Raw genomic sequence first — 54,294 nt, 5'->3', positions numbered from 1 at the left:
TCGGTGATCCGATGGACGGGGTATCAACATATCTGGCGTTGACTTTTGGCACGCTGTTGAGTTCTCAAGGAACGGTCGCTTCCTTTGTACTCACCCTCTCGGGCTTTCCTCCGGGCTTCCCTTCGGTGTTCCAAACTCTATCAGTGTTTTTCCGGCCCCCCGACCACCGTCCTGCAGGCATGCAGAAAGTGACCCAGAGATAGGATCTGACAAGTTGGTTGCTGCTCGGCCAGGACGCGAGGTTGCGTCGCTCAGCCCCAAGCAGGAGTACGACTGTACACGCGGCCGCGGAGCCGGTGCAAATCGATTTGAGGTATGGTCTAGACCACTTCGGAGTGCGTACGCGGAACCGGCACTTCAGGTGACATACGCTGCTCAACAGTGTGCCGCCCGGTACCTACAGGGACGGCCATATCGATCTCCATCCCTGGGAGGCTTCCCATGACCACCGTGACGTCCCCGCTCGCAGGACGCGCCATCGGACTGGCAGCCGTGCCGGATCCCGTCTTCTCCGGGGCCATGGTCGGCCCGGGCACCGCGATCGATCCCGTACGGGAGCCTTCCGAGGCCGTCTCCCCCGTGGACGGCGTCATCGTCTCCCTGCACCCGCACGCTTTCGTCGTGGTCGATGAGAGCGGCCACGGCGTGCTCACCCACCTCGGTATCGACACCGTGCAGCTCAACGGCCAGGGTTTCGAGCTGCTCGTGAACAAGGGCGACACCGTCCGGCGCGGCCAGGCTGTCGTGCGCTGGAACCCGGCCGACGTCGAGGCCGCCGGGAAGTCCGCGATCTGCCCGGTCGTGGCGCTGGAGGCCACGGCCGAAGCTCTCTCCGATCTTCGCATCGACGGCGAAGTGAAGGCCGGCGACAGTCTCTTCCTCTGGAAGTGACGCCCGTGCCGTCATATGACGGCGAGTACGACAACCAACGCGGCGGCGGGGCCCGCCGCTCTATCGGAGACGGGTGAGATGGAGACAACGCTGCGAGGCGTCGGCGTGAGCCACGGTGTGGCCATCGGCGAGGTACGGCACATGGGAACGGCGGTGCTCGAGCCGCCCGCGAAGCAGATCCCGGCGGAAGATGCGGAGCGCGAACAGGGGCGCGCCCGCAAGGCCGTGGAGGCGGTGGCGGCGGACCTGATGGCACGCGGCAACCTGGCCGGAGGCGAAGCCCAGGCAGTGCTCGAGGCGCAGGCCATGATGGCCCAGGATCCCGAGCTGATGGCCGATGTGGAGCGTCGGATCGCCGTCGGCAGCACGGCGGAGCGCGGGGTGTACGACGCGTTCGCCTCGTACCGAGAGCTGCTGGCGGGAGCCGGTGAGTACCTCGCCGGTCGCGTGGCCGACCTCGACGACGTGCGGAATCGTATTGTCGCCCGTCTGCTGGGGGTGCCGATGCCGGGCGTCCCCGACAGCGACGAGCCCTATGTGCTGGTGGCCCGTGACCTCGCGCCCGCGGACACCGCGCTGCTCGACCCGACTCTTGTGCTCGGCTTCGTCACCGAGGAGGGCGGTCCGACCAGCCACAGCGCGATTCTGGCCCGGGCGCTCGGTGTGCCGGCCGTGGTGGCGCTGCCGGGGGCCGGTGAACTCGCCGAGGGCACGATGATCGCCGTCGACGGCAGCACGGGAGAGATCTTCGTGAACCCGAGCGACGAGAAGAAGGCCCAGCTCGAGGCCGCGGCCGCCCAGCGGAAGGCTGCGTTGGCGGCCTCTACCGGACCGGGTGCCACCGCTGACGGTCACAAGGTGCCACTGCTCGCGAACATCGGTGGTCCGGCTGATGTGGAGGCCGCCGTCGAGGCCGGTGCCGAGGGCGTCGGTCTCTTCCGTACCGAGTTCCTCTTCCTGGACGACAGCAAGCAGGCGCCGTCCGAGGAGAAGCAGGTCGCTGCCTACCGGCAGGTGCTGGAGGCGTTCCCCGAGGGGCGCGTCGTGGTGCGTGTGCTGGACGCGGGTGCGGACAAGCCGCTCGACTTCCTCACGCCGGCCGACGAGCCGAACCCCGCGCTCGGTGTGCGGGGGCTGCGGACGCTGCTCGATCACCCGGACGTCCTGCGTACCCAGCTGACCGCGCTGGCGAAGGCCGCCGAGGGGCTGCCTGTCTACCTTGAGGTCATGGCTCCGATGGTGGCGGACCGTACGGATGCCCGGGCCTTCGCGGACGCCTGCCGTGAGGCTGGGCTGCGGGCGAAGTTCGGCGCGATGGTCGAGATCCCGTCGGCCGCTCTGCGGGCTCGCTCGATCCTGCAGGAGGTCGAGTTCCTGTCGCTGGGGACGAACGACCTCGCTCAGTACACCTTCGCCGCCGACCGGCAGGTGGGTGCGGTCTCCCGTCTGCAGGACCCGTGGCAGCCCGCGCTTCTCGACCTGGTGGAGCTGTCCGCCGAGGCGGCGAAGGCCGAGGGGAAGAGCTGTGGTGTCTGTGGCGAGGCCGCGTCCGACCCGCTGCTGGCGTGTGTGCTGACCGGTCTGGGCGTCACCTCTCTCTCGATGGGTGCCGCGTCGATTCCCTATGTCCGCGCGACGCTGGCGAAGTACACGCTGGCGCAGTGCGAGCGGGCCGCTGCGGCGGCGAGGGCGACGGACAGTGCCGAGGACGCGCGCAGCGCGGCGCAGGCGGTGTTGTCGGGCGAGTAGCTCGGCCTTGTTGCCGACGGCTTCCCGGGAGGGGCGCTCCACTGAGGTGGGGCGCCCCTCCGGCGTTCTCAGTGCTGGTGGCCCTGCGCCGGTTTCTCCTCGCCGAGGTCGGGCGGTGCGCAGTAGTCGACGTTGGATTCCGGGGAGATCAGGTCTCCGGATTCGATGTCGGTGCAGTAGGCGTCGAAGACCTCTCCCGCGGTGAGGGGTTCGAGTCCGTATCCGCGCATGCGCCAGCCGTAGACGCGGTCGGGTGTGTCCGGGGCGCTCACGCGGATGACGAGCCCTCCCGGACTTTCGGTGGCCAGGCCGAGCGCCAGCACCGTGGTGAACTCGAGGGCTTCGGTCTCGTCCACTTCCAGGGCGGTTCCGTCGTCGGCGATGTGGAGGGCGGCGGTGAGGGTTTCCGGTCGTCCGGTGACGCTGCAGACGAGGTGGCGGTTGCCGGGTGGTGCCGTGTCGAGGATGCGGACGAGGAGGCCCGCGGCCCGGGTGAAAGCGGCGCGTCCGATGTCTTCGCCGCAGGAGGTGCAGGCGCCCAGGCGGGCGAGGAGGGTGGTCGCGTACTCCCAGGTGGCTTGCCGGATGGCCTCGTCGACGAGGGCCGGGACGAGGTCGGCCAGCGGCCGGCCGTCGTAGGGGAGAGTCGTGCCGGTGGCCGCGATCTGTGCGGTGAAGCGGGTGCGGCTCGACGCGTTGTCGGGGTCCAGGCCCTTTTGCGTGCAGAACTCGGCGTACTCCTCGGGGTCGAAGAGGGCCACGGTGGTGTGGCTGCCCTGCAGGGCTCGGGTCCTGAGGAGGGACTCCACCTGTTTCAGGTAGGTCGCGTGGTCGGCGAAGGTGAAGGTGCGGTAGCGCCGCATGGCCCGGAAGTCGTGTTCGTCGGTGAGCAGGCCGATGGTGCCGGCGATCTCGCGGTGCAGGACGCGTCGCATGGTGCGGCTGTCGGTGTGCGCCATTGTTTCCCCCTGTGCACGGTCGATCAATGCTCACTCACAGTAATCGGCAGCACTGACAATCGGCCCGGGCCTGGTGGGCGTGCAGCCACTTGAAGCCTGAAGGCGCAGGTCACAGTGGGTATGTGCTGTGACCTGCGCCCTGAGTCAAGGTGACGGGGAGTTGCGTGGCGGGGGTCAGGCGCGCTTGCGGGCCAGGTCCTCGTAGAAGTTCAGCAGGTCGAGGTTGTCGATGGAGCCCGGGTTGACCGCCTTCTCCAGCGGGGTTCCCTGCAGGAGGCGCTTGACGGGGACCTCGATGCGCTTGCCGGTGAGGGTGTGCGGGACGCCGGGGACTTCGATGATCTCGTCGGGGACGTGGCGCGGGGACAGCTGCTCCCGGATCGTCTGCTTGATGCGTTTCAGCAGGGCTTCGTCGAGGACGGTCCCGGGGGTCAGGTGGACGAAGAGGGGCATCCAGTAGCCGCCGTCGGGCTGCTCGATGCCGATGACGAGGGATTCCCTGATCTCGGGGAGCCGCTCGACGGCTTCGTAGATGTCGGCGGATCCCATGCGGACGCCCTGGCGGTTGAGCGTGGAGTCGGAGCGGCCGTGGATGACGACCGATCCGCGGGAGGTGAGGGTGATCCAGTCGCCGTGCCGCCATACGCCGGGGTAGGTGTCGAAGTAGCTGTCGTGGTAGCGGCTGCCGTCGGGGTCGTTCCAGAAGTGGATGGGCATCGACGGCATGGGGTTGGTGACGACGAGTTCGCCGACCTCGTCGACGAGGGGGTTGCCGCTGGGGTCCCAGGACTGCAGGTCGGTGCCGAGGCACGGGGCCTGGAGCTCGCCGACGTGGACCGGGAGGGTCGGTACGGCTCCGGCGAAGCAGGAGCACACGTCGGTGCCGCCGCTGACGGAGGCGATCCACAGGTCCTCGCGGACCTCGTCGTGGAGCCAGCGGAAGCCGTCGGGCGGGAGGGGCGAGCCGGTGGTGGCGACGCACTGGACGGAGGACAGGTCGAAGTCGCGGGACGGGTGCACGCCGGCCTTGCGGCAGGCCATGACGTAGGCGGCCGAGGTGCCGTAGAGGGTGGCTTTCGTGCGTTCGGCGATCCGCCACTGGGCGCCGGTGTCGGGGTAGCCGGGGCTGCCGTCGTAGAGCACGATCGTGGTGCCGGTGAGCAGGCCGGAGACGAGGAAGTTCCACATCATCCAGCCGGTCGAGGTGTACCAGAAGAAGCGGTCCTCGGGGCCGAGGTCGCAGTGCAGGCCGAGTTGCTTGAGGTGCTCGACCAGGATGCCGCCCTGGGACTGGACGATGGCCTTGGGCAGGCCGGTCGTGCCGGAGGAGTAGAGCACCCACAGGGGGTGGTCGAAGGGCACCTGTTCGAAGACGGGGTCGGTGTCGGCCGAGGTGAGGGCCGACCAGTCCAGGGCGCCCTCGGGTGTCTCGGTGCCGAGGAGCGGGATGTGGATCACCGCGCGCAGGGTGGGCAGTTCGCGGCGCAGCTCGGTGACGACGTCGCGCCGGTCGTGCTCCTTGCCGCCGTAGCGATAGCCGTCGACCGTGAAGAGCACCACGGGTTCGACCTGCTGGAAGCGGTCGAGGACGCTGCGGGCTCCGAAGTCGGGTGCGCAGGACGTCCAGACCGCGCCGACGGCGGCTGTGGCGAGGAGGGCCACCACCGCCTGGGGGACGTTCGGGAGGTAGCCGCTGACGCGGTCGCCGGGGCGTACGCCGAGGGCGCGCAGTTCGGCGGCCAGGGAGCCGACCTGGCGGCGCAGCTCGGCCCAGGTGACGGGGCGTGGTTCGTGTGTCTCGTCGACGTGCAGGAGGGCCGGTTCGTCCGCGCGGGTGGCGACCGCGCGCAGGGCGTGTTCGGCGTAGTTGAGGGTCGCTTCGGGGAACCACTGGGCGCCCGGCATCGAGCGGTCGCCGAGCACGCGCGCGTAGGGGTGCGAGAAGCGGACGTCGAACCACTCCGTGACGGCTCTCCAGAAGGTGTCCAGCTCGTCGACGGACCAGCGCTGCAGCGCCGCGTACCCGCCGTCTGCGGGGGCGCCGTGGTGTTCGGCGGCCCAGGCCTGGAACCTGGTGATCCGTGCGCGGGCGATGCGCTCGGGGTCGGGCTGCCAGAGTGGCTGGAAAGTGTCGGTCGACATGGTCGGCTCCCGGACTGTGCGCGTCGTGTGCGTCCTCCGCGCACGGGCTGGGGTGTGCGCGTGAGCGGCTGGCACGGACAATGCCATGTGATCGACTTCGACACCAGGGTGCGCCCCACATAGTCCGTGTCGTGAAGATGTGGTCCTGGCACGGATGAACGGCAGTTGAACGACACACGTGTGCGGGGCGGTCGGTGGCAGGGTGAGCAGCATGAACGGTCGTGACCTGGTGCGTTCGGTGAAAGCGGTGGCTTCGGTGGGGGCGGCGCAGGGTGTGCGAACCGTACGAGCAGCGTGGCGCAGGCGGCGGGCCGACGCCACCGGGCTGCCGCCGCGGGGGGCGGAGCGTGCGCGGGTGCCAGGGCCCGTGGAGGACGTGGAGCCGGGGCCGGGCGGCGGTGTCGTCCGGTTCAGCCGGTCGGAGCTGCGGATTCTGGTCGCCGTGAACGGTGCCGTCTTCTGGGGCTGGGACGGGGCGGAGCCGGAACCGTCGTACGCGCTGGCCGGCCGTTGTCCCGAGCCGGATCCTCGGGCGGTCCTGGAGCCGGACAAGGACGGCGGCTGGCGTGTGGTGGCCGAGCGGGTGACGGTCGTGGTCTCGCGGCACGGCGCGGTGGAGGTACGGACTCCGGGTGGTGTGACTCTGCGGCATGATCTGCCGCCGCGGTGGTGGGAGCCGGTCGGTGGCGGTCCTGCGAGGTGGATGCAGCGGTCGGAGGTGGGCGCCGACGCGCGGTTCTTCGGTCTCGGGGGACGTAGCTCGGGTCCTCGGCTGCCGGACGGCACGTACCGGCTGTGGAACAGCGATCCCGGCCGTGCCTTCGCGCCCGGGGAGGACCCGCTGTACATCACGATGCCGGTTCAGCTGGTGGTGTCCGACGGCGGTACGCATCTGGCGTTCCACGACAGCTCGTGGGACGGCACGGTGACGCTGCGGGAGGGCGAGGAGGGCGCGGGTTCCGGGCATGACCGGGTCGGGACGAGCGAGCTGCGGATGGACGGAGGCCCGCTGCGCTGCTGGGTGATGGTGGGCACCCCCGCGCGCGTGCTGCTCGCCTGGGCGTCGCTCACCGGGGCGCCCGCGCTGCCGCCCGCGTGGGCGCTCGGGCACCATCACGCGCGGTGGGGGTTCGGCAGTGAACAGGAGGTGCGGCGGATCGTCGCGGGCTACCTGGAGCACGGTCTGCCTCTGGACGCCGTACATCTGGACATCGACCACCTCGACGCGCACCAGGTGTTCACCGTCGACCAGGAACGCTTCCCCAAGTTGCCCGTGCTGGCCGAGGAGCTCCGGCGGGACGGCATCCGGCTGGTGTCGATCGTCGACCCTGCGGTGAAGGCGTATCCCGGCAACACGGTGTACGACGGCGGTGCGGCCGGGGACGCGTTCGTGCGGGATGCCTCTGGTGAGGTCGTGGAGGGTGTCGCGTGGGCCGGGGAGGCGGTGTTTCCCGATTTCACGCACGCGCGCGTGCGTGAGTGGTGGGGCGGCCTCTACGAGGAGCGGCTCGCGCAGGGTTTCTCGGGGTTCTGGCACGACATGAACGAGCCCACGTCGTTCACCGCCTTCGGCGAGTCGACACTGCCGCGCTCGGCCCGTCACTCCCTGGAGGGACGCGGCGGTGACCATCGTGAGGCGCACAACGTGTACGCGCTGTGCATGGCCAGGGCCGGTTACGAAGGGCTGCGGAGGCTCGCGCCCGAGGAGCGGCCGTTCCTGTTCTCCCGCTCCGGGTGGGCCGGCATGCAGCGCTACGGGGGGACGTGGTCGGGGGACGTGGCCACCGGCTGGCCGGGGTTGCGGGCGTCGTTGGCGCTGGTGATGGGGCTCGGGCTGTGCGGCGTCCCGTACTCGGGGCCGGACGTCGGGGGCTTCGACGGAGATCCGTCTCCCGAGCTGTATCTGCGCTGGTTCCAGCTGGGCGCCTATCTGCCGCTGTTCCGGACGCACGCGAGTCTGCGGGCGGGGCGCAGGGAGCCGTGGGAGTTCGGTGGCGAGGTGCTGGAGCACGCGCGCGCGGCGCTCGTCGAACGCCGTCGGCTGCTGCCGTACTTCATGACGCTGGCGCATATGGCGCGGCGGACCGGAGCGCCCTTCGTGCGGCCGCTGTGGTGGGCGGCGCCGGAGGAGCGGGCGCTGCGCGACTGCGACGACGCCTTCCTGCTGGGTGACAGCCTGCTGGTGGCGCCGGTGCTGGCCCCGGGCGCCGAACGGCGTGCCGTGCAGCTCCCGTGGGGGCGCTGGTACGACACCGCGACAGGGCGGGCGTACGAGGGGCCGGGGCAGGTGTTCGTCGACGCGCCTCTGGGGCGGATCCCGGTGTTCGCGCGCGCGGGTGCCGTGCTTCCGGTACGGGGGGAGGACGGCGGGCTGGAGCTGGAGGTGTGGGCGCCCGCCCCCGGTCCGTCCCCGGGCGGGCTGGTCGTGCCGGACGGGGGCGACGGGTGGGACGAGCCGGGGATCGAGCGCTACACCGCTCGGTGGACGGGCTCCCGGGTGGTGGTCGAGCGGGAGGGCGAGGACGGCGGCGGCGCGCCGTCCTACCCAGTGCGCGTCCACGGGGCCGGGGAGCGCTGAGCTCAGATGTACCGGCCCTCGAACCAGGCCCGCACGGCCAGCGTGTGCAGGGGGAAGGCGAGTTCCTCGGGCCTGCGCAGGAGGTGCCAGCCCTCCGTCTCGTCCGTGGCGGCGGAAGAGGGCAGGCCCTCGGCCGGACGCTCCGGGAGGAGGCCGAAGAGCAGCAGGTGTCCGTCGGGAGAGCTCATCGCGTCGGCGAGCCGTACGTCACGGCCGGCCGCGTCGATGCCGGTCTCCTCCCGGAGTTCGCGTATGACGGCCTGTCGCCAGTCCTCCCGGTCGTCGATGTAGCCGCCGGGCAGGGCGATGCCCCCGCGCGCGGGGGCGATGGTTCGGGTGATGACGACCAGGGCGGTTCCCTTGGTGTCGTACACGGGCTGGAGGGCTACCGCGACCGGGACGGGATTGCGGTAGGTCACGGCCCCGCACACCGGGCAGGTGCGGGGCCAGCCGGTGACGCCCTCTCCGTAGGGCGCGCCGCAGCTCGAACAGTGTGAGTTCGGCGCGGAGTTGGAAGCGGAGTGCTGAGATTCGGACACGCGCGGACTGTAGCCGATCACGGAGAAGGCGCTGCGAGCAGGCTGCTCAGTGAGCGCCGGCGAGGGATTTCCTGGCGACGGGGAAGTCGAAGTACGTGTCCGGATGGGCCTCGGGCTTGAAGGTGTAGTGCCACCACTCCTCTGCCAGGTTCACGAAGCCGAGGTCTTCCAGGGTGCCCTTGAGAAGCAGCCGGTGGGCCCGCTGTTGGCCCTGGATGCGTGGGTCGAGGGTGTGCGAGAGGGTGTCGAAGCAGTCGAAGCCGGTCCCCATGTCGACGGAGTTGTCGGGGAATCGCTCGCCCTGGGGCGCGAAACAGGGCACCAGGGGCTCTCCGGGGCGGTAGGGCCGGGTGGGCTTCGCCGGGAGCCTGACAAGCGTGACGTCCAGGGTCGAGCCACGGCTGTGGCCGGATTTCGCCGCGATGTAGCCGTCGGCGAACAGGCGGGTCTTGTCGACGTTCGGGTAGAACTCACCTTTCATCGCCTCGTCCTCGAGGTCCTCGGCCCAGCGCACGAAGTGGTCCACCGCGCGCTGCGGCCGGTAACAGTCGTACACCTTGAGGGTGTAGCCCTGACGCAGGAGCTTGCGTTGGGCCTTGTGGAGGGCTTCTGCGGCGGGGCGGGTGAGGATGCAGATGGGCTGGTGGTAGCCGTCGATGCGCTCTCCCACGAAGTTGTGCGGGGTGACGTAGCGCATCTCCTGGATGATGGTCGGGTCCACGCTTCTCAGCGCCACGAAGTCCTTCGGTGCCTTCGGGTCGGTGCCGGCCTGGGCGGTCGTGCCGGGTGCGGTCGACGCCAGCAGAGCGGCGAGCGTGGTGATGAGGGCACGTGCCACGGTGGTGAGTCGTGTCATGCCCCTGCGTCTACCAGGACTGGTGGCGTCACGGAAAGGGGCCACATTCGGAGCCGCGACCGTCCGGCCGTTTCGGGCTCGTGGACTGCCGATCTCCGACCGGCCGTGACACACTCCTGACGTTCCGTCAGATTCGTTCTGCGGGGAGGGCGCTGTGGCTCGTGCACGAACACCTGTGGTGGCGGGGTGGTTCTCCGGGGAGGGGGATGCTTTCCGGTTGCTCGGCACGCGTTGTTCGGCGTGCGCCTCGGTCTTCTTCCCCCGCGAGGACCACCACTGCCACAACCCGGCCTGCACAGGCGGCGAGTTGATGGAGGTCCCGCTGTCGCGGCGTGGGCGTGTCTGGTCGTTCACGGACAGCCGGTATCCCCCTCCGTCACCCTATGTGACCGATCCGGAACTTTCGTGGGAGCCGTGCACGTTCATCGCTGTGGAGCTGGAGGCCGAGCGGATGGTGGTGCTGGGACAGGCGGCTCCCGGGATCACCGTCGCCGACCTGGCGGTGGGCCTGGAGGTGGAGGTCGTACCGGGTGTGCTCCATGAGGACGCGGAGACGACCTGGACGACGTGGCACTGGCGGCCGACGGGGGTGACGGCATGACGGAAGAGGTGGCCGTGCTCGGCGCGGGCATGCACCCGTGGGGCAAATGGGGGCGCAACTTCGTGGAGTACGGCGTCGCGGCGGCCCGCGAGGCGCTCGCCGATGCCGGACTGGAATGGCGGGACATCAGCGCGATCGTGGGGGCGGACACGGTGCGGGGCGGCTACCCCGGCCATGTCGCCGGGGCCACGTTCGCGAAGGCCCTGGGCTGGCAGGGGGCCCGGGTCACCAGCGTGTACGCCGCGTGCGCGTCCGGGGCGCAGGCCATCCACGCCGCGCGGGCCCAGATCCTCGCCGGGCTCGCCGATGTGGTGCTCGTCGTGGGGGCCGATGCCGCTCCCAAGGGGTTCTTCCGCCCTGCGGGCGGGGACCGGCCCGACGATCCCGACTGGCTGCGGTTCCGGATTCTCGGGGCCACCAACCCCGTGTACTTCGGGCTGTACGCCCGCAGACGAATGGCTCAGCACGGTGACACGCCGGACGACTTCGCACAGGTCAAGGTGAAGAACTCGGCGATGGGAGCGCTGAACCCCCACGCGCGCTACCGCAGTCGCGTGACCGCCGAGGAGGTCGCCGCCTCTGCCGTGGTCGCCGACCCGCTGCGACTGCTCGACATCTGCGCGACCTCCGACGGCGGCGCGGCGCTCGTGCTCTCGAGCATGGAGTACGCGCGCCGGCACGGGCAGGCGGAGCCGGTGCGGATCCGCGCGGTGTCCACGGTGACCCCGCGCTACCCGAACACCGTGCTGGACCTGCCGGACATCGCCACGGACTCCGCACGGGCGGTACAGCCGTCCAGCGAGACGTTCCGCGGATCGATCGCCCGGGCGGCCTACGAGGAGGCGGGCCTCGGGCCGGAGGACCTGTCGCTCGCCGAGGTCTACGACCTGTCCACCGCCCTCGAGTTGCAGTGGTACGAGGACTTGGGGCTGTGCGGGGAGGGCGAGGGTGTGAAGCTGCTGAGGGACGGGGCGACAGCACTGGGAGGGCGTATACCGGTGAACGTCAGCGGCGGACTGGCCTCCTTCGGGGAAGCCGTTCCGGCGCAGGCGATAGCCCAGGTGTCCGAGCTGACCCGGCAGTTGAGGGGCGTGGCGGGTGACCGGCAGGTCCCGGGAGCGCGCGTCGGTATCACGGCGAACCAGGGGCTGTTCGGGCACGGGTCGGCGGTGATAGCGGTGCGGTGAGCCCTCAGTGGCATGACCGAGCGCATGGGGCCATGGACCTGCGGCGGCGCCGGCCCTTCCGATTCACTGATCCAGCCCGGGGCATACGCTGTGTGATCGCGCCGGAATCCTGTGTGAACGTCTCATGAACTGCGCTTGGGCGTGCGCCGGTGGCGTCAATCATGCTCCCGTGCACTCCTGGACGGACACTCTCCGCTTCGCCTTCCAACCGGTGGTCAATCTGACGACCGGAGCGGTCGCGGGGCTGGAGATACTCGCCCGGCCGGAGACCGGCGACATCCTGGCCGAGGCCCGCCGGGACCCGGAGCTCGACTGCCGGCTGGCGGTGTCGGCGATCCGTGCGGCGGCGCGGAAGGAGACCCTGCTTCCGCTGTTCGTCAACGTGTTCGCCGGGACCCTGGCCGACCTCGGAGGTCTCCCCGCCCTGCACGACGCCGTGCGTGAGGCAGGGCGGCTCCCCTGGGAGGTGACGGTCGACGTCTGCCCGCCGTACACGCATGTGCCGCAGCAGTCCCTGCTTCAGGCGGTGGCCATGGTGCGCGGGCAGGGCTTCCGGTTCTGCGCGGACGGTGTCGGGGACGGGGATGTGCCGTTGCGGCTGCTCGCGGACCTCGCGCCCGGCCTGGTCAAGCTGGACGCGTCGCTGCTGACGCGACCGGCGGTGGTCCGGTCGATGCGGACACTGTGCGACGAGATGGGGGCGCTCCTGGCCGTGGAGGGGGTGGAGACCGAGGGACAGTGCGCGGCGGCACTGGCGGCCGGGGCACAGCTGGCGCAGGGCGAGCTGTTCGCGCCGCCGGCCCGCCTGCCTGCTGCGGACGTCTACATGCCGCCCCGCTCCCCCGCCGAGGCGCCGGCTCCGGGGTCCGGGCCGTCGGTGCGGGAGTTCGTCCGGCCCGCCGCCCTGCTGCCCGCCACCGCGTCCGCGGGGCAGGTACGCGCCCTGCTGACCGGGTCACCGGATGTGTCCGGGGTGCTGCTCGTGGACACCAGGGGCGTTCCGGTGCGGTCGGTGCACCGCTCCCGCTTCCTGCTGTCGATGTCGGGGCGCTACGGGCACGCCCTGTACGCCGACCGCCCCGCGGCCAAGCTCGGTGATCCACCGCGGACGGTGGGCGTCGACGCCACGGCCTGGGAGGTGCTGGAGGTGGTGGCGGTCGGCGAGCGGGACCGCACCTCGGACGACGTGGCCGTGGTGGACGAGTACGGCAGGTGCGTGGGCGTCGTGCGGCTCGCCGACCTCGTGCGAGCACTGGCCGAGACACGGGTGGAGGAGGCGGCGGGACTCAATCCGCTGACGCGTCTGCCCGGCTCGGACGCGATCACCGGCGAGGTCGACCGTCGGATCGCGGCCGGGCGGGCGTTCGCGTTGAGCTGGCTGGACATCGACCACTTCAAGCAGGTCAACGACGGGGCCGGATTCACGGCGGGAGACGAGCTGATCAGGGCGGTGGGCCGGGCGCTGCAACAGGCCGCGACGGAGGGCGCGCGGGTGGGGCACATCGGCGGAGACGACTTCCTGGTGCTCGCCGATCCGGACGGCCTCGATCCGCTGGCCGCCTCGGTGCTGGACGCTGCCTGGTCGGCCGGGGGCCGGCCCGTCACGCTGTCGCTCGCGACGGTGCTGTGCGCGCCGGGCAGCGTGAGCGACCACCGGCAGGCCGCGGCCTACCTGGCCCCGTTGAAGAAGGCGGCGAAGGCGCTGCACGGGGCGAGTTGGGTGCTGGGCCGGGCGGGCGTGGCGGGCCACGAGACCCGCCGGGGCTCGCACACGTCACCGGAGCCCGTGCGTGCGCCTGCGCCTGCGCCTGCGCCTGCGAGGTGCGGTATGGCGGTCGAGAGGGGCGCGCAAGGCGTCTGAGGCGTCGGGGGCGGCTCTCGATCGGCCGTTTCCCTGCTCGCCGGTGGTCGGGTGCCGGCGCTCGCCCCGTTCGGCAGCCGGGCCGACGCGTCGGCCCCTGGAGTTGCGGCGCTGTCGAGGTCGTGCACGAGCGCGGCAGTGACCGGTCGCCAGGCCCCGCCGTGACCGGCCACCAGGCCCCCTCCGTGGAGGCCAGGACCCCGCGGAACTCCTGCGGTTGAGAAACCTCCAGGTCAGGTGGATCCTGGACACTAGCAAGCCAGGAGTCAGGTGCGGCTGGGTTTTTGCCCTTGGCGGAGCCCGGCGGAGGCCGGACACCATCAGCCAAGACTCGCGCGGCGCAACGAGGCCCGCGCGGGCCCGGAACAGATCTGAACATCGACCCGACCGGGCGCCGCCCAGGCCGAACAACCGGCCCGTCGGCCCGGCGTCAGCCCGGTGGCCGTCGGATGGCCGTCAACCGTTGCGGTCGGCGACCTTGACGCCCCTTGGGTGCCGGTGAACACTTCCGGTGTCAGTCGACATCGCCATACATAGTCGGCGTATTCCGGCACTGTGGCGCGTGGGTGCGCCTACGCCAAGGCCCATCACCCCACGGGCGGTTCGGCTGCGACGGCACGCTCGTCACGGATGCCGGGCGGGGCGCGGGATCTTCCTGCCTTCGGTTGAAGTAGCCACGGGAAAACGCACCCTGCAGGTGAGGACCGGGGCCGATCGTCCCGGGCCAGGCTGAGGAGCAGCCATGACTAACGGAGACATTTTCGTCGGCGAGATGATCGGCACGGCGATTCTGATCCTGTTCGGTGCCGGCGTGTGCGCCGCCGTCACCTTGAGATTCTCGAAAGCACGGGCCTCCGGGTGGATCGTGATCGCGTTCGGCTGGGGCTTCGGCGTGCTGGCCGGTGCGTACACCGCCGCTCCCCTGTCCGGAGGGGTCATCAACCCCGCAGTCACCTTCGGCCTGGCCGTCGACACCGGCGTGTGGAGCAAGGTATGGGTCTACCTGCTGGGTCAGATCACCGGCGCCATGATCGGGGCCGTCCTGTGCTACCTCGTGTACTACGCCCAATTCGCGGCCAATGTGCGCAAGACGGGCACCACGGAGGGCACGGCGGACGAACCAGTGCCGACGCTGGGGATCTTCGCGACCATCCCGGAGATCAGGAACCCGATCGCCAACCTGGTCACCGAGATCCTCGCCACCATTGCACTGGTGCTGCCGATCCTGGCCCTGGTCGGGCAGGACAGGCACGTGGAGGGCATCGGCATCGGCCTGGTTCCCGGGGGCGGCGGCATCTACGGGTCCGGTATCGCGATCCTGCTGGTCTCCTTGCTGGTCGTCGGCATCGGCCTGTCCCTGGGCGGTCCCACCGGCTATGCCATCAACCCGGCCCGCGACCTCGGCCCGCGCATCATCCACGCCATCCTGCCGATCCCGAACAAGGGCACGTCCGACTGGGGCTACTCGTGGATCCCCGTCGTCGGACCACTGATCGGCGGCCTGCTCGGTGGCGTCATCTACAACGCAGCCTTCTGAACCAGCCGAAGGGGTAGCCATGACGGACAACTCCGCGAAGTACGTCGCAGCCATCGACCAGGGCACCACATCGAGCCGCTGCATCGTCTTCAGCCAGGACGGCGCGATCGTCGCCGTGGACCAGCGCGAGCACCGCCAGATCTTCCCGAAGCCCGGCTGGGTGGAGCACGACGCCACCGAGATCTGGTCCAAGGTGCAGGCGGTGGTCGCGGGAGCGCTCGCCAAGGCCGGTCTGAGGGCCGACCAGCTGAGCGCGATGGGGATCACCAACCAGCGCGAAACAACCCTCCTGTGGGACCGGGCGACCGGCAAACCGGTGCACAACGCGATCGTCTGGCAGGACACACGGACGGCGGCCCTCTGCAACCAGCTGGGCGGCTCGGACGGGCAGGACCGCTTCCGTGAGCAGACAGGCCTGCCGCTGGCCACCTACTTCTCCGGGCCCAAGGCGGCCTGGCTGCTCGACAACGTGCCCGACCTCCGGGCCCGTGCCGAGCGCGGCGAGATCGCCTTCGGCACGATGGACTCCTGGCTGATCTGGAACCTCACGGGCGGCACGGACGGCGGGCAGCACGTCACCGACGTGACCAACGCCGGGCGCACCATGCTGATGAACCTGGAGACCCTCCAGTGGGACCCCTCGATCCTCTCGGCGATGAACGTCCCCGAGGCCATGCTGCCCGAGATCCGGTCCTCCTCCGAGGTGTACGGCACGGCCGTGGGCCAGCTCGCCGGCGTCCCCGTGGCCTCCGCGCTGGGCGACCAGCAGGCCGCCGTGTTCGGCCAGGCCTGTTACGACGTCGGCACCGCGAAGAACACGTACGGCACGGGCAGCTTCCTGCTGCTCAACACCGGCAACCGTCCGGTGCCGTCGAAGAGCGGTCTGCTGACGACCATGGGGTACAAGATCGGCACTGAGGCGCCGGTCTACTGCCTGGAGGGCGCGATCGCCATCACGGGCGCGTTGGTCCAGTGGTTCCGGGACCAGCTCGGCATCATCCGGACGGCCGACGAGATTGAGCCCCTGGCGGCGAGCGTCGAGGACAACGGCGGCGCGTACATCGTGCCGGCGTTCTCAGGGCTGTTCGCGCCGTACTGGCGCTCCGACGCGCGGGGTGTGATCACGGGCCTCACGCGGTACGTCACGAAGGCGCACCTCGCGCGCGCGGTGCTGGAGGCGACGAGCTGGCAGACGCGCGAGGTCGTGGACGCCATGTACCAGGACTCCGGGGTGCACATCACGACCCTCAAGGTCGACGGCGGCATGACGAAGAACAACCTGCTGATGCAGCACCAGTCGGACGTGCTCGACGTGCCGGTGGTGCGGCCCAAGGTCTCCGAGACGACCTGCCTGGGCGCGGCGTACGCGGCCGGTCTGGCCACCGGTGTGTGGAACGACCTGGACGAGCTCAAGGCGCACTGGCAGAAGGACGTCGAATGGACGCCGAACATGGAGGCGTCGGTGCGGGACCGCGAGTACCACAACTGGCGCAAGGCCGTGGAGAAGAGCTTCGGTTGGGAGGAGGACGGCGACAGCTGACCACGTGCGCGTGGAGCGTCGCCACGGCTGCGGCCCGTACCCCGGTCGGCGGGGTGCGGGCCGTGCTCGTCGGTCATCGGATGCGGCGGTGCGCGTCGGTCATCGGATACGGCCGTGCGCGTCGGCCCTCGGTTACGGCCGTGCGCGTCGGCCCTCGGTTACGGGCCGTGGGCGCCGGTCTTCGGGCACGGGGGCCGTTCGCGTCGGTCCTCGGTGTCAGGAGGTCACGGCCTCGCGGCGGTCGGCCGCGTACGCCATGGCGTGCTGGACGACGCCGATGAGTGCCTCCTTGACCGATTCGCGGTCCCGGGCGTCGCACATCAAAAGCGGCACGCCCTCGTCGAGGTCGAGGGCTTGGCGGACGTCCTCGATGGGGTAACGGGGAGCGCCCTCGAAGCAGTTGACGCCGACGAGGAAGGGGATCGAGCGCCGTTCGAAGTAGTCGACGGCGGCGAAGCAGTCCTCCAGGCGGCGGGTGTCGGCGAGCACGACGGCACCGAGCGCGCCCTCGGAAAGTTCGTCCCACATGAACCAGAACCGCTCCTGCCCGGGTGTACCGAAGAGGTACAGCACGAGGTCCTCGCGGAGGGTGATGCGGCCGAAGTCCATGGCCACGGTCGTGGTGTTCTTGCCTTCCACGCCGCTGGTGTCGTCGACCGGGCGCCCGGCCTCGGTGAGCAGCTCCTCGGTGCGCAGCGGCCTGATCTCGCTGACCGCGCCGACGAGCGTGGTCTTGCCCACGCCGAAGCCGCCGGCCACCAGGATCTTGAGCGTGACGGGCTCGACCGGAGGCTTGCCGCGCTCAGAACGCCCGAAGATCATCGATCTCTTCTCCTGCTTGATGGGGGTCGGGCGACGGCGGGCCGTAGCCTCCGCCGCCTGGGGTTTCGATGACGAGTACGTCGCCGGGGACGAGGTCCGCGGAGTCGCTGCCGCCGAGTGCGGTCACCGTGCCGTCGGCGTGCTCCACCCGGTTGGCGCCGAGGGCACCCGGTTCACCGCCCGCCATGCCGTAGGGCGGGACCCGGCGGTGCTGGGACAGGGTGGAGACGGTCATGGGCTCGAGGAAGCGGATGCGGCGAACGGCGCCGTCCCCTCCGTGCCACCGTCCGGCGCCGCCGCTGCCGCGCCGGACTGCGAACTCCTCGAGGCGTACGGGCAGTCGCCATTCCAGAACCTCGGGGTCGGTGAGGCGGGAGTTGGTCATGTGGGTCTGGACGACGGGCGCGCCGGGAAAGCCGTCACCCGCGCCGGAGCCTGAGGCAACGGTTTCGTAGTACTGGTGGCGCTCGTTGCCGAAGGTGACGTTGTTCATGGTCCCGGAGCCCTCGGCCTGGACGCCGAGCGCCGCGTAGAGGGCGCCGGTGACTGCCTGGGAGGTCTCCACGTTGCCCGCGACGACGGCGGCGGGCGGCTCGGGGGCGAGCAGGGAACCCGGCGGAACAACGATGCTCAAGGGACGCAGACAGCCGTCGTTGAGGGGGATGTCGTCGGCCACGAGGGTGCGGAAGACGTACAGGACGGCCGCGTTGACGACCGAGAAGGGGGCGTTGAAGTTGGTGGGCAGCTGCGCGGACGTGCCGGTGAAGTCGATGGTCGCGGCCCGGTTCTCGCGGTCCACGCGCACGGCAACGCGGATGACGGCGCCCGCGTCGGTCTCGTAGGCGTAGTCGCCGTCGTCGAGGACGTCGATGACCCGGCGTACGGCCTCTTCGGCGTTGTCCTGGACGTGCCTCATGTAGGCCTGGACGACGTCGAGGCCGTAGTCCTCGATCATGCGGCCGACCTCGTCGACGCCCTTGCGGTTGGCGGCGATCTGGGCGCGCAGGTCGGCGAGGTTGGTCTTCGGGTTGCGGGAGGGATGGCGCGCCCCGGTGAGGAGGCTGAGGGTCTCGGCCTCGCGGAAGCGGCCGTTCTCGGCGAGCAGCCAGTTGTCGAAGAGGACGCCTTCCTGCTCGATGGTGCGGCTGCCCGCGGGCATGGAGCCGGGGGCGATGCCGCCGATCTCGGCGTGGTGGCCGCGTGAGGCGACGTAGAAGAGGATCTGCGGATCGCTGTCCGGCACACCCTCCGAGCCGCTCCTGGCATCACTCTCCGTGTCGGGCGGTGGTGCGGTGTCGAAGACCGGTGTGATCACGGTGACGTCGGGCAGGTGGGTGCCGCCGTGGTACGGGTCGTTGACGGCGTAGGTGTCGCCCGGGCGCATACGGGGGCCGCGCCGACGGATGACCTCCTTGACGCTCGTACCCATCGAGCCCAGGTGGACGGGGATGTGCGGGGCGTTGGCCACCAGGTTTCCGTCCGGATCGAAGAGGGCGCAGGAGAAGTCCAGGCGCTCCTTGATGTTGACGGACTGGGCGGTTGATTCGAGGCGGGCGCCCATCTGCTCGGCGATCGACATGAAGAGGTTGTTGAAGACCTCAAGCAGAACCGGGTCGACTTTCGTGTCGAGATCGGAACTCTGTGTAATCGCGGCGCGTTCCATGACCAGATGCCCGTCGTCGGTCGCCGCGGCCCGCCAGCCCTCGTCGACGACGGTCGTGGAGCTGGCTTCGGTGATGATCGCCGGGCCGGTGACGGTGTCGCCGGGAGGAAGGTCCTCGCGGCGGTGGAGGGGCACGTCGCGCCATGCGCCGTCCGTGTGGAGACGGACGGTCCGGGGTGCTGCGGAGTCGCGCCCGGGGCTGCCGTCGGGGGCGGCTCGCCAAGGGGCGAGGGCAGAGAGATCGGGGGATTCGGTGATGCCGGTGGCTTCGACAGAGAGGGCCTCGACGACGATCGGTCGGTCGAGCGTGAAGGAGTACGTGGCGCGATGACGTTCTTCGAAGGCGTGTCGCATCGTGCCGGGCTCGGTCAGCTCGACGGTGAGAGTGGTGTCCGTGCCGTCGTAGCGGAGTTCCGCGCGTCGGGTGACCTCGATGTGCTCCTCGGGGACGTCCTCGGCGAGGAGTTCGGCACGGGCCGCCGTCTCCAGGTCCTCGGCGGTCTCGAGGATGCCGGGCATCGAGGCGGCTGCCAGAGGGGCCTCGACGGACTGCTCGCGCATGGCGGTGGTGTCGGCGAGCCCGATGCCGAGCGCGGAGAGAACACCGGCCATGGGTGGTACGAGGACGGTGCGGATGCCGAGGGAGTCGGCGACCTTGCAGGCGTGCTGGCCGCCGGCCCCGCCGAACGTGGTGAGGACGTAGCGGGTGACGTCGTGGCCCTTCTGGACGGAGATCCGCTTCACCGCCGACGCGATGTTGGCCACGGCGATCTGCAGGTACCCCTCGGCGACCTGTTCCGGCGTGCGGTCGTCGCCGGTCTGCTCGCCGATCTCGCGGGCGAGGGCGGTGAAGCGGTCCCGGACGAGCGCCTCGTCGAGGGGCTCGTCGCCGCCCGGTCCGAACACCTTCGGGAAGTAGGCGGGCTGGATCCGGCCGAGCATGACGTTGGCGTCGGTCACGGCGAGCGGCCCACCGCCCCGGTAGCAGGCAGGTCCGGGGTCCGCGCCCGCCGAGTCCGGCCCTACGCGGTAGCGGGAGCCGTCGAAGTGCAGAACGGAACCGCCGCCGGCGGCGACGGTGTGGATGTCCAGCATCGGGGCGCGCAGCCGGACGCCGCCGATCCGGCTGGTGAAGACGCGCTCGTACGCGCCGGCGAAATGGGAGACGTCGGTGGAGGTGCCGCCCATGTCGAAACCGATCACGCGGTCGAAGCCGGCGAGCTGCGACATCCGGGCCATGCCGACGATGCCTCCGGCCGGCCCGGACAGGATGGCGTCCTTCCCGCGGAACTGCCCGGCCTCGGTGAGGCCGCCGTTGGACTGCATGAACATCAGCCGTACGCCTTCGAGCTCGTCGGCGACGTGCCGGACGTATCGGCGCAGCACGGGCGAGAGGTAGGCATCGACGACGGCGGTGTCTCCGCGGGGGACGAGCTTCATCAGGGGGCTGGCCTCGCCGGAGAGCGAGATCTGCGGAAAGCCGATGCGGGCGGCGAGCTCCCCGACGGCCTGTTCGTGGGCCGGGTGGAGGTGGCTGTGCATGCACACCACGGCGACGGCGCGGATCCCGTCGTCGTACGCCTCCTGGAGCGGCCCGGCGAGGGCGTCCAGGTCGGGGGCGCGCAGGACGGTGCCGTCGGCGGCGATGCGCTCGTCGACCTCGACGACCCGTTCGTACAGCAGCTCGGGGAGGTCGATGCGGCGGGCGAAGATGCTCGGGCGGTTCTGGTAGGCGATGCGCAGGGCGTCGCGGAAGCCGCGGGTGATGAGCAGCAGCGTGCGCTCACCCTTGCGCTCCAGGAGGGCGTTGGTCGCGACGGTGGTCCCCATGCGCACGCTGTCGACGGGGGCGTCGGAGCCGGCCAGCAGCGTGCGGACACCCTCGACGGCGGCGTCGGCGTAGCGGGCGGGGTTGTCCGAGAGCAGTTTGTGCGTGAGCAGCCGGCCGTCCGGGCGCCGGGCGACGACGTCGGTGAAGGTGCCGCCGCGGTCCACCCAGAACTGCCAGCCAGTCACGTCAGTACCCCGCTTCCGCGCTGCTCACAGCGCCCGGAGGCCGTTGATCACGTCGCGCAGAATACTCTCGTCCGGCAGCTCGGCAGGGGGTACGGGCCGGTTCACATGGACGAATTCTCCGTCCACGAGATCTCCGACGAGGACCCGTACCACTCCGATCGGCAGGTCGAGTTCCGCTGCGAGTTCGGCGACCGACTGCGGGATGTCACGGCACAGTTCGACGATGTCCACGTGCTCCGGGGAGAGCATGTGGTCTGCCTCCGGATCGTCCGCGTGCGGCTCCGCGACCACGACCGCGATCAGGTCCAGGCGGTGCTGGCCCTGGCTGCTGGTGCGGCCGCGGGTCATGGCGTACGGGCGGACGACCGGTCCGGCGTCGTCGTCGAACCAGTGACTTCTTCCCTGACCGTCAGCGCTCATGTCATCCCACTACCCGCCTGCGGGCAGATCGGTGCGCGGAGCGGCGGCCAGATGCACGCCGACTCGCTTCACGAGCAGCGTCATCTCGTAGGCGACCTGACCGACGTCCGAGTCGGCGTCCGAGAGGACGGCGAGGCAGCTGCCGTCACCGGCGGCCGTCACGAAGAGGAAGGCGTCGTCGAGCTCGACGACCGTCTGGCGGACGTTGCCGGCCTCGAAGTGACGCCCCACGCCCTTGGCGAGGCTGTGGAACCCGGAGGCGACGGCGGCCAGGTGCTCGCTGTCCTCCCTGGTCAGGTCCTTGGACACGCCCGTCGGCAAACCGTCGCCGGAGAGCACGAGGGCCTTGCGGATGCTCGCGACTCGGTCCACCAGGTCGTCGAGGAGCCAGTTCAGCTCGCCCTTGATCGTCGCGGTGTGGCCGGTCGCCTTCGGTGCGGTCATCGACCGTCCCCCTCTGTCGTTCCTTGTGGTGCTGCGCCGCTGTGGGCGGTATCGCCCGCGGCGTTCTCCTCACGGCCGCGCTGCCAGCCCCGCTGGAGCGATGCCATGCGGCTGCGTACTTCTTCGGCGTCGCGTTCGACGGGCTCGGCCCCGTCGTCGGTACGCGGCTCCGACCTGCGCTTCAGCTGCGGGGCCAGGTTCGCCTGCCGGACGCGCCGGGGAAGCGGGGCCGTGCCGGAACCGGGCTGTGGTGCGGATCCGGTCCCCTGGGGTGTGGCGCCGATCCCCCGGGATATGGCGCCGGAGCCTGTCTCGTGGCGCGAGGACCCGAAGGTGGTCTCCGAGGAGCCGGAGCGGTGGTCGGGTGCCTCGGGGCCGCTCGATGCGATCTCCGCGCGGCGGGTCCGCTTCGGGAGGACGGGTGGCTCCGATCGGTCGCCCACGGCGCCGCCGGGCGAGGCCGGGGATGCGGTGTGGTCCTCGTTACGGTCGGCCGCGCCGATGCCGCGGCGGGTGGAGTCGGTCCCGCGACGGCGGGCCGGCAGCGGTGGCGGTGCGTCCGGCAGGGCGTCGCCCCGACCGCTGCCGGACGACGAGCTCTCGGTGCGGCGCCGGCCCGGAAGGGCGGGCGCGGGTTCGGGTCCCGGCCGGCCGGTGGCCCGGCTGCTCGCGGGCTCCTCGCTCCGGCGGCGTGACGAGAGTGCGGAGGTGGGGCTCGGCTCCGTTCGGCCCGGGGCCGCGGTGGTCTCCTCGTCCGTCCTGCCTCGCCGGGTGCGCTGCTCGGTGACGGGGCGTCCGTGCGAGCTGACCAGCTTGGGGGTGTGGCGGCGGGGCAGGGAGACCGGAGAACCTGGCACGTCGTCGGCGTCCGTTCCGTCCCCCGTGCCGCGGGAGTCGGCGGTCCGGCGCGGATCGGTGCGCCGGACCGCGGTCTCGTCCGGGGCGCGGGTGAGGGAGTGGCGGGTCCGGAACAGGCCGCCGTGTTCGCCGTCCTCGCCCTCGATGGCTCCCGGGAGGTCTCCGATGGCGTCCAGGTCGACGGGCGCCTCCAGCTCGACCGGTCCGTCCAGCAGGGAGGCGGGCAGGCCGGGACGCTGCGCGGACGCGTGGGACAGCGTGGCGCGGCGGCTGTCCTGCGGTTCGCTCTCCGGGGCCAGCCGGGGCCGGTCGAGCCGGAAGCCGATGCCGTTGGTGTCCGGGACATCGTCGGTCAGCAGCGCGTCGGGGATGAAGACCACGGCGGTCGTGCCGCCGTACGGGGAGGGCTGCAGGGAGACCCGGACGTTCTGGCGCTGGGCGAGCCGGCTGACCACGAACAGGCCGAGCCGGTCGGTGTCGGAGAGCTCGAACTCCGGCGTCTCGGCCAGCCGGAGGTTGGCGTCCAGAAGCGCTTCGGCCGCCATGCCGAGGCCACGGTCGTGAATCTCCAGGGTGAAGCCGTTGGCGACGCGTTCGCCCAGGACCTGGACGGCGGTGTGCGGCGGCGAGAAGACCGTTGCGTTCTCCAACAGTTCGGCCACGAGGTGCGTGAGGTCGGCGACGGCCGGGCCGCTGATGGCGATCCGCGGAAGGCGGCGGACCTCGATGCGCTCGTAGTCCTCGACCTCGGCGACGGCGGCGCGCACGACGTCCATCAGCTGGACGGGCTTGCGCCACTGCCGGGAGGGCGCGGCGCCGGAGAGGATCACCAGGCCCTCGGCATGCCGGCGCATGCGGGTGGTCAGGTGGTCGAGGCGGAACAGGTCGGCGAGTTCCTCGGTGTCCTCGGTCCGGCGCTCCATGGCGTCGAGGAGGGTGAGCTGCTTGTGCAGCAGAACCTGGCTGCGGCGCGCGAGGTTGACGAAGACCTCGGAGACGCCGGCGCGCAGTTCGGCCTGCTTGACGGCGGCTTCGACGGCGGCACGCTGCAGGGTGTTGAGGGCCTGGCCGACCTCGCCCATCTCGTTCTTGTCGTATTCGAGGCGCGGGACCTCGGTCTCGACGTCGACCTGCTCGCCCGCGGAGAGGCGGCGCATGACGCTGGGCAGCCGTACTCCGGACGCTTCGTGGGCCTCCAGGCGCAGTTGCCGCAGATCGCGGATGAGGGTGCGGCCGACGCGCACGGACAGGAAGAGGGAGACCAGGAGCGCGATCAGGCCGAGTGCACCGGCGATGACGGCCTTGGCGATGACACCGACGGCCACGGGGTGGACGCGGTCCTGGTAGCGGTCGTTGGCCTGGTCGTTGAGAGTGCCGAGCTCGTCGAGCACGTTGCCGGCGGCGCTGTCCCAGCTCTTGGCGGAGACGCCGCGGGGGCTTCCGGCGCCGGAGGAGACGGCGGCTTCCTCGGCCACGCGCAGGGGAGCGGAGGAGGCGTTCTTCCAGAAGGTCTGGTAGCGGTCGCGTTCCGCCACGGGCAGCAGCGGCAGGTTGACGTCGTACATCAGGGTCCGCTGGGCCACGAGGTCGGAGATGTCCCGCTCCTCGGAGTGCGAGATCCTGCCGACGATCAGGGCGGAGCCGAGGAGGGCGTCCTCGCGGGAGAGCAGCTCGCGGGCGCGGGCGAGGTTGACCAGCGCGCGGTACTGCTTGTCCAGCTCGACGTTGTCGACCACGTGCAGGTTGGTGAGGAGCACGTAGCAGGGGTCGACCAGCCGGTTGTAGAGGTCGAGGGCCTGGGTGCGGTTGACGGTGCCGTCCTCGACGCTGCGGCGCAGGGATTCGATGCCCTCGAAGGCGTCCAGGACGGCGGTCAGCCGTTCGTCGGTGTCCGCGCCCATCGCGTCGCGCACGTCCGGGTTCCGGGCGTTCTCGCGGATGCTGCTGACGGCCTTGTCGGTGGCGGTCCTGCCGCGCCGGAGTGCGGCGAGTCCGTCGGAGGCGCGAGGGTCGGCGAGGTAGACGAGGGTCTGGCGGCGTTCCTCCTGGAGGACGCGGACGGTGTCCTCGATGGGGTAGCCGATCTTCTCCACCACGGACGACACGTTGAACAGGTCGCCCGCCTCACGTCCCGTGAGTACCGTGGCAAAGGCCCAGATCGCGGTCAGGGACACCAGCGGCACGAGGAGAAGCGCCACGATCTTCCGGCGGATGGACTTCCCGCGAAAGCGCATGGCCTCCCCCAGCTCGGGCCCCCGGCTACCGGGGGTACACATGTGCGTCAACAAACGGCGCGAGCCTACTACCGACCCGCGGCGAACTCGAAGACCGGTCCGGAACCTGAAGTTCCGCGCCAGCCACGCGGCATGGCGAGTTGTCCGGGCATTGCGGGAGTTGTCTCCCCGAATCCGGTGGTCGCGGTGCGGGCCAACTGCGCGACTCCGCCAGGGTGGTTGGCTGAAATTTTTCGGTACTTGGGAATCTTCGTGCGGAGTTGTTCGTCCTTCTCTGTGGGGAACGGGGGCGGAATCGGCCACAGGAGCCGCGTCCCGCACCCGGGCGGCGTAAAACAGCGCAAGCCGGGCAGCCACTGGGGAGCACGGGTCTTCGGATGCGAGCGAGCGGTCTGCTGGCGGTGGGGAGTGACACGGTGATGGGCACGGCGGAACGGCGCGGTGCGCCCAGGGCGAGTGGGGCGCGGCTGACGGGGCATCGGGATCCCGGGGCGACCGATCGCGACATGTCCGAGGGCGCGGCGGAGCCCTTGGGCCGAGAGAGGGGGGTTCCGGTTCGCGAGGCGGGTCATGACACCCACGAGCAGTACTACCGGCCCCTGTGGGTCGAGGAGCCCGCACGACGGCGCCGCCTGCCGGATCCGGTGCGGACGGCGGCGGTGCGGGCGGTCCTCCTCATAGCCGTGACGTTGATGCAGGCGATGGTGGCCTTCCTGTGCACGATGGCCGGGTCCTGGCTGGCGTTCCCCATGGTGATCAGCAGTGTGGTCAGCACGATCGCGGCCACCTGGGGAGCGCTCGACGTGTGGGTGACGCGCCAGGTCTGGAACCAGCGCAACGGCGTGGTCTCCGTGCCGAGCAGCACGGCGCGGGCCCTGCGGCGCGAGCGGCGCCGGGCCCGGCGGCAGGAGAGGGTCGCCGAGCGGGGCCAGGAGCGGATACGCCGGCGGGGTGGGGCCGGGCAGCTGTCCCATTCGTGAGGCATGGCGAGAGTGAGCCGGGGCGAGGTCACCGGATGCGAGAGCGGCCGCCGGGCCGAGACTCGGCCCGGCGCATCCTCAACATGGGGGTCCCGCGCATCTTCACCGTGGACCGCGCGTCCCCACAGGAAGGCCCCGGACCGCCTCACCGGAGGGCCGACGGTGCCCGCCCCTCCCCCGCGCCCCGTGCGAGTTCGCGTCTGGCCCGCATGAACGGACGCGGGCGGTCCACGGCGAGTACGGCCGTCGTACGGCCGTCCCGCTCGTAGCGGGCGAGGAAGCCGCCCTCGGCCGGTGCGCCGTCGGAGAGTTCGCCCTCGGTGATGCGGACGGTGTCGCCGTCCCGGTGTCGGCCGGCGAATTGGATGCGGGCGCCGTACTGGTCGGACCAGAAGTAGGGCACCGCGTCGGCGGTCTCGGCGGTGCGGCCGGCGAGCAGGTTGGTCACTGCGACCTTGGGCTGCTGGGTGGCGGAGGTCCAGTGTTCGGCGCGGTCACCGCCGACGCTTGCGACATCGCCGACGGCGACGACCTGCGGCAGGGCCGTCACGCAACCGTCGTCGCACAGGACGCCGTCCCGCAATGCCAGGGTCGAGCCGACGAGCCAGGCGGTGTTGGGGACGGCGCCGATGCCGACGATCACGACGTCCGCCGGGAGGGTGCGGCCGTCGGTGAGGTCCACTCCGCTGACGGAGGCGGTACCCCGCAGCCCGGCCACGCCGGTGCCGGTGACCAGATCCACGCCGGCGCGGCGGTGCAGTGCGGCGCACACGGCGGCCATCTCGGCGCCCAGTTGGGGCACGAGCGGGAGCGGGGCGGCCTCGACGACGGTGACGCTGTGACCGAGGGAGGAGCAGGAGGACGCGGTCTCTGCGCCGATGAAGCCGCCGCCGATGACGACGACCCGGCGCGGGCCCCGGCTGAGTTCCTCACGCAGGGCCGTTGCGTCGTCGAGGGTGCGCAGCGTGTGGACCCCGGCCAGGGTGTCGCCGGGCAGCCGGCGGGCCGAGGCACCGGTGGCGATGACGACGCCGTCGGTGGAGAGGGTGCGTCCGTCGTCCAGCAGCACGGTGCGGCCTCGGGCGTCGAGGGCGCGGGCACGGACGCCGAGGATCCACTCGGCGCCGAGTTCGGCGGTCTCCTCGGCGTCGGTGAGCGCGAGGTGGGTCTCGCCGGATCGGCCGGTGAGGAAGTCCTTGGAGAGGGGAGGTCGGTCGTAGGGCTCGTGGGGTTCGTCGCCGATGATCACGAGCCGCCCGTCGTAGCCCTGGGCGCGCAGTTCCCGGGCGGCGTAGAGGCCGGAGAGCGAGGCGCCGACGATCGTCACGGTTCGCATGCGGGGTGCCTCCTCGCGGCGCCGGGAGCGCCACCGACCGCACCAGCCGGGGTGCCGCCGCGGGTGCCGGGCTCGTCGGCCACACCGGCCGCGATGCGGGGCGCGCGGGCCCTCGGCGGGCGGGTGTCACCGGCCCCGGCGTGGCGCCGGCCGGCCCCGGCGATGTGGGCTCGACCGCCCGCGGTGTGGCACAGCGCGGCAGCCGCCCGCCCAGCCGCGCCACCCGTGCGCTGGGTGTTCACGCCGCTGTCCCCTCCTCCGCAGCGAGGTGGAGGTGGATGACGCCGTCGTCGACGGTGACGCGGTGGGTGCGGACGGGGCGGCGGGCCGGGAGGCAGGTGGGGACGCCCGTGCGCAGGTCGAACGAGGCGGCGTGCAGCGGGCATTCGACGAGGCAGCCCTCCAGCCAGCCCTCGGAGAGGGAGGCGTCCTGGTGGGTGCAGGTGTCGTCGATGGCGTAGAGATCGCCGTCGTCGGTGTGGAACACGGCGACGGGCGGGGTCGTCTCGACGCGGAAGGACTCACCCTTGGGGAGGTCTTCGAGGTGGCAGACGGGAATCATGGGCCCCCCTCTCGGTCCGGGACGCATGGTCCGGACCAGTTCGGCCAGACTGTAGGCAGTTCAGGAGTGCCGGACCGGGGCGGTTCCTGGCACGGGAAGGTGTTGGTGCACGTCATCCGGTCCCGCCCACGGGGAGGGCTCCCTGCCGGGAGTTCGTCCCCTACCGAGATCCGGACCCTTCGGTAACATGATGTTTCACATGGCGCATGAGCAAGCGCTATACGCAACAGAATCCGGGCGGGGCGACCGTCGCGTCAAGGGGTTCCCGCAGATGCGGCCCAAACAGGGCCGACAGGTGGTGAGAGTTCAGCCATGACCCGCACGCAGAAGCAGTCCGGCCAGGAGGAGAACGGCACGGAGAGCGGAGCCAAGCAGGGCGGCAGAGGCGCTGCGAGCGCCGTCCAGTCGGTGGACCGCGCCGTGAGTGTGCTGGAGATCCTCGCGCGGCACGGCGAGGCGGGGGTGACCGAGATCGCCGACGAACTGGACGTGCACAAGTCCACGGCGTTCCGGCTGCTCGGCGTTCTGGAGAACCGCGGCCTGGTGGCCCAGGCGAAGGACCGCGGCAAGTACTACCTGGGCGCCGGCGTACTGCGCCTCGCGGGGGCGGCGGCAGTACGGCTGGATGTCTCCCAGGAAGGCGTCCCGGTGTGCCGGGAACTCGCCGACGAGCTGGGCGAGACGGTCAACATCGCGGTCCTGGACGACGACGCGGCGGTCAACATCATGCAGGCTCGCGGCACCGCGTCCGTCACCGCGCAGAACTGGCTCGGCCGGCGCACCCCGCTGCATGCCACGGCCAGCGGAAAGGTGCTGCTCGCCCATCTGCCGCCGACCCTGCGCGAGGGGCTCCTGGCGCGCCCGCTGCACCGTTTCACGGAGCGCACCGCGACCGTCGCGTCCATGCTGCGCGGCGAGTTGGACACGGTGGTGCAGCAGGGGTACGCGATCACGGTGGAGGAGCTGGAGATCGGACTGGCGGCGGCGGCGTCTCCCGTGCGGGCGCACGACGGCAAGGTCATCGCGTCGCTCAGCGTCTCGGGGCCGGTGTACCGGCTGACCCAGGAGCGGCTGCCCGAGGTGGCCAAGCGGACGGAGGCGGCGGCGGTCGAGCTGTCCCGGCGTATGGGCTACGGCTTCTGACGTAGCGTCGGGGGTCGTCGGCAGCGGAAGCACAGCGCGGGATCAGGTGAAGTGCCTGGTCCCGCGCTGTTGTGTGTCCGGCGGGTTTCGCCCGTCCCGTTCCGTTTCCCAAGGGTTGACCCGAACCATGGCTCGCACCTCTTGACGGCTCCTCCATGGCGTTCCCACTATGTTCCCCATCGCGCAACCCATCGTGCATTGCGCAACAGCAGAGGAGCTTGTCGTGCCACACGAGGTCCGTGCCGTAGTCGCTGTCGAGAAGGGCGCACCCGTCGAGGTGCGGACGATCGTGGTTCCCGATCCCGGGCCCGGGGAGGTCCTCGTCGGCGTGCAGGCCTGCGGGGTCTGCCACACGGATCTGCACTACCGGGAGGGCGCGATCAACGACGACTTCCCGTTCCTGCTGGGCCATGAGGCGGCCGGCACGATCGAGGCGGTCGGCGAGGGGGTCACCGAGCTCAAGCCCGGCGACTACGTGGTGCTGGCCTGGCGGGCCCCCTGCGGCAGTTGCCGCTCCTGTCGCCGGGGCCGTCCCTGGTACTGCTTCGACTCCCGCAACGCCGGCCGGCCGATGACCCTGCTGGACGGCACGCCGCTCTCCAACGCCCTCGGCATCGGGGCGTTCGCCGAGAAGACGCTGGTCGCGGCGGGACAGGCGGTGAAGATCGACCCCGCGGCGCGCCCGGAGGCGGCCGGGCTCATCGGCTGCGGCGTGATGGCCGGGTACGGCGCGGCGGTCAACACCGGCAACGTCGGCCGAGGTGACTCGGTCGCCGTGATCGGCTGTGGCGGGGTGGGCAATGCGGCGATCGCGGGTGCCTGTCTCAACGGCGCCATGCAGGTCATCGCCGTGGACATCGACGACAGGAAGCTCGACCAGGCGGAGAAGTTCGGCGCCACACACACCGTCAACTCACGGGGTACGGACCCGGTCGAGGCGGTGCGGGAGCTCACCGGCGGCTTCGGCGTCGACATCGCGATCGACGCCGTGGGCCGCCCCGAGACCTTCCGGCAGGCCTTCTACATGCGCGACCACGCCGGTCTGCTGGTCCAGGTCGGTGTGCCGTCCCCCGAGATGAAGGTCGAACTGCCGCTGATCGACGTGTTCTCGCGGGGCGGCGCGATCAAGTCCTCCTGGTACGGCGACTGTCTGCCGAGCCGCGACTTTCCCTATCTCATCGACCAGTACCTGTACGGGTTGCTGGACCTCAACGCGTTCGTCAGCGAGACCATCGCCCTGGACCAGGTGGAGGCGGCCTTCGCGAAGATGCACCGGGGTGAGGTGCTGCGTTCGGTGGTCGTGCTGTGAGCGACCGTTCCGCACCTTCACACGGCCCCTAGGACCGTCGTAACCGAAGGCCCCAACGCCCCACTCCCCCAACGCGCACCCGTCCCGGCAACGCGCACCCCCTGGCAACGCGCACCCGTCCCGGCAAGGAGGGGCATGTCCAGCACACCCGAAAACCCCCGCGTGGTCGTCATCGGCGCCGGTATCGTCGGCTGCTCTCTCGCCGACGAACTGACCGCCCGCGGCTGGACCGACATCACCGTCCTCGAACAGGGCCCCCTGCCCGCCCCCGGCGGCTCCACCTCGCACGCCCCCGGCCTCGTCTTCCAGACCAACCCGTCGAAGACCCTCACCACCCTCGCCCGGTACACCGTCGAGAAGTTCACCTCGCTCGACGTCGACGGCGTCTCCTGCTTCCACCAGGTCGGCGGCCTGGAACTGGCCACCACCCCCGAACGCCTCGCCGAACTGCACCGCAGGGCCGGCTACGCCGCCTCCTGGGGCGTGCGCGGCGAGATCGTCGGCGCCGCACGCTGCAAGGAACTGTGGCCGCTGATCGACGAGTCGCTGGTCCTCGGCGGATTCCACACCCCCGACGACGGTCTCGCCCGGGCCCTGCTCGCCTCCCGGGCGCAGATGGCCCGGGCCTGCGCGCAAGGAGCCCGCTTCCTGGACCGGCACACGGTCACCGGCATCGAGCGGGAGGACGGCCGGGTCACCGGCGTCGTCACCGACCGGGGCACCTTCCCTGCCGACCACGTCGTCTCGGCGGCCGGCTTCTGGGGGCCGGTCATCGGCCGCATGGCCGGTATCGACGTCCCGCTCCAGCCGCTGGCCCACCAGTACGCCAGGACCGGGCCGCTCCCCGAACTGAGCGGCGCCACCGCGGAGGCCTCGAAGCCGATCCTGCGCTTCCAGGACCGCGACCTGTACTTCCGCGAGCACACCGACCGCATCGGCATCGGCTCGTACGCCCACCGGCCCCTTCCCGTCGACCCGTTCGCGGTGCTGCCGTACGACGAGGCCCGTGCCCGGAGCATGGACATGCCGTCCTCGTACCCCTTCACGCAGGAGGACTGGGCCCCCAGCTGGGCCGACTGCCGGGACCTCATGCCCGGCCTGCGCGACGCCGAGATCGAGGCGGGCTTCAACGGGGTCTTCTCCTTCACCCCGGACGGTATGCCGGTCCTCGGCGAGTCCCGGTGGCTGCGCGGCTTCTGGCTGGCCGAGGCCGTCTGGGTCACGCACTCCGCCGGTGTCGCCAAGGCCGTCGCCGAGTGGATGGTCGACGGGCGGCCCTCGATCGACCTGCACGAATGCGACCTCACACGCTTCGAGCAGGCGCAGCGCTCACCGTCGTACGTCCTCGAGCGCGGTGCGCAGCAGTTCGTCGAGGTGTACGACGTGATCCACCCGCTCCAGCCCATGGAGCGGCCCCGGCCCCTGCGCGTCAGCCCCTTCCACGCCCGGCAGCAGCAGCTCGGCGCGTACTTCCTGGAGGGCGGCGGCTGGGAGCGCCCGCACTGGTACGAGGCGAACGCCCCGCTCGTGGACGCCCTCGGGCCGCTGCCCGCGCGTGACGCCTGGTCGGCCCGCCACTGGTCCCCCGTCGCGGCCGCCGAGGCGAAGGCGACCCGCGAGGGCGTCGCCCTCTACGACATGACGCCCCTGCGCCGTCTGGAGGTCACCGGCCCCGGCTCCCTCGACTTCCTCGACCGGATGACCAGCAACAACCTCCGCAAGAAGCCCGGTGCGGTCACCTACAGCCTGCTCCTCGACGCCTCGGGCGGCATCCGCTCCGACCTCACCGTGGCCCGCCTCGCGTCCGACCGCTTCCAGGTCGGCGCCAACTCCCCCGCCGATCTGGACTGGCTGCTGCGCCACGCACCCGCCGACGTCCACATCCGGGACATCACCTCCGGCACGTGCTGCGTCGGTGTCTGGGGCCCGCTCGCCCGCGACCTCGTCCAGCCGCTCACCCCGGACGACTTCTCCCACGAGGCCTTCGGCTACTTCCGCGCCAAGGAGACCTACATCGGGCACGTCCCGGTGACAGCCATGCGGCTCAGCTACGTGGGCGAGCTCGGCTGGGAGCTGTACACCACCGCCGACCTGGGGCTGCGGCTCTGGGACACGCTGTGGGAGGCGGGACGGGAGCTCGGCGTGATCGCGGCGGGCCGGTCGGCGTTCAACTCCCTGCGCCTGGAGAAGGGCTACCGCGCCTGGGGCGTCGACATGACCGACGAGCACGACCCGTTCGAGGCCGGTGTCGGCTTCGCGGTCCGCATGGACCGGGACGACTTCGTCGGCAAGGCCGCGCTCGCCGGGAAGGGCGAGGCCACCCGGCGCCTCACCCCGCTGCTCCTCGACGACCCCGCCGCCGTGGTCCTCGGCAAGGAGCCCGTCTACGTCGACGGCCTCCCGGCCGGCTACGTCACCAGCGCGTCGTACGGCTACACGCTCGGCCGTTGCGTCGCCTACGCCTGGCTGCCCGCCGGTCTTCCCACGGGCACCGGCGTGCACATCGAGTACATCGGCGAGAAGGTCCCGGCCACGGTCGCGGACGAGCCGCTGTTCGACCCGAAGATGACGCGCATCCGCCGCTAGGGGGCATGCCTTGGCCTCTCTGAGGAGCACGCACGTGACGACCACCCCGACCACCTCGGGAACCCCGAGCACCCCGAGCACCCCGAGCCTGATCGCCACCCTCCCCGGCCGCTACTACACCGACCCGGGCGTCTTCCAACAGGAGCAGGAACACGTCTTCGAGGCGATGTGGTGCTGCGCGGTCCGCAGCGCCGACCTGGACCGGCCCGGCTCCTTCCGCACCGTCCAGGTCGGTCGCGAGAACGTCATCATCACCCGGACCCGCAAGGGCGAACTGCGCGCTTTCCTGAACGTCTGCCGGCACCGCGGAGCCCGGCTGTGCATGGAGGAGTCGGGCGAGATCCGCCGCACGCTCCAGTGCCCGTACCACGCCTGGACGTACGACCTCGACGGCAAGTTGATCGCCGCACCCAACCTGATCAAGATGCCGGACGTCGACCGTGTCGCATACGGGTTGATCAATGTGGCCCTGCGCGAGTGGCTGGGCTACGCCTGGGTGTGCCTGGCGGACGAACCGCCCTCCTTCGAGGAGACGGTCCTGCACGCGGCCGTCGAGCGGCTCGGCGACGTCGCCGCGATCGATCATTACGGCACGGAGAACCTGGCGCTCGGCAAACGCATCACCTATGACGTGAAGGCGAACTGGAAACTGATCGTCGAGAACTTCATGGAGTGCTACCACTGTGCGACGATCCACCCCGAACTGACCGAGGTGCTGCCGGAGTTCGCCGACGGATACGCCGCCCAGTACTTCGTGGGCCACGGTGCGGCGTTCGGCGACGAGGTCAAGGGCTTCACCGTCGACGGCAGCGAGGGATTCGGCAGGCTGCCCGAGGTGGCCGCCGAGCAGGACCGGCGCTATTACGCCATCACGGTCAAGCCGACCGTCTTCGTCAACCTCGTCCCGGATCACGTCATCCTGCACCGCATGTTCCCGCTCGCCGAGGACCGCACGGTCGTCGAGTGCGACTGGCTGTACGCGCCCGAGGTGGTGGAGTCCGGGGCGGACGTGGCGAAGTCCGTGGAGCTCTTTCACCGGGTCAACGTCCAGGACTTCGAGGCCTGTGAACGGACGCAGCCGGCGATGGCTTCCCGCGCCTACCGCCAGGGCGGTGTGCTGGTCCCCAACGAGCATCACATCCAGATCTTCCACGAATGGCTCGTCGAGCGGCTGGGAGGCGCGCATGCCGGACCTGTTCATTGACGGTGAGTGGCGGGGCGCTGTCGACGAGCGCACCCGTGAAATCCGCTGCCCGGCCGACGGCTCCCTGGTGGGGGTCGTGGACGAGGCCGGCGGCAAGGACTCGGCGGAGGCGATCGCCGCGGCCCGCCGGGCCTTCGACGAGGGGCCCTGGCCGCGGACCCCGGCGCAGGAGCGCGGCGATCTGCTGCTGCGCGTCGCCGGACTCCTGGTGCGGGACAAGGACGCGCTCGCCCGTGCCGAGTCCCTGGACACGGGCAAGCGGCTCGTGGAGAGCGCGTACGACATCGACGACATCGCGAACTGCTTCCGCTACTTCGGCCGGCTGGTGGCGAGCGAGCACGGCCGGGTCGTGGACACCGGCCGGGACGGCGTGGACAGCCGGGTGGTGCACGAGCCGGTCGGCGTGTGCGGGCTGATCACCCCCTGGAACTACCCGCTGCTGCAGACGGCGTGGAAGGTCGCCCCCGCCCTCGCGGCGGGCAACACCTTCGTGCTCAAGCCCAGCGAACTGACCCCGCACACCGCGATCCACCTCCTGCGCCTGCTGGCGGAGGCCGGTCTTCCGCCGGGCGTGGGCAATCTGGTCCTGGGCGCGGGACCGGAGGCGGGTGCCCCGCTCGCCGACCATCCGGACGTGGACCTGGTGTCCTTCACCGGCGGCCTGGAGACCGGCCGCCGCCTGATGGCGACCGCCGCCGGGACGGTCAAGAAGGTGGCCCTGGAACTCGGCGGCAAGAACCCGAACGTCATCTTCGCCGACGCGGACTTCGATACGGCCGTCGACATGGCGCTGACCGCCGTGTTCCTGCACTCGGGGCAGGTGTGCTCGGCGGGGGCGCGGCTGCTCGTCGAGGACCGTCTGCACGACCGGTTCGTCGACGAGGTGGTGCGACGGGCGAAGGCCGTCCGGCTGGGCGGTCCGTTCGACGACCGGGCGCAGACCGGGCCGCTGATCTCGGCCGCCCACCGGGCCAAGGTCGAGGCGTACGTGGCGCGGGGCCTCGCGGAGGGCGCGGTGCTGCGCTGCGGCGGCTCCCGCCCGGACCGGCCGGATCTGGCCGACGGCTTCTACTACCCGCCCACCGTGCTGGACGAGTGCGCCTCTGGGATGTCGGTGGTCCGGGAGGAATCCTTCGGACCCGTCCTCACCGTCGAGCGGTTCACGAGCGAGGAGGAGGCCGTACGCCTCGCCAACGACACGGTCTACGGCCTCGCCGGCGCGGTGTGGACGAGCGACGAGGCGCGCGCGGCCCGGGTCGCGGCCCGGCTGCGGCTCGGCACGGTGTGGATCAACGACTACCACCCCTACGTCCCGCAGGCGGAGTGGGGCGGATTCAAGCAGTCCGGATTCGGACGCGAACTCGGGCCCGCGGGACTCGCCGAGTATCGCGAGACGAAACACATCTGGCGCAACACCCGTCCCACCCCCCAGGGTTGGTTCGACTGATCGAACCAACCCTGCGACACATCCTTGAGGAACCGCCCATGAAAACAACCGCAGAGTCGACCGAACCGCACGGCCGGGACGACGCCGAACTGACCGAGTTCGGCTACAGACCCGAGCTCAAGCGCACCCTCGGCAACTTCCACACCTTCGCCGCCGGGATCAGCTACATCTCGATCCTGACCGGCACCTTCCAGCTGTTCTACTTCGGCTACGGCAGCGGCGGCCCCGCCTACTGGTGGTCGTGGCCGATGGTCTTCGCCGGCCAGTTCATGGTGGCCCTGTGCTTCGCGGAGCTCGCCGCCCGCTACCCGGTGGCGGGCTCCGTCTACAACTGGTCGAAGAAGATCGGCAATCCGCACCTGGGCTGGCTCGCCGGCTGGATGATGCTGATCGCATCGATCGTGTCCATATCGGCCGTCGCCCTGGCCTACCAGCTGACGCTGCCGCAGATCTCGTCGTTCTTCCAGTTCGTGGGGGACGGCACCGGTACCTACGACGTGGCGACCAACGCGGTCATCCTGGCCGCGGTGCTGATCCTGTTCACGACCCTCGTGAACGCCTTCGGCGTCAAGCTGATGGCACGGATCAACACGGCGGGCGTGTTCATCGAGTTGATCGCCACCGTCGTACTGATCGTCATGTTCGCGGTCCACATCACGCGTGGCCCGCAGGTCGTCATGGAGACGCACGGCACCGGCGCGGGCTACGGCAACGGCTACCTGGGCGCCTTCCTGGTGGCCTCGCTGGCCTCCGCGTACGTCATGTACGGCTTCGACACCGCCGCCTCGCTCGGCGAGGAGTCCCTGGACCCGACCCGGAACGCGCCGCGCGCGATCATCCGGGCGATCGTCGCGTCCTTCCTGCTGGGCGGGCTGATCCTGCTGCTCGCGCTGATGAGCGTGTCCAGCCTGAAGGGCGAGAAGCTGTCCACGGACGGCCTGCAGTACATCGTGCTGGACGTGCTCGGCCCGACGGCCGGCAAGGCGATGCTGTGGTGTGTGCTGATCGCGGTGACGGTGTGCGCCCTGGCCGTGCACACGGCGGCGGTGCGGCTGGCGTTCGCGATGGCCCGCGACAACAACCTGCCCGCCTCCGCGAAACTCGCCAAGTGCCACCCGAAGTTCCAGACACCGGTCCTGCCGACTGTGATCATCGGAATCCTGGCGCTCGCGATCCTGGTGGTCAACATCCGCCAGCCGCAGATCTTCACGGTCGTCACCAGCATCGGCATCATCATGATCTACCTCGCCTACCTGGGCGTCACGGTGCCGCTGCTGGTGGCCCGGCTGCGCGGCACGTGGCAGCCCGCGGGCGAGGGCCGCTTCTCCCTGGGCCGCTGGGGTCTGCCGGTCAACATCCTGGCCGTCCTGTGGGGCGCGGCCATGACGCTCAACCTGATCTGGCCCCGGGCCGCGGTCTACAACGCCGCTGCTCCCTACCACTGGTACCTGCGGTGGGGCGCGGTGCTGTTCGTCGCCGTCATCGCGGGCGGCGGTTTCGCCTACTACTGGTTCGTGCAGCGGCACCGCACCGGCGTGCTCGCCGAGCACCGTTCGCAGGTCACGGACACCGCTCCCGTCGCCACCCCGGCGGCCGAATGAAGGCTGAAGGAGAACCCATGAGTACCCATGAGTTCGACTACGTCGTCGTCGGCGGCGGCACCGCGGGCAACGTGGTGGCGGCCCGGCTCTCCGAGGACCCCTCCGTCACGGTGTGCGTCCTGGAGGCCGGCCCGAGCGACGTCGGCGACGACGACGTCCTGCGGCTGGAGCGCTGGATGGGCCTGCTGGAGTCCGGCTACGACTGGGACTACCCGGTCGAGCCGCAGGCCAGCGGCAACAGCTTCATGCGGCACGCCCGGGCGAAGGTGCTCGGCGGCTGCTCCTCCCACAACTCCTGCATCGCCTTCTGGGCCCCCGCCGAGGATCTCGACGACTGGGCGGAACGCGGCTGTACGGGCTGGGGCGCTGCCGACGTGTTCCCGCTGTACCGCCAGCTGGAGAACAACGACGCGCCGGGCGACCACCACGGCCGCAGCGGCCCGGTGAAGCTGCGCACGCTGAAGAGCGACGACCCGTGCGGCACGGCCCTGCTGCGGGCGTGCGAGCAGGCCGGCATCCCCACGGTCGCCTTCAACACGGGCCGCACGGTGGTCCGGGGCGCCAACTGGTTCCAGATCAACTCCGACGAGAACAACATCCGCCAGTCGTCCTCGGTCGCCTATCTGCACCCGGTCCTCGGCAAACGCCCCAACCTGGAGGTGCGCACCGGCGTACGCGCCAAGAAGCTGCTGCTCGACGGGCGGCGTTGTGTGGGCGCCGAGTACCTCGACCCGGATCTGATCCACACCCGGACCGTACGGGCCCGGCGCGAGGTGATCGTGTCCTGCGGGGCGATCGACTCGCCGAAACTGCTGATGCTGTCGGGCATCGGGCCGGGAGCGCATCTGCGCGAGGTCGGCGTCGACGTCGTCGTGGACGCCCCGGGCGTCGGCGAGAACCTCCAGGACCACCCCGAGGGCGTCATCATGTGGGAGGCCCGGCAGCCCATGACCACCACGTCCAGCCAGTGGTGGGAGGCGGGCATCTTCTACGACACCGAGCCCGGGCTCGACCGGCCGGACCTGATGTTCCACTACGGGTCCGTGCCGTTCGACATGAACACCGCCCGGCACGGCTACCCCACCTCGGAGAACGCGTTCTGCCTCACGCCCAACGTGACGCGGGCGAGGTCCCGGGGGACGGTACGGCTGCGGACCCGGGACTACCGGGACAAGCCGAGGGTCGATCCGCGGTACTTCACGCACGAGCACGACGTGCGCGTCATGACGTACGGGCTGAGACTCGCCCGGCGGATCGCCGAGCAGCCGGCGCTGAGCGGATGGGCGGGGGCCGAGCTGGCGCCCGGGCCGGATGTGCGCACGGACGACGAGCTGCTCGACTACATCCACAAGACGCACAACACCGTCTATCACCCCTCCTGCACCGTGAAGATGGGGGCGGACGACGATCCGTCGGCCCCTCTGGACGCGCGGCTGCGGGTCAAGGGGGTCGAGGGGGTGCGGGTGGCCGACGGGTCGGTGATGCCGGATCTGGTCACCGTCAACCCGTGCATCACGACCATGATGATCGGCGAGAAGTGCGCGGATCTCCTGAGGGAGGACGCCCCACGCTCATGAGACGGGACGCTTGTACATCCTGGTCGCCGTGATCTCGCTGTGGGCCGCCTCCCCCGCCCGGGCCTGCTGCGGCAGGCCCGGGCGGAGGTGCTCCTCGACGCTGATGTACTTGAGGCCGGCCCTCAGGTCGGCGTCGTTGCGCATGCGGATGACCAGGGGGAACTCGGCCAGCGCGGTGGTGTCGAACAGGCCCGTGGTGTACAGCAGCTGCACGCCCAGGGCGTCCGACACCGCCCGCTGGAGTTCCAGCAGGTACGTGGCGTTGGCGCGGCCGATGGGGTTGTCGAGGAACAGCGTGCCGGCGTGCCGGTGCTTGTCGCGGCCCCGGTCGTTGGACCGCAGCGCGGCCATCGTGCAGTAGAGGGCGATGGCGGCGGTGAGGAGCTGGCCGCCGGAGAAGACGTCGCCCATCTGCCCGACGGGAACGCGCTCGGCACGCAGCACGGCGTCGGGCTTGAGGATCTCGACGGCGACACCCTTGGGCTCCAGCGCCGCGGCGACACCCCTGAGCAGCAGGGACATACCGTCGCGCCGCAGGTCGGAGTTCTTCTTGACGGCGGCACGGGTCGCCTCGTCGATGACCTCGCCGAGCCGCTCGGTGAGGGTGGCCTGGTCGGGCTCCTCGAAGCGGATGCGGAGGAACTCCTGCCCGGACCACTCCCCGAGACCCTCCGGCAGCCGGGAGAGCCGCTGCGCGGAGCGCAGGGTGGCCAGGGCCGACTCGACCAGGCCGCGCAGGCGGTCCACGATCGAGTCGCGGTTGCGCTCCAGCTGCTCCAGTTCGTCGGTGAGGACGCGGAGCCGGGGCGCGAAGGCGTCCGCCCACTTCTGGGCATGCTCGGGCAGCGCGGAGGCGGGCAGCTCGCGGATCTGCTGGCGGGCCGGGGTGCGGACCTGCTCGTAGCGAGTGGAGTTGGCGTGCCGGACGAGGATGTCGCTCGCCTCGCGGACGGCGCCTTCGGCGGCGGACAGGTCGGCGGCGCAGCCACGCAGGGAACGACGGGCCTCCGCGGCCGACTGCCGGGCCTCCTCGGGGCTGCCGGAGTAGGGCTCGGACTCCTCGTGCTCCTCGTCCGTCGTGTGTTCGCGCAGCAGGTCCCGGAGCATGGCGGCGATCTCGTCGAAGCCGCTCGCCGCGTCCTCGGCGGCGCGGTGGGCGTCGAGGAGTTCGGCGTGTGCCGCGCGTGCCTGGTTCAGCGCCTCGGTGTGGGACGCGAGCTCGGCGGTGGCGGTGCGCAGCAAGGTCTGTGCGTGCTCGGCGTCGCGCGGCTGCAGCTCCTCGGGCAGGTCGGTGTGCGTCTCGCCGTCGTCGGCGGGGGCGAGGCGTTCGGCCTCGCCGCGCAGCCGGCCCAGCTGCTCGCTCGCCGTCGACATCCGGGTCTCCAGGAGCTGCACCAGCTCCTCGGCGCGGGCGGCGGCGGCCTGGCGGCTGGGTCCGTCGGAGCCGTCGGGGGATTCGAGCAGCTGCTCCGCGCGCGTGCGGACCTTGTTGCTCAGCCGGTCCAGCTCCGCGCGGGCCGCGCTCTCATCGCTCTCGGCTCGGGCCTGCTCGGCGCGCAGGTCGGCGCCCACGCCGACCTTCTCGTACAGCTGGGACGCGGCCCGGTAGGCCTCGCGCAGGGCGGGCAGGGAGGCCTTGGGCGGCTGGTCCTCGTCCGCGGGTACGTCGTCGGGTGCGCCCGCGATCTCGGAACGCTCGGCGCGCAGCGCGCGGGCGGTACGGCGGGTGTCGTCGGCGGCCCGCTGGGCGGCCCGCCGGTCCTCGTCGGCGGCCCGGGCGCGCTCCAGGCAGGACTGGGCGCTCGCCTCGGACTCGGCCGCCTCGTCGGCCAGTTCGCGCAGTTTGACCTGCCATCCGGCCCGCTCGCGCAGCCGGAAGGCGAGCCCGGCGAGGGCGTCGGCGGAGCGGCGGGCCTTCTGGGCGGCCTCCTGCCGCTCGTCCCGGACGCGCGCGGCTTCGGCGGCGACCTCGTCGGCCTCGGCCCGCGCGGTCCGGGCTTCGGTCAGTTCGGCCTCCGACTCCTCGGCGAACGCGCGGCTGTCGTGGGCCGCCCGGGCCAGTTCGGTCAGCCGGCCGGCGGGGCAGCCGGTGCGCCAGGAGGTGAGCCGGGCGGCCAGTTCTCGGTCCTTGCCGAGCCGGGCGGCGAGGGTGCGGATCTCCTCGTCCCGCTCGGTGGCCCGGGCGCGCAGCGCCTGCCGTTCCTCGTCGGCGGCGTGCTCGTCGTGCATGGCCGGGTTCGGCGGCACGAGGAACACGTCGCCGCTGCCGGAGTCCGGGGCGGGCGTCGGGGCGAGCAGGGCGGCGGCGGTGCCGACCGCCACGGCCGAGCGGGGCAGCAGTGCCGCGTCGCCGAGGGCCTCCCGGGCGCGTGCGTGGGAGTCGGGGTCGGTGATGATCACGCCGTCGACGAGTTCGGGCCGGGCGGCCAGCACGCGTGCGTGGTCGGCCGGGTCGACGGCCTGGGCGAGGTAGCGCCAGCCGGGCAGCGCGGGGATGCCGTGCTCGCCGAGGAACTCGACGGTGGCCAGGACGTCCGGGCCGGGCGGCAGCAGGCCGCCGTCGCCGAGCGCGCCGAGGATGCGGGAGTCGTCGGCGGCGGCCGTGCGCAGGTCGAACAGCTGTCGCTCGGCCGAGGAGACGGCGTCGTCGAGCAGGTCGCGCAGGTCGTCGGCGAAGCGGTCGAGTTCCTCCGGGGTGAGGCCCTGTTCGCCGGCGGCCGGCTGCGCGGCGGGCTCGCCGTCCGTGCCGTGGCGGGGTTGCGGGATGCCCGGACGGGGCTCCGGGGTCAGGCTGAGCAGTTCCGCCAGCCGCTCCTCCCCCGCGAGTGCCTCCGCGGTGCGGCGCTCGGCCTCGTAGGAGCGCTCGGCCGCCGTGGCCGCGTCGGCGGCGCGGGCCGCGGTCAGTTCGGCGCGGGACTCGGTGGAAGCGGCTTCGCGTGCGTGCTCCGAGGCCCGGCGGGAGGTCTCGCGGGCGGTGTCCCAGGCAGCGACGGCGGTCTTCTCGGCGTCGCTGGCGGCCAGGGCCGCGCGGGCGGGGTCGGCGTCGGGCGCGGTGTCGTCGAGCCAGCCGGCCCGGACGGCCTCGGCGGTCTCCTGCTCGACCTCGGCGAGGCGCTGCTTGAGGTGGCCGATCTCGCTGCGGGCGCGCTGGGCCTGGGTGGCGGCGGCGGTGGAGTCGCGGTAGGCCGCGTCGCTGACCTCCTGGAGGGCGGCGGAGCGCTCCTCCTCCTCGTTGGCGTGGCTCTCGGCCTTCTCGGCGGCGGCGTGCAGGGCCCGTACGAGGTCGACGGCGGCCTTGGAGCGGGCGGCCAGGGCAGGGGCGGCGTCCCGCTCGGCCTCCTGGATGGCGGCGGACACGCGGGTGACGCGGTCGGAGGCGGCGCGGTGGCGCAGCACGGCCTCGGCGGCCTGCCACGCCGAGTACAGCGTGCGGGCGTCGGCGAGCTCGCGCTTCTGCGCGGCGGCGGACTTCTCGGCCCCGGCGAGCGCGAGCGAGGCGTGCCGGTAGGCGAGTTCGGCGGAGATCAGCGCGCTGCGCTCGCGGGCCGCCTCGGCGTGCGTGACGGCGTACGCGGCGGCGGTGACCCGCTGGGCCAGGTCGGCGGCCCGGACCCGCTCCCGCACACCGCGCGCGGACAGCCTGCGGGCCAGGGTCCTGGTGCGCCGCTCGGCTCCGGCGTGGACGTCACGCGCGCGGGAGCGGGACTCGGCGGCCTCGACGATCCGGCCGAGGAGGTCGACGGACCCGGCGGTGAAGTCGCGTTCGGCGATCAGCTCGGCGCGTCGGCCCAGCTTGTTACCGAAGCCGCTGACCAGGTCGGCGAGCCCGTCGGTGTCGCGGGTGTCGGTGACGGCGCGCAGCAGCAGGTCGGTGAAGTCGGCGTCCTTCTTGACCGCGAAGAGACCGGCGGCCTCTCCTTCGTCGGCGTTCATCTCGCGCTGGTAGCGGAAGAGTTCCGGGTCGAGCCCGAGGTCGCCGAGGTGCTCGATCCAGCGGTCGTGGGTCTCCTCCCAGTGCACCTCCAGGTGCGGGTAGTTCTTGCCCGCCTCGGTGAGGGCGTCACGGAAGCCCTTCATGGTGCGGCGCCGCCCGCGCGCGCTGGACTGGCCCTCGACCGGGGCCCGTACGGCGGTGGACTCCGCGACGGGCAGACCGTCCAGGCTCAGTCCGGGCCCGGGCCGGAAGGAGTACCAGGCCTCGGCGAACTTCCGCGGGTCGTTGGAGACCTGCCGTCCGCGCCACTCGCTGACCTTGCCGACGACGACGCACTCGCCGGTCAGTACGTGCTGCCATTCCAGCGCCACGTGCCCGCAGTCGTCGGCGAGGAGGAACTTGCGCAGCACACCGGAGCTGGCGCCGCCGAGGGTGTTGCGGTGCCCCGGCAGCATCACGGAGAAGATCAGCTTGAGCAGCACCGACTTGCCGCCGCCGTTCTCCAGGAAGAGCACACCCGCGGGCGCGGGCCGGCGCGGCGGGCCGACCGGCTCGTCCTCGAAGAACTCCGCCTGCGTGGGCGCGGGGTCGGGCACGATCTCGCCCACCCCCCGCAGGTCAAGCACGGTGTCGGCGTAGCGCGCACCGGCGGGCCCGATCGAGTAGAGGCGGACCCGGGACAGCTCGTACATGGCGGACTCTCGTAAGTCTTCGTGAGATGGGGAGTTCAGGAGGAGTGGAACGGCAGCCCGGCGTCGGCGACCAGCTCCAGGTCGTCGCTCTCCTCGGCGGGCAGCAGCGTCGGTGTGCCGTCGGTGACCGGGACGACGCCCAGTTCCAGCAGCTCGGCCATGGCGGCGCTGCCGGCCATGTCGCGGACCTGGAGCTGGTAGCGGGCGGTGGTGCGGTAGGTGCCGCCGTGGTCGTCGCCGGTGCGCTGCAGGAATCCGGAGTCGGTGAGGAAGGCGACGGCCTTGGCGACGATGCCGGTGGTCGAGCCGGCCAGGCGGCGGGCGTCCTTGGTGGCACCGGTCGCACTGCGCCGCACCCAGATCCGCCAGGCGGCCTCCAGGCCGGGTGCGTCGGTCGCGGGGTCGGTGTTCTCGCCCCGCTCGTCGGCGCGCTCCTCCAGGCGGCGGCAGGCCTGGCGCACGAAGGCGTCGACGCCGTTGACCGAGACCCGGCCGATGTAGCCGTCGTCGGCGAGGTCCTCGGGGCGCGGGAACGCCATGGCGGCGACGGCGAGATGGGCGAGCCCGTGCAGGAACCGGTCGCCGCCGTCGGCGGACGTACGACGCGCGTAGTCACCCATGCGGACGGCGAACACCGAGTCCTCGGCGGCGGTCACGGCCATGCCCGCGCGCGGGGACACCTCCAGCACGATCAGGCCGAGCCCGGTCGCCACGGCGTCGGCGAGCCGTGCGAAGGGCGGGTCCTCGCGGTAGCGCCGCAGCAGGTCCGCGTACTCCTGGTCGCGGGCGGGCTGCAGCTTGGGCTGCAGGCCGAACGACACGAGCCGGGCCGCGTCGGCGGCGTCGGCGGGAGTGACGGCGGCGGTGGCCGCCGGGGCCGGGCTCTCCGCGTCGCCCCACTCGACGTGCTCGCTCACGACGGGAACTCCTTGACCTTGTAGACGAGATTGCGGGCCACGCCCTCAGGGGCGCGGGGAACTGCGCGACCGGCCACGACGGGGCCGCGGCCGGCCACCGGGGGAAGCATCACGCGGCCTCCGTCCGGTCCGCCGCCATCCCCGCCGCGTCCAGCAGTGCGGTGCCGACGATGAGGTCGGCCCCGCCGAACTCCGGGTCGTCGAGTTCGGTCCCGTCGTCCACGGCGAACAGCAGCTTCTGCTCGCCCTGGCGATAGGCCGTGCCGACCGGCGGGCTGGCGGCGTGCACCGCGAGCAGGGCGACCAGGTACGGCAGCTCGGGGTCCTGCCGCCGGGCCTGCGCCAGCAGTCCGGACAACCGGCGCGGCGCGTCCGCCGGCAGGTCGAGCAGCTCCTGCGCCGCCGCCATCTGCTCCTCGCTGAACCGGCTGTCGTCCGGCGTGGCGATCAGGTCGGGCTCGGGCATCTCCGCACCCAGGTGCTCCCGCTCCACCGGCGGCGTCAGCAGTATGTCGACCAGGTCGCCGACCCGGACGGACACCGGTGTGCGCAGCCCGGTGCCGCGGCCGAAGAAGGCGTCGGTGACGCGGACGGCCTGCTGCACCGGCAGCGGGAGCACGGGCGAGACGAGATGCCCGTAGAGGTCTGTGCCCGACGTCGTCATCGGTGTGGCGAAGGCCTGCCGGTCCTGCTCGGCGCGGAACAGCGGTCCGGCCTCCAGCAGGCGGGACTGCAACTGCGTGTGCCGGCGGATGCAGTCCTTGACGATGTCGACGAGCTCGGCGGCGCGGCGCTTGTGCTCGGGCTCCTCGGACTCGTCCCGTGCCTTGCGGATGTTGGTGAGGATCGCGTTCTCGTGGCGGTAGCGGTCGGCGACGTGCTCCAGCGCCTCGGCGATCATGTCGGGCACGGTGGAGAGCCAGTCCACCGCGCGCACGTTGCGCCGGGTGGCGTCGAGGGCGCGGCGCAGGGTCTCCGAGTACTGCACGGTCCGGTAGCGGGCCTGTTCGGCCGCGAGCTGGGCGTCGGCGAGCCGGCCGCGGCTGATCAGCACCTCCAGCTTGACCTCGGCGGCGATCTGCGCGCTGGTGACGTCCGTGTCGAGGGCGCCGACGAGGACGTTGACCGCCTCGTCCGTCGTGCGGAGGTAGACGGTGCCGCCGGGGCCGGGGACCTCTTCGATCAGCTTGAAGTCGTAGTCGCGGCGCACATAGGTGCCGTCCGCCCCGAACGTGCCGTACACGGCGCGGAAGCCGCGGTCGACGCTGCCGACGTTGATCAGGTTCTCCAGGACCCAGCGGGCCACCCGCTCGTGCTCGGCGGTGGGGCGCTGCGGGGCCTGGGCGGCGATGCGCGGGATGAGCCGGGCGACGATCTGGTCGTGGTCCGCGCCCGTGTCGAAGTCCATGTTGAGGGTGACCAGGTCGATCGCCGCGAGGGCGACCTCCGCCATGCCGTACACCGAGTACGCGCCGGCCAGGTTGGCCTTGCGCGCGTCCAGGTCGTGCAACGGCGCGGTGCAGGCGAGCGCGCGCAGGCGCCGCGCCAGGCCCTCGTCGGCGGCCGGCCCCGGGGCAGGGCGCGGCCCCGCGCTGAGCTGGGGCGGAACGCTGTCCGTCGATGCAGGCGAAGTCACGGTGCACAGACTAGGTCCTGGGTCTGACAACAACCCAAACGACGCGGTACGGCCCCTGGGCAGCCCCTCTCAGCCGTCCTCGCCGACCCGCCGCCGGTACACCTCGACCACACGCTCCAGCGAGTCGTCGAGGTACCCGGCGAGCAGCCCCTCCGCCTTCTCCCGGTCCCCGCCCTGAAGAGCCTCAAGAATCGCGACATTTCGTGCGATGTACGGCTCATGCAACTGCTGCGGCTCGTCCACCACATGGAACGCCAGCCGCAGTTCGGCGAAGACGCTCCGCATCAGCTCGGCGGTGCGCTCGCTCGCGGCGAGCGCGACCAGCTCCCGGTGGAAGTGGATGTTCGCGGTACCCACCGACTTCCAGTCACCTTCCCGGGCCGCCGTCCGCCCCTCCTGGACCGCCCCGGCGAGCCCGTCCAGGCCGTACGGCGGCTCGCCGAGACCGCGGACCACGGCGCACTCGACCAGCCGCCGGGTGCGGTAGATGTCCTCGACGTCCTCCACGGTCAGGACCCGGACGAAGACGCCCCGGTTCAGCTCGTGGACGAGCAGGCGCTCGTGCGTGAGCAGCCGGAACGCCTCACGCAGTGTGTTGCGGGAGACGCCGAGCGCGCCGCCGATGCTGTCCTCCGACAGGCGGGTTCCGGGCGGGAAGTAGCCCTCGGCGATCCGGCTCCTGAGGATGTCCGAGACCCGCTCCGCGGTGCTGGTGCGCCCGAGGAGGGCCCGGTCGTCGGCGAGGTCCTTCAGCTGCTCTGCCATGCCGGAATTCAATCGCAGATCACAAGAACGAACCAACATGGGTATTGAGGGATCGTTGAACAATCCTCTACGGTGCTACGCACAGCGTCGCGGCGGCGGGGCCGCTTTCCCCACCGCTTTCCCCACCGCGGCGCCGACCGCCTCCGTACGGCACGGCTCACCCCGAAGCACCCTCCGTCCTCCCTCTGCGAGGTGCCCATGAGCACGACCCCTCCACCGCAGGCCCAGCTCGACGACCCACGCCCCGCCACCACCGAACGCACCTCGGACGACGGGGCGTTCGGCTGGCTGCGCGCCCTGGGACCGCGCGGCCGCCGCGCCTTCACGGGCGCCTTCGGCGGCTATGCCCTGGACTCCTACGACTACTTCACGCTGCCGCTGAGCATGGTCGCGCTGTCCGCCTACTTCGGCCTGAACAGCGGCCAGACCGGTCTCTTCACCACGGTCACGCTCGTCGTCTCCGCGGTCGGCGGCGCCCTGGCGGGCATGCTCGCGGACCGAGTCGGCCGGGTGAAGGCGCTGATGCTCACGGTGATCACGTACGCGGTGTTCACCGTCGCCTGCGGTTTCGCGCCCAACTACGAGACACTGCTGGTCTTCCGCGCGCTCCAGGGACTCGGTTTCGGCGGCGAGTGGGCCGTCGGCGCGATCCTGGTCGCCGAGTACGCGAGCGCCAAGCACCGGGGACGCACGCTCGGCGCGATCCAGAGTTCCTGGGCCGTGGGCTGGGGCCTCGCCGTGATCGTCTACACGCTGGTCTTCTCGGTGGCCGGCGACGACCTGGCCTGGCGCATCATGTTCTGGACCGGGGCGCTGCCCGCGCTGCTCGTCATCTGGCTGCGGCGCAGCGTGCACGACGCGCCCGAGGCGGCCGCCGCGCGTGAACAGAGCGCGGAGAAGGGCTCGTTCACGGCGATCTTCAAGCCCGGCCTGCTGCGGATCACCCTCTTCGCGGGGCTGCTCTCCACCGGCGTCCAGGGCGGCTACTACACGCTGGCCACCTGGGTGCCGACGTATCTGAAGTCCGAGCGCGACCTGTCGGTCGTCGGCACCGGCGGCTATCTGACGTTCCTCATATCGGGCGCCTTCATCGGCTACCTGACCGGCGGCTACCTCACCGACAAGCTGGGCCGGCGGCGCAACATCTGGCTCTTCGCCCTGCTGTCCGCGCTCTGCATCCTGGCGTACGCGAACATCCCGAGCGGCGCCAACACCCTGCTCCTGGTACTCGGTTTCCCGCTCGGGTTCTGCATGTCGGCGATCTTCAGCGGCTTCGGGTCCTACCTGAGCGAGCTGTACCCCACGGCGGTGCGCGGGACGGGGCAGGGCTTCACGTACAACACCGGGCGCGCGGTGGGTGCCGTGTTCCCGACGACGGTCGGGTTCCTGGCCGACAGCTGGGGCGTCGGCGGCGCGCTGGTATTCGGCGCGATCGGCTACGGCATCGCGGCCCTGGCCCTGCTCGGGCTGCCGGAGACGCGCGGGAAGGAGCTCGCGTGAACCGCACGGGCACCGGCACCGAGGACCGTCCGGTGGTCCTCGTCGACGAGGACGCGCACGCGTGGAGCCCCAAAGCGGCCCGCTCCCGCTTCCGGGAGGGCCTGACGGGCCCCACGGCCGGGGTCGCGGCGGGCCACACCCAGGTCAACCTGATCTCGGTGCCCGCCGACTGGGCCTACGACATGCTGCTGTTCTGCCAGCGCAACCCCAAGCCCTGCCCGGTCCTCGACGTCACGGACGCCGGCTCCTGGACGACCGTGCTCGCCGAGGGCGCGGACCTGCGCACCGACCTGCCGCGCTACCGGGTCTGGCGGGACGGCGAGCTGGTGGACGAGCCGGCGGACGTGCGCGCCCACTGGCGGGACGACCTGGTGTCCTTCCTCATCGGGTGCAGCTTCACCTTCGAGTGGGCGCTGGGTGAGGCGGGTGTTCCGATCCGCCACGTCGAGCAGGGCCGCAACGTCCCGATGTACGTGACGAGTCGGCAGTGCCGTCCGGCGGGGCGGCTGCACGGGCCGCTGGTGGTGTCCATGCGGCCGGTGCCGCCCCGGCAGCTGGCGGCGGCGATCCGGGAGAGCAGCCTCATGCCGGCGGTGCACGGCAGCCCCGTGCACTGCGGCCATCCCTCGGGTCTCGGCATCGACGACCTCGGCCGCCCCGACTTCGGGGATCCGGTGGACGCCGAGCCGGACGACATCCCGGTGTTCTGGGCCTGTGGGGTGACCCCGCAGGCGGCCGTGATGGCCTCGCGTCCGCCGTTCGCCCTCACGCACGCCCCGGGGCAGATGTTCCTCACCGACGCCCGCGACGAGCAGTACCGCGTGGCCTGACAGGAGACACGGCACATGACCTCGATCGACCTGAACGCCGACCTCGGCGAGGGCTTCGGCCGCTGGCGGCTCACCGACGACGAGCAGCTGCTGTCCGTCGTCACCAGCGCCAACGTGGCCTGCGGTTTCCACGCCGGGGACGCGGTCACGATGCGCCGGGTGTGTGAGCTGGCGGCCGAGCGCGGCGTGCGGATCGGCGCCCAGGTGTCCTACCGGGACCTGGCCGGGTTCGGGCGGCGCGCGATGGACGTGCCGCCCGCCGAGCTGGCGGCCGAAGTGGCCTACCAGATCGGTGCCTTGGAGGTCTTCGCCCGGGCGGCCGGTGCCCGCGTCGCCTACGTCAAACCGCACGGCGCGCTCTACAACCGGGTCGTGCACGACGAGGAGCAGGCCGCCGCGGTCGTCGACGGCGTGCTCCTCGCGGACGCCGCGCTGCCCGTCCTCGGACTGCCCGGCTCTCGCCTGCTGGAGCTGGCCGGGAAGGCCGGACTGCGGGTGGTCACCGAGGCGTTCGCGGACCGGGCGTACACCGACGCGGGCACCCTGGTGCCGCGCACCCAGGAAGGCGCCGTGGTCACCGACCCGGACGCCGTCGTGGATCGCTCCGTGAGCCTGGCCCGCTCCGGTGAGGTCGCCTCCCGCTCGGGGACGCGCATCGAGGTACGCGCGCGGTCGCTGTGCCTGCACGGCGACACCCCGGGCGCCGTGGACCTGGCGCGCCGGGTCCGCGAGCGCCTGGCGGCCTGCGGGGTCCGGGTGGAGGCCTTCGCATGAAGGTGCTGCCCGTCGGCGAGGACGCCCTGCTCGTCGAGGTCTGCTCGGGCGACGAGGCTGAGGCCCTGCACGCGGAGTTGCTGCGGCGCCGCGCGGAGGGCTCCCTCTCGGCCCGCGAGATCGTGCCCGCGGCCCGCACGGTCCTCCTCGACGGCCTCGACTCCCCCGCCCGGCTGGCCGCCGAACTGACCGCCGCCGACCTGCCGCCCGCTCCCCCACGCGCGCGTGACGTCGTGGAGATCCCGGTGCGGTACGACGGCCCGGACCTGGCCGACGTCGCCGCCCACTGGGGCGTACCGGAGAGCGAGGTCGCCCGCATCCACGGTGACACCGAATTCCGGGTCGCCTTCTGCGGATTCGCACCCGGCTTCGGCTACCTCACCGGCCTGCCACCGCGCTACGACGTCCCGCGCCGGGCCACTCCGCGCACGGCCGTCCCGGCGGGGTCGGTCGCCCTGGCGGGCCCGTACACGGGCGTGTACCCGCGCTCGTCGCCGGGCGGCTGGCAGCTGATCGGCACGACGGACGCCGTGCTGTGGGACCACGCGCGCGTGCCGGCCGCGCTGCTGTCGCCGGGCACGCGCGTGCGGTTCGTCCCCGAGGCGAGGTCATGACGGACCGCGCCCTCGCCGTCGTCCGGGCGGGTGCCCTCACCACCGTGCAGGACACGGGCCGCCCCGGGCACGCCCATCTCGGCGTACCCCGCTCCGGGGCGCTGGACCGGCCCGCCGCCGACCTCGTCAACCGGCTCGTCGGCAATCCACCCGCGGCGGCCGTGCTGGAGACGACTCTCGACGGCTGTGCCGTACGCCCCCGTTCGGCCATCACGGTGGCGGTGGCGGGCGCGCCCTGCCGGGTCACGGTGGACGGACGTCCCGTCGCCTGGGGCGCGCCGGTGCGCGTGCCCGCGGGGGCGCTGCTGAACGTCGGCCCCGCTGTGTCGGGCGTCCGCGCCTACCTGGGGGTCTCCGGGGGCATCGCGGTCGAGACGGTGCTCGGCAGCAGGTCGACGGACCTGCTGTCGGGGCTCGGACCGGCCCCTCTCGCGGTCGGCACGGTGCTGCCCCTGGGACGGCCGTCCGGCGTGCACGCGCGCGTGGACGTCGCCCCGCAGCCGGCGCCGCCGGCAGAGCTGGTGCTGCGGGTGACCCTCGGCCCGCGCGACGGCTGGTTCACGCCGGAGGCCGTGCACACCTTCTGCTCCCGTGCCTACCGGGTGTCCTCCGCGAGCAACCGCATCGGGCTGCGCACGGAGGGACCCGCCCTGGAGCGGGCCCGGCCGGGCGAACTCGCCAGCGAGGGCATGGTGCTGGGTGCCGTGCAGGTCCCGCCGGACGGCAGGCCGGTGGTCTTCCTCGCCGACCATCCGACCACCGGGGGTTACCCGGTGATCGCCGTGGTCCGCGCCGCCGACCTCCCGGCCGCCGCCCAGGCGGTCCCGGGCGCTCCCGTCCGCTTCGTGGCCGTACGCCGCCGTTAGGCCCACCTCTGCATGTGACCGGACGTCAGGCCCTGGGCCGCGTCCGCCCGCTCCGCCACGGACAGGCCGGCCAGGGCGGCGGACACCGCGGCCGAGGCCCTCAGGTCGAGCCGGGCGCTCGTGCCCCGGGCGCGGTGCCGGAGTTCGTCGGCGGCCAGGGTCAGGAGCTGGGGCAGCAGGTCGGTGCAGCGGCGCGCCAGCCAGCCGGTGCCGGCCGTGGCCAGCCACCACAGGCTCGCCGAGGCCGTCGGGACGGGAAACTCCGGCTCGGGCGAGGGCGCGGGCCCCGTGGCGAGGCCGCGCGCGGCGAGCAGCGTGTGGAAGCGCAGGGCGAGTTGCCGGTGCCCGCGTTCTCCGGGGTGCAGCCGGTCCGCGCTCCACATGGCGCGGTCGGTCGTCCAGTCGCCCTCGCACGCGTGCAGGTGCAGCGCCCCGTACCGCTCGGACAGGGCGTGCACCACGGTGTTCACGGTCCGTTGCCGCCGGGCCAGCGGGTGGGCGAGGGCCCCCGGCAGGCCGAGCATCGTGCCCGGGTCGGGCAGGCAGGCGGTGAGCAGGACCGCTCCCCGCGCGGTGCAGGCCGCGTACACCTGGTCCAGCCGGGCGGCCACGGCCCGGATGTCGAAGGTGCAGCGCAGGGTGTCGTTGACGCCGACGACGACGGACACGAGATCGGGCCGCAGCTCCAGCGCGGCGGGCAGCTGCCGCTCCAGCACGTCCCGGGTCTGTGAGCCGCTCACCGCGAGGTTGGTGAACCCGACCGGCTCCTCGGCGAGCCCGCCCGCGAGCAGCGCGGCCCAGCCGCGCCACACCCCGTCACCGACGGGGTCCCCCACGCCCTCGGTGAGCGAGTCACCTAGGGCCACGAACCGCAGCGGCGGCCGCTCGACCCGCGGGAGCCCCTCGAACATCAGCGGCCCCTCCACCCGCGGGGCTCCCTCGCGTGTAGGCCCCTCGAATCGCGTAGGCCCCTCCAATCGCGGGGCCCCCTCGAACCACGGGGCTCTCATGCCACGCCCCCGGGCACGAACGGCCGAGCCGGACGCACCGGGACGGCCGCGTCGTGCGCGGCGAGGAACGCGTCGACCGCCGCGTCCCAGCCGAAGCACTCCGCACGCGCGCGTGCACCCTCGCGCCGGTCCGCCTCCAGGCGTTCCAGCAGCCGGTCCACGGCGTCCGCGAAAGCCTCCCCGTGGTCCGTGGCGACGGCCCCGGCGGAGCCGATCACCTCCGACAGCGCGGACGACGCGCTGGCGACCACCGGCGTGCCGCAGGCCATGGCCTCCAGCGCGGCGAGCCCGAAGGTCTCGGCGGGTCCCGGAGCCAGGGCCACGTCGGCGGACGCCTGGAGCGCCCCGAGCAGTCCGCGGTCGCAGACATGCCCGAGGAAGGTCACAGGCAGGCCGCTCTCGCGCGCCCGCTGTTCGAGCCGGGAGCGCAGTGGACCGTCCCCGGCCACGACCAGCACGGCCCGCCGCCCGCGCCGCCGCAGCGCCTCCAGGGCGTCCAGCGCCGTGCCCGGCCGCTTCTCCACGGACAGCCGCGAGCACATCACGAGCAGCGTCTCGTCCTCGCGCGCGTGCCGGGCCCGGATGTCCTGGTCGCGCAGCGCCGGGTGCCGCTGCACCAGGTCGACGCCCAGCGGCGCCCGGACGACGTTGCGGGCTCCGATCCGCACGAACTCGCGCTCGGCGAACTCGGTGGTGCACACCACGCGCGAGTAGGTGTGGGCCGTACGGACGTTGAGGGCGTCAGCGGCGCGCCGGGCGGCTCCCTCGGGCACGCCCCAGGTACGCAGCACCCCGTCGGCCGTCTCGTGGGAGACCATCACGGACGGGACCCGGGCGCGCCGCGCCCACCGGCCGGTCCACCTGAGAGTCGTGCGGTCGGACACCTCCAGCCGGTCCGGCGCGAGCTCCTCCAGGAGCCGGGCCACCCGCCGCTTGTCGGCGAGGACGCGATAGCCGCCGGTGCCGGGCAGCAGCGGCCCGGGGAGGGTGATCACCCGGCCCTGCTCGGTCTCGTGGTCGCTCGTGCGCTCGCCGGGGATGACGAGGACGGGTTCGTGTCCCGCGGCCTTGAAGCCCTTGCCCAGTTCACGCAGCGCGGTGCGCAGTCCGCCGGACGAGGGGGCGACGAAGTTGGCGAGCCGGACGATCCGCAGTGCCTGGCGGCCGGTGCCGGGGCGGGAGTCGCTCATGCCGCCACCGCCGTCCGGCGTCCGGCGAGCACCTTGGTGTAGTGCCCGATCAGCCGGTCGCCGACGGCCGCCCAGGTGCGGCCCTCGACGGTGGCGCGTCCGGCGGCGCCGCAGGCGGCCCGCAGCCCGGGATCAGCGGCCAGGGACCGCACCGCGTCCCGGACCGCATCCGCGTCGCGCGGTGGCACGAGCAGCCCGGTGTGCCCGTGGGCGACCAGGTCCAGCGGTCCGCCCGCGGCGGGCGCCACCACCGGCAGACCACTGGCCATGGCCTCCTGGACCGTCTGGCAGAAGGTCTCGAAGGGGCCCGTGTGGGCGAAGACGTCGAAGGAGGCGAAGACCCGGGCGAGGTCGTCACCGGTGCGCCGGCCGAGGAAGACGGCGCCGGGCAGGGCCTGCTCCAGGCCGGGCCGGCTGGGGCCGTCGCCGACGATCACGACCCGGACGCCGTCCAGCCCACAGACGCCCGCGAGGAGTTCGACCTGCTTCTCGGGGGCGAGCCGGCCGACGTAGCCGATGATCAGCTCCCCGTTCGGGGCGAGTTCGCGGCGCAGGGCCTCGTCGCGCCGGTCGGGCCGGAAGCGGTCGGTGTCCACGCCGCGCGGCCACAGCTCGACCCGGGGCACACCATGGGTCTCCAGGTCGCGCAGGGCGGCGCTGGACGGGGCGAGGGTGAGGTCGGCGGCGCCGTGGACGGAGCGGATGCGTCTCCAGGCGGCGGCCTCTCCGGCGCCCATGTAGGTGCGGGCGTAGCCGGCCAGGTCGGTCTGGTAGACGGCGACGGCGGGGATGCCGAGCCGGGCGGCGGCGGCCATGCCGCGTACGCCGAGGACGAAGGGGCTGGCGAGGTGGACCACGTCGGCACGGTGCTCGACGAGGGTGGCGGCCAGCCGCCGGCTGGGGAGGGCGATGCGGACCTGGGGG

General features: G+C 72.0%; 41 protein-coding genes. 22 read left to right on the top strand and 19 right to left on the bottom strand.

Annotation, left to right across the window (positions count from 1 at the left end; translation table 11 throughout):
* The 3 genes from K4G64_RS12475 to ptsP all read left to right on the top strand — a co-directional run.
* Positions 1–203: hypothetical protein (locus tag K4G64_RS12475; protein WP_221756093.1), on the top strand; the 203-nt coding region annotated here is incomplete at its 5' end.
* A 238-nt stretch (positions 204–441) separates the two neighbouring features.
* Positions 442–891, top strand: coding sequence for a PTS glucose transporter subunit IIA (locus K4G64_RS12470; protein WP_221756092.1), 450 nt, complete (start codon positions 442–444; stop codon positions 889–891).
* A 78-nt stretch (positions 892–969) separates the two neighbouring features.
* A complete protein-coding gene (ptsP, locus tag K4G64_RS12465; RefSeq protein ID WP_221756091.1) occupies positions 970–2,640 on the top strand; it encodes a phosphoenolpyruvate--protein phosphotransferase in 1,671 nt (556 codons plus the stop codon).
* 68 nt (positions 2,641–2,708) lie between these two features.
* Here ptsP and K4G64_RS12460 read toward each other — a convergent pair whose 3' ends face one another.
* The gene (locus K4G64_RS12460; RefSeq protein WP_221756090.1) at positions 2,709–3,599 is read right to left on the bottom strand and encodes a hypothetical protein; all 891 of its coding nucleotides are present in this window, start codon (positions 3,597–3,599) and stop codon (positions 2,709–2,711) included.
* Between the two features lie 174 nt (positions 3,600–3,773).
* Positions 3,774–5,741, bottom strand: a complete 1,968-nt coding sequence (locus K4G64_RS12455; protein WP_221756089.1) for an acetoacetate--CoA ligase — start codon at positions 5,739–5,741, stop codon at positions 3,774–3,776.
* A gap of 211 nt (positions 5,742–5,952) precedes the next feature.
* Here K4G64_RS12455 and K4G64_RS12450 point away from each other — a divergent pair, with 211 nt between their 5' ends.
* Positions 5,953–8,319 (top strand): glycoside hydrolase family 31 protein, encoded by a 2,367-nt coding sequence (locus K4G64_RS12450; protein WP_221756088.1) that lies wholly within the window; start codon positions 5,953–5,955, stop codon positions 8,317–8,319.
* A 2-nt stretch (positions 8,320–8,321) separates the two neighbouring features.
* Here K4G64_RS12450 and K4G64_RS12445 read toward each other — a convergent pair whose 3' ends face one another.
* Together K4G64_RS12445 and K4G64_RS12440 are read right to left on the bottom strand one after the other, a co-directional pair.
* Positions 8,322–8,858, bottom strand: coding sequence for an NUDIX domain-containing protein (locus K4G64_RS12445; RefSeq protein ID WP_221756087.1), 537 nt, complete (start codon positions 8,856–8,858; stop codon positions 8,322–8,324).
* Between the two features lie 46 nt (positions 8,859–8,904).
* Positions 8,905–9,714 (bottom strand): M15 family metallopeptidase, encoded by an 810-nt coding sequence (locus tag K4G64_RS12440; protein WP_221756086.1) that lies wholly within the window; start codon positions 9,712–9,714, stop codon positions 8,905–8,907.
* A gap of 175 nt (positions 9,715–9,889) precedes the next feature.
* Here K4G64_RS12440 and K4G64_RS12435 point away from each other — a divergent pair, with 175 nt between their 5' ends.
* The 5 genes from K4G64_RS12435 (at position 9,890) to glpK (ending at position 16,440) form a co-directional block, all read left to right on the top strand.
* Complete coding sequence (locus K4G64_RS12435; RefSeq protein WP_221756094.1) at positions 9,890–10,315, top strand: Zn-ribbon domain-containing OB-fold protein; 426 nt, start codon at positions 9,890–9,892, stop codon at positions 10,313–10,315.
* Complete coding sequence (locus tag K4G64_RS12430) at positions 10,312–11,502, top strand: lipid-transfer protein (RefSeq protein WP_221756085.1); 1,191 nt, start codon at positions 10,312–10,314, stop codon at positions 11,500–11,502. The genes K4G64_RS12435 and K4G64_RS12430 overlap by 4 nt, the downstream gene beginning before the upstream one ends.
* 169 nt (positions 11,503–11,671) lie before the next feature.
* Complete coding sequence (locus K4G64_RS12425; RefSeq protein WP_308122344.1) at positions 11,672–13,363, top strand: bifunctional diguanylate cyclase/phosphodiesterase; 1,692 nt, start codon at positions 11,672–11,674, stop codon at positions 13,361–13,363.
* A gap of 742 nt (positions 13,364–14,105) precedes the next feature.
* Positions 14,106–14,900 carry an MIP/aquaporin family protein gene (locus tag K4G64_RS12420; protein WP_221756084.1) on the top strand — a complete coding sequence of 265 codons (795 nt, stop codon included), beginning with the start codon at positions 14,106–14,108 and terminating at the stop codon, positions 14,898–14,900.
* A 19-nt stretch (positions 14,901–14,919) separates the two neighbouring features.
* Entirely contained in the window at positions 14,920–16,440 is a 1,521-nt protein-coding gene (gene glpK, locus K4G64_RS12415; RefSeq protein ID WP_221756083.1) for a glycerol kinase GlpK, read from the top strand.
* Positions 16,441–16,656: 216 nt separating this feature from the next.
* On the opposite strand, the gene K4G64_RS12410 is transcribed toward glpK, so the two are convergent.
* The 5 genes from K4G64_RS12410 to K4G64_RS12390 are packed head-to-tail and all read right to left on the bottom strand — an operon-like array spanning position 16,657 to position 24,897.
* On the bottom strand, positions 16,657–17,262 hold the full coding sequence (locus tag K4G64_RS12410; protein ID WP_221756082.1) for an ATP/GTP-binding protein: 606 nt from the start codon (positions 17,260–17,262) through the stop codon (positions 16,657–16,659).
* Positions 17,243–20,941 carry a hydantoinase B/oxoprolinase family protein gene (locus tag K4G64_RS12405; RefSeq protein WP_221756081.1) on the bottom strand — a complete coding sequence of 1,233 codons (3,699 nt, stop codon included), beginning with the start codon at positions 20,939–20,941 and terminating at the stop codon, positions 17,243–17,245. The genes K4G64_RS12410 and K4G64_RS12405 overlap by 20 nt, the downstream gene beginning before the upstream one ends.
* A 24-nt stretch (positions 20,942–20,965) precedes the next feature.
* A complete protein-coding gene (locus tag K4G64_RS12400; RefSeq protein WP_031109092.1) occupies positions 20,966–21,361 on the bottom strand; it encodes a DUF742 domain-containing protein in 396 nt (131 codons plus the stop codon).
* Between the two features lie 9 nt (positions 21,362–21,370).
* Complete coding sequence (locus tag K4G64_RS12395; RefSeq protein WP_031109090.1) at positions 21,371–21,805, bottom strand: roadblock/LC7 domain-containing protein; 435 nt, start codon at positions 21,803–21,805, stop codon at positions 21,371–21,373.
* Positions 21,802–24,897, bottom strand: a complete 3,096-nt coding sequence (locus tag K4G64_RS12390; RefSeq protein WP_221756080.1) for a nitrate- and nitrite sensing domain-containing protein — start codon at positions 24,895–24,897, stop codon at positions 21,802–21,804. The genes K4G64_RS12395 and K4G64_RS12390 overlap by 4 nt, the downstream gene beginning before the upstream one ends.
* A 419-nt stretch (positions 24,898–25,316) precedes the next feature.
* Here K4G64_RS12390 and K4G64_RS12385 point away from each other — a divergent pair, with 419 nt between their 5' ends.
* Positions 25,317–25,877 carry a hypothetical protein gene (locus tag K4G64_RS12385; protein ID WP_308122347.1) on the top strand — a complete coding sequence of 187 codons (561 nt, stop codon included), beginning with the start codon at positions 25,317–25,319 and terminating at the stop codon, positions 25,875–25,877.
* Between the two features lie 145 nt (positions 25,878–26,022).
* Here the strand turns inward: K4G64_RS12385 and K4G64_RS12380 are convergent, their stop codons facing one another.
* The 3 genes from K4G64_RS12380 to K4G64_RS12370 are packed head-to-tail and all read right to left on the bottom strand — an operon-like array spanning position 26,023 to position 27,775.
* The gene (locus K4G64_RS12380; RefSeq protein WP_221756078.1) at positions 26,023–27,213 is read right to left on the bottom strand and encodes an NAD(P)/FAD-dependent oxidoreductase; all 1,191 of its coding nucleotides are present in this window, start codon (positions 27,211–27,213) and stop codon (positions 26,023–26,025) included.
* Positions 27,201–27,455, bottom strand: a complete 255-nt coding sequence (locus tag K4G64_RS12375) for a hypothetical protein (RefSeq protein WP_221756077.1) — start codon at positions 27,453–27,455, stop codon at positions 27,201–27,203. Before K4G64_RS12375 ends, K4G64_RS12380 begins: the two co-directional genes overlap by 13 nt.
* Positions 27,452–27,775, bottom strand: coding sequence for a bifunctional 3-phenylpropionate/cinnamic acid dioxygenase ferredoxin subunit (locus tag K4G64_RS12370; RefSeq protein WP_031107233.1), 324 nt, complete (start codon positions 27,773–27,775; stop codon positions 27,452–27,454). Before K4G64_RS12370 ends, K4G64_RS12375 begins: the two co-directional genes overlap by 4 nt.
* A 312-nt stretch (positions 27,776–28,087) precedes the next feature.
* On the opposite strand from K4G64_RS12370, the gene K4G64_RS12365 reads away from it, so the two are divergent.
* The 7 genes from K4G64_RS12365 (at position 28,088) to K4G64_RS12335 (ending at position 38,642) form a co-directional block, all read left to right on the top strand.
* Positions 28,088–28,918 (top strand): IclR family transcriptional regulator, encoded by an 831-nt coding sequence (locus K4G64_RS12365; protein WP_221756076.1) that lies wholly within the window; start codon positions 28,088–28,090, stop codon positions 28,916–28,918.
* A 223-nt stretch (positions 28,919–29,141) separates the two neighbouring features.
* Positions 29,142–30,227 carry an S-(hydroxymethyl)mycothiol dehydrogenase gene (locus tag K4G64_RS12360; protein WP_221756075.1) on the top strand — a complete coding sequence of 362 codons (1,086 nt, stop codon included), beginning with the start codon at positions 29,142–29,144 and terminating at the stop codon, positions 30,225–30,227.
* 135 nt (positions 30,228–30,362) lie between these two features.
* Entirely contained in the window at positions 30,363–32,813 is a 2,451-nt protein-coding gene (locus K4G64_RS12355) for an FAD-dependent oxidoreductase (protein ID WP_221756074.1), read from the top strand.
* A gap of 34 nt (positions 32,814–32,847) precedes the next feature.
* Positions 32,848–34,017, top strand: a complete 1,170-nt coding sequence (locus K4G64_RS12350; protein WP_221756073.1) for an aromatic ring-hydroxylating dioxygenase subunit alpha — start codon at positions 32,848–32,850, stop codon at positions 34,015–34,017.
* Positions 33,998–35,464: an aldehyde dehydrogenase family protein gene (locus K4G64_RS12345; protein WP_221756072.1), complete on the top strand. Its 1,467-nt coding sequence runs from the start codon at positions 33,998–34,000 to the stop codon at positions 35,462–35,464. Before K4G64_RS12350 ends, K4G64_RS12345 begins: the two co-directional genes overlap by 20 nt.
* A 38-nt stretch (positions 35,465–35,502) precedes the next feature.
* Complete coding sequence (locus K4G64_RS12340) at positions 35,503–37,065, top strand: APC family permease (RefSeq protein WP_221756071.1); 1,563 nt, start codon at positions 35,503–35,505, stop codon at positions 37,063–37,065.
* Positions 37,066–37,082: 17 nt separating this feature from the next.
* On the top strand, positions 37,083–38,642 hold the full coding sequence (locus K4G64_RS12335; RefSeq protein ID WP_221756070.1) for a GMC family oxidoreductase: 1,560 nt from the start codon (positions 37,083–37,085) through the stop codon (positions 38,640–38,642).
* On the opposite strand, the gene K4G64_RS12330 is transcribed toward K4G64_RS12335, so the two are convergent.
* The 4 genes from K4G64_RS12330 to K4G64_RS12315 form a co-directional block, all read right to left on the bottom strand.
* The gene (locus tag K4G64_RS12330) at positions 38,637–43,268 is read right to left on the bottom strand and encodes a hypothetical protein (protein ID WP_221756069.1); all 4,632 of its coding nucleotides are present in this window, start codon (positions 43,266–43,268) and stop codon (positions 38,637–38,639) included. The two genes, K4G64_RS12335 and K4G64_RS12330, sit on opposite strands and share 6 nt — an antisense overlap.
* A gap of 35 nt (positions 43,269–43,303) precedes the next feature.
* Positions 43,304–44,185: a hypothetical protein gene (locus K4G64_RS12325; protein ID WP_221756068.1), complete on the bottom strand. Its 882-nt coding sequence runs from the start codon at positions 44,183–44,185 to the stop codon at positions 43,304–43,306.
* Between the two features lie 109 nt (positions 44,186–44,294).
* Positions 44,295–45,821, bottom strand: coding sequence for a hypothetical protein (locus K4G64_RS12320; RefSeq protein WP_221756067.1), 1,527 nt, complete (start codon positions 45,819–45,821; stop codon positions 44,295–44,297).
* Positions 45,822–45,890: 69 nt separating this feature from the next.
* Entirely contained in the window at positions 45,891–46,586 is a 696-nt protein-coding gene (locus K4G64_RS12315) for a GntR family transcriptional regulator (RefSeq protein WP_221756066.1), read from the bottom strand.
* 198 nt (positions 46,587–46,784) lie between these two features.
* On the opposite strand from K4G64_RS12315, the gene K4G64_RS12310 reads away from it, so the two are divergent.
* Genes K4G64_RS12310 through K4G64_RS12290 form a run of 5 tightly spaced genes read left to right on the top strand, consistent with a single transcriptional unit; the run spans position 46,785 to position 51,170 of the window.
* The gene (locus tag K4G64_RS12310; RefSeq protein WP_221756065.1) at positions 46,785–48,086 is read left to right on the top strand and encodes an MFS transporter; all 1,302 of its coding nucleotides are present in this window, start codon (positions 46,785–46,787) and stop codon (positions 48,084–48,086) included.
* Positions 48,083–48,916: a putative hydro-lyase gene (locus K4G64_RS12305; protein ID WP_221756064.1), complete on the top strand. Its 834-nt coding sequence runs from the start codon at positions 48,083–48,085 to the stop codon at positions 48,914–48,916. The genes K4G64_RS12310 and K4G64_RS12305 overlap by 4 nt, the downstream gene beginning before the upstream one ends.
* Before the next feature lie 15 nt (positions 48,917–48,931).
* Positions 48,932–49,690, top strand: coding sequence for a LamB/YcsF family protein (locus K4G64_RS12300; protein WP_221756063.1), 759 nt, complete (start codon positions 48,932–48,934; stop codon positions 49,688–49,690).
* Positions 49,687–50,304 carry an allophanate hydrolase subunit 1 gene (locus K4G64_RS12295; RefSeq protein WP_221756062.1) on the top strand — a complete coding sequence of 206 codons (618 nt, stop codon included), beginning with the start codon at positions 49,687–49,689 and terminating at the stop codon, positions 50,302–50,304. The genes K4G64_RS12300 and K4G64_RS12295 overlap by 4 nt, the downstream gene beginning before the upstream one ends.
* A complete protein-coding gene (locus K4G64_RS12290; protein WP_221756061.1) occupies positions 50,301–51,170 on the top strand; it encodes a biotin-dependent carboxyltransferase family protein in 870 nt (289 codons plus the stop codon). Before K4G64_RS12295 ends, K4G64_RS12290 begins: the two co-directional genes overlap by 4 nt.
* Here K4G64_RS12290 and K4G64_RS12285 read toward each other — a convergent pair.
* The 3 genes from K4G64_RS12285 to K4G64_RS12275 all read right to left on the bottom strand — a co-directional run.
* The gene (locus tag K4G64_RS12285) at positions 51,167–52,081 is read right to left on the bottom strand and encodes an SGNH/GDSL hydrolase family protein (RefSeq protein WP_221756060.1); all 915 of its coding nucleotides are present in this window, start codon (positions 52,079–52,081) and stop codon (positions 51,167–51,169) included. The genes K4G64_RS12290 and K4G64_RS12285 overlap by 4 nt on opposite strands.
* Before the next feature lie 95 nt (positions 52,082–52,176).
* Positions 52,177–53,370, bottom strand: a complete 1,194-nt coding sequence (locus tag K4G64_RS12280) for a glycosyltransferase (protein ID WP_221756059.1) — start codon at positions 53,368–53,370, stop codon at positions 52,177–52,179.
* Positions 53,367–54,294, bottom strand: a 928-nt coding sequence (locus tag K4G64_RS12275) for a glycosyltransferase family 1 protein (RefSeq protein ID WP_221756058.1), incomplete at its 5' end; no start/stop codon positions are given. The genes K4G64_RS12275 and K4G64_RS12280, both read right to left, overlap by 4 nt.

Origin of the sequence: Streptomyces sp. WAC04114 (assembly GCF_019733245.1) — a bacterium.
In the GTDB taxonomy this organism is placed as follows: Bacteria; Actinomycetota; Actinomycetes; order Streptomycetales; family Streptomycetaceae; genus Streptomyces; species Streptomyces massasporeus_A.
The sequence above is the reverse complement of the archived record's forward strand: the minus strand, read 5'-3'. Positions and strand labels throughout refer to the sequence as shown.

Bases quoted from the DNA above. Each gene is read 5' to 3' on its own strand.
- ptsP (WP_221756091.1), top strand. From the start codon at position 970: ATGGAGACAACGCTGCGAGGCGTCGGCGTGAGCCACGGTGTGGCCATC.
- K4G64_RS12395 (WP_031109090.1), bottom strand. From the start codon at position 21,805: ATGACCGCACCGAAGGCGACCGGCCACACCGCGACGATCAAGGGCGAG.
- K4G64_RS12310 (WP_221756065.1), top strand. From the start codon at position 46,785: ATGAGCACGACCCCTCCACCGCAGGCCCAGCTCGACGACCCACGCCCC.
- K4G64_RS12470 (WP_221756092.1), top strand. From the start codon at position 442: ATGACCACCGTGACGTCCCCGCTCGCAGGACGCGCCATCGGACTGGCA.
- K4G64_RS12430 (WP_221756085.1), top strand. From the start codon at position 10,312: ATGACGGAAGAGGTGGCCGTGCTCGGCGCGGGCATGCACCCGTGGGGC.
- K4G64_RS12400 (WP_031109092.1), bottom strand. From the start codon at position 21,361: ATGAGCGCTGACGGTCAGGGAAGAAGTCACTGGTTCGACGACGACGCC.
- K4G64_RS12280 (WP_221756059.1), bottom strand. From the start codon at position 53,370: ATGAGCGACTCCCGCCCCGGCACCGGCCGCCAGGCACTGCGGATCGTC.
- glpK (WP_221756083.1), top strand. From the start codon at position 14,920: ATGACGGACAACTCCGCGAAGTACGTCGCAGCCATCGACCAGGGCACC.
- K4G64_RS12370 (WP_031107233.1), bottom strand. From the start codon at position 27,775: ATGATTCCCGTCTGCCACCTCGAAGACCTCCCCAAGGGTGAGTCCTTC.
- K4G64_RS12410 (WP_221756082.1), bottom strand. From the start codon at position 17,262: ATGATCTTCGGGCGTTCTGAGCGCGGCAAGCCTCCGGTCGAGCCCGTC.
- K4G64_RS12440 (WP_221756086.1), bottom strand. From the start codon at position 9,714: ATGACACGACTCACCACCGTGGCACGTGCCCTCATCACCACGCTCGCC.
- K4G64_RS12300 (WP_221756063.1), top strand. From the start codon at position 48,932: ATGACCTCGATCGACCTGAACGCCGACCTCGGCGAGGGCTTCGGCCGC.
- K4G64_RS12295 (WP_221756062.1), top strand. From the start codon at position 49,687: ATGAAGGTGCTGCCCGTCGGCGAGGACGCCCTGCTCGTCGAGGTCTGC.
- K4G64_RS12365 (WP_221756076.1), top strand. From the start codon at position 28,088: ATGACCCGCACGCAGAAGCAGTCCGGCCAGGAGGAGAACGGCACGGAG.
- K4G64_RS12450 (WP_221756088.1), top strand. From the start codon at position 5,953: ATGAACGGTCGTGACCTGGTGCGTTCGGTGAAAGCGGTGGCTTCGGTG.
- K4G64_RS12455 (WP_221756089.1), bottom strand. From the start codon at position 5,741: ATGTCGACCGACACTTTCCAGCCACTCTGGCAGCCCGACCCCGAGCGC.
- K4G64_RS12420 (WP_221756084.1), top strand. From the start codon at position 14,106: ATGACTAACGGAGACATTTTCGTCGGCGAGATGATCGGCACGGCGATT.
- K4G64_RS12340 (WP_221756071.1), top strand. From the start codon at position 35,503: ATGAAAACAACCGCAGAGTCGACCGAACCGCACGGCCGGGACGACGCC.
- K4G64_RS12330 (WP_221756069.1), bottom strand. From the start codon at position 43,268: ATGTACGAGCTGTCCCGGGTCCGCCTCTACTCGATCGGGCCCGCCGGT.
- K4G64_RS12285 (WP_221756060.1), bottom strand. From the start codon at position 52,081: ATGTTCGAGGGGCTCCCGCGGGTCGAGCGGCCGCCGCTGCGGTTCGTG.
- K4G64_RS12390 (WP_221756080.1), bottom strand. From the start codon at position 24,897: ATGCGCTTTCGCGGGAAGTCCATCCGCCGGAAGATCGTGGCGCTTCTC.
- K4G64_RS12385 (WP_308122347.1), top strand. From the start codon at position 25,317: ATGGGCACGGCGGAACGGCGCGGTGCGCCCAGGGCGAGTGGGGCGCGG.
- K4G64_RS12380 (WP_221756078.1), bottom strand. From the start codon at position 27,213: ATGCGAACCGTGACGATCGTCGGCGCCTCGCTCTCCGGCCTCTACGCC.
- K4G64_RS12460 (WP_221756090.1), bottom strand. From the start codon at position 3,599: ATGGCGCACACCGACAGCCGCACCATGCGACGCGTCCTGCACCGCGAG.
- K4G64_RS12315 (WP_221756066.1), bottom strand. From the start codon at position 46,586: ATGGCAGAGCAGCTGAAGGACCTCGCCGACGACCGGGCCCTCCTCGGG.
- K4G64_RS12335 (WP_221756070.1), top strand. From the start codon at position 37,083: ATGAGTACCCATGAGTTCGACTACGTCGTCGTCGGCGGCGGCACCGCG.
- K4G64_RS12290 (WP_221756061.1), top strand. From the start codon at position 50,301: ATGACGGACCGCGCCCTCGCCGTCGTCCGGGCGGGTGCCCTCACCACC.
- K4G64_RS12345 (WP_221756072.1), top strand. From the start codon at position 33,998: ATGCCGGACCTGTTCATTGACGGTGAGTGGCGGGGCGCTGTCGACGAG.
- K4G64_RS12355 (WP_221756074.1), top strand. From the start codon at position 30,363: ATGTCCAGCACACCCGAAAACCCCCGCGTGGTCGTCATCGGCGCCGGT.